This window comes from Pedobacter sp. Leaf194 (genome assembly GCF_001423945.1).
Lineage (GTDB): Bacteria > Bacteroidota > Bacteroidia > Sphingobacteriales > Sphingobacteriaceae > Pedobacter.
On sequence record NZ_LMPU01000012.1, the window covers coordinates 1 to 57,671 of the forward strand.

Annotated in this window: 60 protein-coding genes (1 of these 60 running past the window's edge); 22 read left to right on the top strand and 38 right to left on the bottom strand. The window is 38.3% G+C overall.

All coding sequences use genetic code 11. The annotated features are described in order from the left end of the window. The 5 genes from ASG14_RS20725 to ASG14_RS17025 form a co-directional block, all read right to left on the bottom strand. The coding region (locus ASG14_RS20725) for a transposase (RefSeq protein ID WP_157274974.1) at window positions 1-131 on the bottom strand (131 nt) is incomplete at its 3' end. Window positions 132-260: 129 nt separating this feature from the next. Then, window positions 261-1,166 (bottom strand): ribonuclease Z, encoded by a 906-nt coding sequence (locus ASG14_RS17010; protein ID WP_056872283.1) that lies wholly within the window; start codon window positions 1,164-1,166, stop codon window positions 261-263. Window positions 1,167-1,234: 68 nt separating this feature from the next. Further along, window positions 1,235-1,612, bottom strand: coding sequence for an STAS domain-containing protein (locus ASG14_RS17015; RefSeq protein ID WP_056872284.1), 378 nt, complete (start codon window positions 1,610-1,612; stop codon window positions 1,235-1,237). 35 nt (window positions 1,613-1,647) lie between these two features. Further along, window positions 1,648-2,592, bottom strand: coding sequence for a phosphoribosylaminoimidazolesuccinocarboxamide synthase (locus ASG14_RS17020; RefSeq protein ID WP_056872285.1), 945 nt, complete (start codon window positions 2,590-2,592; stop codon window positions 1,648-1,650). Window positions 2,593-2,749: 157 nt separating this feature from the next. Next, window positions 2,750-3,709: a PhoH family protein gene (locus tag ASG14_RS17025; RefSeq protein ID WP_056872286.1), complete on the bottom strand. Its 960-nt coding sequence runs from the start codon at window positions 3,707-3,709 to the stop codon at window positions 2,750-2,752. Window positions 3,710-3,812: 103 nt separating this feature from the next. Here ASG14_RS17025 and ASG14_RS17030 point away from each other — a divergent pair, with 103 nt between their 5' ends. From ASG14_RS17030 to ASG14_RS20445, 3 genes are all read left to right on the top strand, one after another. Then, window positions 3,813-4,592, top strand: coding sequence for an S-adenosyl-l-methionine hydroxide adenosyltransferase family protein (locus ASG14_RS17030; protein ID WP_056872287.1), 780 nt, complete (start codon window positions 3,813-3,815; stop codon window positions 4,590-4,592). A 209-nt stretch (window positions 4,593-4,801) separates the two neighbouring features. Next, a complete protein-coding gene (locus ASG14_RS17035; protein WP_235528614.1) occupies window positions 4,802-5,398 on the top strand; it encodes a hypothetical protein in 597 nt (198 codons plus the stop codon). Further along, complete coding sequence (locus tag ASG14_RS20445; RefSeq protein ID WP_200940365.1) at window positions 5,379-5,525, top strand: hypothetical protein; 147 nt, start codon at window positions 5,379-5,381, stop codon at window positions 5,523-5,525. The genes ASG14_RS17035 and ASG14_RS20445 overlap by 20 nt, the downstream gene beginning before the upstream one ends. 62 nt (window positions 5,526-5,587) lie before the next feature. Here ASG14_RS20445 and ASG14_RS17040 read toward each other — a convergent pair whose 3' ends face one another. The 5 genes from ASG14_RS17040 to ASG14_RS17060 all read right to left on the bottom strand — a co-directional run bounded on the left by ASG14_RS17040 (window position 5,588) and on the right by ASG14_RS17060 (window position 11,900). Then, on the bottom strand, window positions 5,588-6,538 hold the full coding sequence (locus ASG14_RS17040) for a D-2-hydroxyacid dehydrogenase (protein WP_200940366.1): 951 nt from the start codon (window positions 6,536-6,538) through the stop codon (window positions 5,588-5,590). A 78-nt stretch (window positions 6,539-6,616) separates the two neighbouring features. Continuing rightward, complete coding sequence (serC, locus tag ASG14_RS17045) at window positions 6,617-7,690, bottom strand: 3-phosphoserine/phosphohydroxythreonine transaminase (RefSeq protein WP_056872289.1); 1,074 nt, start codon at window positions 7,688-7,690, stop codon at window positions 6,617-6,619. A gap of 255 nt (window positions 7,691-7,945) precedes the next feature. Then, entirely contained in the window at window positions 7,946-10,375 is a 2,430-nt protein-coding gene (locus ASG14_RS17050) for a TonB-dependent receptor domain-containing protein (RefSeq protein WP_056872290.1), read from the bottom strand. Window positions 10,376-10,450: 75 nt separating this feature from the next. Beyond that, window positions 10,451-11,122: a ribulose-phosphate 3-epimerase gene (gene rpe / locus ASG14_RS17055; RefSeq protein ID WP_056872291.1), complete on the bottom strand. Its 672-nt coding sequence runs from the start codon at window positions 11,120-11,122 to the stop codon at window positions 10,451-10,453. Window positions 11,123-11,315: 193 nt separating this feature from the next. Next, window positions 11,316-11,900 (bottom strand): hypothetical protein, encoded by a 585-nt coding sequence (locus tag ASG14_RS17060; RefSeq protein WP_056872292.1) that lies wholly within the window; start codon window positions 11,898-11,900, stop codon window positions 11,316-11,318. Between the two features lie 61 nt (window positions 11,901-11,961). Here ASG14_RS17060 and ASG14_RS17065 point away from each other — a divergent pair, with 61 nt between their 5' ends. Continuing rightward, the gene (locus ASG14_RS17065) at window positions 11,962-12,603 is read left to right on the top strand and encodes a toxin-antitoxin system YwqK family antitoxin (RefSeq protein WP_056872293.1); all 642 of its coding nucleotides are present in this window, start codon (window positions 11,962-11,964) and stop codon (window positions 12,601-12,603) included. A gap of 89 nt (window positions 12,604-12,692) precedes the next feature. Here the strand turns inward: ASG14_RS17065 and pnp are convergent, their stop codons facing one another. After that, the gene (gene pnp, locus ASG14_RS17070) at window positions 12,693-14,828 is read right to left on the bottom strand and encodes a polyribonucleotide nucleotidyltransferase (protein ID WP_056872294.1); all 2,136 of its coding nucleotides are present in this window, start codon (window positions 14,826-14,828) and stop codon (window positions 12,693-12,695) included. 175 nt (window positions 14,829-15,003) lie between these two features. Beyond that, window positions 15,004-15,288, bottom strand: a complete 285-nt coding sequence (gene rpsO / locus ASG14_RS17075) for a 30S ribosomal protein S15 (protein WP_025146265.1) — start codon at window positions 15,286-15,288, stop codon at window positions 15,004-15,006. A 138-nt stretch (window positions 15,289-15,426) separates the two neighbouring features. Here rpsO and ASG14_RS17080 point away from each other — a divergent pair, with 138 nt between their 5' ends. The 4 genes from ASG14_RS17080 to ASG14_RS17095 all read left to right on the top strand — a co-directional run bounded on the left by ASG14_RS17080 (window position 15,427) and on the right by ASG14_RS17095 (window position 20,561). Further along, window positions 15,427-15,846 (top strand): thioesterase family protein, encoded by a 420-nt coding sequence (locus ASG14_RS17080; RefSeq protein ID WP_056872295.1) that lies wholly within the window; start codon window positions 15,427-15,429, stop codon window positions 15,844-15,846. Between the two features lie 338 nt (window positions 15,847-16,184). Then, complete coding sequence (locus ASG14_RS17085) at window positions 16,185-17,609, top strand: MATE family efflux transporter (protein ID WP_056872296.1); 1,425 nt, start codon at window positions 16,185-16,187, stop codon at window positions 17,607-17,609. 152 nt (window positions 17,610-17,761) lie between these two features. Next, entirely contained in the window at window positions 17,762-19,549 is a 1,788-nt protein-coding gene (gene lepA, locus ASG14_RS17090; RefSeq protein ID WP_056872297.1) for a translation elongation factor 4, read from the top strand. Window positions 19,550-19,679: 130 nt separating this feature from the next. Further along, the gene (locus ASG14_RS17095) at window positions 19,680-20,561 is read left to right on the top strand and encodes a bifunctional 5,10-methylenetetrahydrofolate dehydrogenase/5,10-methenyltetrahydrofolate cyclohydrolase (protein WP_056872298.1); all 882 of its coding nucleotides are present in this window, start codon (window positions 19,680-19,682) and stop codon (window positions 20,559-20,561) included. Window positions 20,562-20,734: 173 nt separating this feature from the next. Here ASG14_RS17095 and ASG14_RS17100 read toward each other — a convergent pair whose 3' ends face one another. Next, window positions 20,735-21,070 carry a Rieske 2Fe-2S domain-containing protein gene (locus tag ASG14_RS17100; protein WP_056872299.1) on the bottom strand — a complete coding sequence of 112 codons (336 nt, stop codon included), beginning with the start codon at window positions 21,068-21,070 and terminating at the stop codon, window positions 20,735-20,737. A 106-nt stretch (window positions 21,071-21,176) separates the two neighbouring features. Here ASG14_RS17100 and ASG14_RS17105 point away from each other — a divergent pair, with 106 nt between their 5' ends. Next, window positions 21,177-21,800, top strand: coding sequence for a 7-carboxy-7-deazaguanine synthase QueE (locus tag ASG14_RS17105; protein ID WP_056872300.1), 624 nt, complete (start codon window positions 21,177-21,179; stop codon window positions 21,798-21,800). Window positions 21,801-21,838: 38 nt separating this feature from the next. Continuing rightward, the gene (locus tag ASG14_RS17110; RefSeq protein WP_056872301.1) at window positions 21,839-23,725 is read left to right on the top strand and encodes an OmpA family protein; all 1,887 of its coding nucleotides are present in this window, start codon (window positions 21,839-21,841) and stop codon (window positions 23,723-23,725) included. Between the two features lie 18 nt (window positions 23,726-23,743). On the opposite strand, the gene ASG14_RS17115 is transcribed toward ASG14_RS17110, so the two are convergent. The 3 genes from ASG14_RS17115 to recQ form a co-directional block, all read right to left on the bottom strand. After that, complete coding sequence (locus ASG14_RS17115; protein ID WP_082491671.1) at window positions 23,744-24,460, bottom strand: YqjF family protein; 717 nt, start codon at window positions 24,458-24,460, stop codon at window positions 23,744-23,746. Between the two features lie 2 nt (window positions 24,461-24,462). After that, a complete protein-coding gene (gene kdsA / locus ASG14_RS17120) occupies window positions 24,463-25,275 on the bottom strand; it encodes a 3-deoxy-8-phosphooctulonate synthase (protein WP_056872302.1) in 813 nt (270 codons plus the stop codon). 84 nt (window positions 25,276-25,359) lie between these two features. Continuing rightward, the gene (recQ, locus tag ASG14_RS17125; RefSeq protein WP_056872303.1) at window positions 25,360-27,549 is read right to left on the bottom strand and encodes a DNA helicase RecQ; all 2,190 of its coding nucleotides are present in this window, start codon (window positions 27,547-27,549) and stop codon (window positions 25,360-25,362) included. A gap of 91 nt (window positions 27,550-27,640) precedes the next feature. On the opposite strand from recQ, the gene ASG14_RS17130 reads away from it, so the two are divergent. After that, entirely contained in the window at window positions 27,641-28,609 is a 969-nt protein-coding gene (locus ASG14_RS17130) for an SIS domain-containing protein (RefSeq protein WP_056872304.1), read from the top strand. Window positions 28,610-28,623: 14 nt separating this feature from the next. Then, the gene (locus tag ASG14_RS17135; RefSeq protein ID WP_056872305.1) at window positions 28,624-29,715 is read left to right on the top strand and encodes a mannose-1-phosphate guanylyltransferase; all 1,092 of its coding nucleotides are present in this window, start codon (window positions 28,624-28,626) and stop codon (window positions 29,713-29,715) included. On the opposite strand, the gene ASG14_RS17140 is transcribed toward ASG14_RS17135, so the two are convergent. Both ASG14_RS17140 and rlmB read right to left on the bottom strand, forming a co-directional pair. After that, window positions 29,712-30,461 (bottom strand): DUF5995 family protein, encoded by a 750-nt coding sequence (locus tag ASG14_RS17140; RefSeq protein ID WP_056872306.1) that lies wholly within the window; start codon window positions 30,459-30,461, stop codon window positions 29,712-29,714. The two genes, ASG14_RS17135 and ASG14_RS17140, sit on opposite strands and share 4 nt — an antisense overlap. Window positions 30,462-30,514: 53 nt before the next feature. Further along, entirely contained in the window at window positions 30,515-31,282 is a 768-nt protein-coding gene (gene rlmB, locus ASG14_RS17145; RefSeq protein WP_056872307.1) for a 23S rRNA (guanosine(2251)-2'-O)-methyltransferase RlmB, read from the bottom strand. Between the two features lie 198 nt (window positions 31,283-31,480). Between rlmB and dnaB the strand changes: the two genes are divergently transcribed. Then, window positions 31,481-33,043, top strand: a complete 1,563-nt coding sequence (dnaB, locus tag ASG14_RS17150; protein ID WP_056872308.1) for a replicative DNA helicase — start codon at window positions 31,481-31,483, stop codon at window positions 33,041-33,043. Window positions 33,044-33,105: 62 nt separating this feature from the next. On the opposite strand, the gene chrA is transcribed toward dnaB, so the two are convergent. Next, complete coding sequence (gene chrA, locus ASG14_RS17155; RefSeq protein ID WP_056872309.1) at window positions 33,106-34,323, bottom strand: chromate efflux transporter; 1,218 nt, start codon at window positions 34,321-34,323, stop codon at window positions 33,106-33,108. A gap of 42 nt (window positions 34,324-34,365) precedes the next feature. Beyond that, a complete protein-coding gene (locus ASG14_RS17160; protein WP_056872310.1) occupies window positions 34,366-34,701 on the bottom strand; it encodes a tetratricopeptide repeat protein in 336 nt (111 codons plus the stop codon). Between the two features lie 61 nt (window positions 34,702-34,762). Here ASG14_RS17160 and ASG14_RS17165 point away from each other — a divergent pair, with 61 nt between their 5' ends. The 5 genes from ASG14_RS17165 (at window position 34,763) to ASG14_RS17185 (ending at window position 39,930) form a co-directional block, all read left to right on the top strand. Then, entirely contained in the window at window positions 34,763-35,500 is a 738-nt protein-coding gene (locus tag ASG14_RS17165; RefSeq protein ID WP_056872311.1) for an electron transfer flavoprotein subunit beta/FixA family protein, read from the top strand. A gap of 68 nt (window positions 35,501-35,568) precedes the next feature. Further along, entirely contained in the window at window positions 35,569-36,540 is a 972-nt protein-coding gene (locus ASG14_RS17170) for an electron transfer flavoprotein subunit alpha/FixB family protein (RefSeq protein WP_056872312.1), read from the top strand. Window positions 36,541-36,611: 71 nt separating this feature from the next. Beyond that, window positions 36,612-37,226 carry a bifunctional nuclease family protein gene (locus ASG14_RS17175; protein ID WP_056872313.1) on the top strand — a complete coding sequence of 205 codons (615 nt, stop codon included), beginning with the start codon at window positions 36,612-36,614 and terminating at the stop codon, window positions 37,224-37,226. A gap of 176 nt (window positions 37,227-37,402) precedes the next feature. Next, window positions 37,403-38,788 carry a nucleoside permease gene (locus tag ASG14_RS17180; RefSeq protein ID WP_056872314.1) on the top strand — a complete coding sequence of 462 codons (1,386 nt, stop codon included), beginning with the start codon at window positions 37,403-37,405 and terminating at the stop codon, window positions 38,786-38,788. A gap of 20 nt (window positions 38,789-38,808) precedes the next feature. Further along, on the top strand, window positions 38,809-39,930 hold the full coding sequence (locus ASG14_RS17185) for a DUF3667 domain-containing protein (RefSeq protein ID WP_056872315.1): 1,122 nt from the start codon (window positions 38,809-38,811) through the stop codon (window positions 39,928-39,930). Between the two features lie 66 nt (window positions 39,931-39,996). On the opposite strand, the gene ASG14_RS17190 is transcribed toward ASG14_RS17185, so the two are convergent. The 9 genes from ASG14_RS17190 to ASG14_RS17230 all read right to left on the bottom strand — a co-directional run bounded on the left by ASG14_RS17190 (window position 39,997) and on the right by ASG14_RS17230 (window position 48,116). After that, entirely contained in the window at window positions 39,997-41,286 is a 1,290-nt protein-coding gene (locus ASG14_RS17190) for a citrate synthase (RefSeq protein ID WP_056872316.1), read from the bottom strand. 135 nt (window positions 41,287-41,421) lie between these two features. Next, on the bottom strand, window positions 41,422-41,949 hold the full coding sequence (locus ASG14_RS17195; RefSeq protein ID WP_056872317.1) for a DUF3347 domain-containing protein: 528 nt from the start codon (window positions 41,947-41,949) through the stop codon (window positions 41,422-41,424). Between the two features lie 96 nt (window positions 41,950-42,045). Beyond that, on the bottom strand, window positions 42,046-42,591 hold the full coding sequence (locus ASG14_RS17200; protein ID WP_157274976.1) for a hypothetical protein: 546 nt from the start codon (window positions 42,589-42,591) through the stop codon (window positions 42,046-42,048). Between the two features lie 148 nt (window positions 42,592-42,739). Continuing rightward, window positions 42,740-43,240: a hypothetical protein gene (locus tag ASG14_RS17205; protein WP_056872449.1), complete on the bottom strand. Its 501-nt coding sequence runs from the start codon at window positions 43,238-43,240 to the stop codon at window positions 42,740-42,742. Between the two features lie 122 nt (window positions 43,241-43,362). Continuing rightward, complete coding sequence (miaA, locus tag ASG14_RS17210) at window positions 43,363-44,292, bottom strand: tRNA (adenosine(37)-N6)-dimethylallyltransferase MiaA (protein ID WP_056872319.1); 930 nt, start codon at window positions 44,290-44,292, stop codon at window positions 43,363-43,365. Next, a complete protein-coding gene (locus ASG14_RS17215; RefSeq protein WP_056872320.1) occupies window positions 44,289-45,089 on the bottom strand; it encodes a hypothetical protein in 801 nt (266 codons plus the stop codon). Before ASG14_RS17215 ends, miaA begins: the two co-directional genes overlap by 4 nt. A 56-nt stretch (window positions 45,090-45,145) precedes the next feature. Next, complete coding sequence (locus ASG14_RS17220; RefSeq protein WP_056872321.1) at window positions 45,146-45,508, bottom strand: hypothetical protein; 363 nt, start codon at window positions 45,506-45,508, stop codon at window positions 45,146-45,148. Between the two features lie 42 nt (window positions 45,509-45,550). Continuing rightward, on the bottom strand, window positions 45,551-46,651 hold the full coding sequence (locus ASG14_RS17225) for an MBL fold metallo-hydrolase (protein WP_056872322.1): 1,101 nt from the start codon (window positions 46,649-46,651) through the stop codon (window positions 45,551-45,553). Window positions 46,652-46,763: 112 nt separating this feature from the next. After that, entirely contained in the window at window positions 46,764-48,116 is a 1,353-nt protein-coding gene (locus ASG14_RS17230) for a Gfo/Idh/MocA family protein (protein ID WP_056872323.1), read from the bottom strand. 163 nt (window positions 48,117-48,279) lie between these two features. On the opposite strand from ASG14_RS17230, the gene ASG14_RS17235 reads away from it, so the two are divergent. After that, window positions 48,280-49,290 carry a LacI family DNA-binding transcriptional regulator gene (locus ASG14_RS17235; RefSeq protein ID WP_056872324.1) on the top strand — a complete coding sequence of 337 codons (1,011 nt, stop codon included), beginning with the start codon at window positions 48,280-48,282 and terminating at the stop codon, window positions 49,288-49,290. A gap of 42 nt (window positions 49,291-49,332) precedes the next feature. Here ASG14_RS17235 and ASG14_RS20320 read toward each other — a convergent pair whose 3' ends face one another. The 5 genes from ASG14_RS20320 to ASG14_RS17255 all read right to left on the bottom strand — a co-directional run bounded on the left by ASG14_RS20320 (window position 49,333) and on the right by ASG14_RS17255 (window position 53,277). Next, window positions 49,333-49,470 carry a hypothetical protein gene (locus tag ASG14_RS20320; RefSeq protein WP_157274978.1) on the bottom strand — a complete coding sequence of 46 codons (138 nt, stop codon included), beginning with the start codon at window positions 49,468-49,470 and terminating at the stop codon, window positions 49,333-49,335. A gap of 161 nt (window positions 49,471-49,631) precedes the next feature. Continuing rightward, window positions 49,632-49,811, bottom strand: coding sequence for a hypothetical protein (locus tag ASG14_RS17240; protein WP_010602585.1), 180 nt, complete (start codon window positions 49,809-49,811; stop codon window positions 49,632-49,634). Window positions 49,812-49,991: 180 nt separating this feature from the next. After that, window positions 49,992-50,576 carry a biliverdin-producing heme oxygenase gene (locus ASG14_RS17245; RefSeq protein WP_056872325.1) on the bottom strand — a complete coding sequence of 195 codons (585 nt, stop codon included), beginning with the start codon at window positions 50,574-50,576 and terminating at the stop codon, window positions 49,992-49,994. Window positions 50,577-50,642: 66 nt separating this feature from the next. Next, window positions 50,643-51,062, bottom strand: a complete 420-nt coding sequence (locus tag ASG14_RS17250; protein WP_056872326.1) for a response regulator — start codon at window positions 51,060-51,062, stop codon at window positions 50,643-50,645. A 1-nt stretch (window position 51,063) separates the two neighbouring features. After that, window positions 51,064-53,277 carry an ATP-binding protein gene (locus ASG14_RS17255; RefSeq protein WP_056872327.1) on the bottom strand — a complete coding sequence of 738 codons (2,214 nt, stop codon included), beginning with the start codon at window positions 53,275-53,277 and terminating at the stop codon, window positions 51,064-51,066. A 139-nt stretch (window positions 53,278-53,416) separates the two neighbouring features. Between ASG14_RS17255 and ASG14_RS17260 the strand changes: the two genes are divergently transcribed. Further along, a complete protein-coding gene (locus ASG14_RS17260; protein ID WP_056872328.1) occupies window positions 53,417-53,794 on the top strand; it encodes a response regulator transcription factor in 378 nt (125 codons plus the stop codon). Here ASG14_RS17260 and ASG14_RS17265 read toward each other — a convergent pair. Genes ASG14_RS17265 through ASG14_RS17270 form a run of 3 tightly spaced genes read right to left on the bottom strand, consistent with a single transcriptional unit; the run spans window position 53,791 to window position 55,144 of the window. Then, complete coding sequence (locus ASG14_RS17265; RefSeq protein WP_056872329.1) at window positions 53,791-54,597, bottom strand: mechanosensitive ion channel family protein; 807 nt, start codon at window positions 54,595-54,597, stop codon at window positions 53,791-53,793. The two genes, ASG14_RS17260 and ASG14_RS17265, sit on opposite strands and share 4 nt — an antisense overlap. Window positions 54,598-54,620: 23 nt before the next feature. After that, window positions 54,621-54,773 carry a hypothetical protein gene (locus ASG14_RS20325; RefSeq protein WP_157274980.1) on the bottom strand — a complete coding sequence of 51 codons (153 nt, stop codon included), beginning with the start codon at window positions 54,771-54,773 and terminating at the stop codon, window positions 54,621-54,623. A 5-nt stretch (window positions 54,774-54,778) separates the two neighbouring features. Continuing rightward, entirely contained in the window at window positions 54,779-55,144 is a 366-nt protein-coding gene (locus ASG14_RS17270; RefSeq protein ID WP_056872330.1) for an STAS/SEC14 domain-containing protein, read from the bottom strand. Window positions 55,145-55,293: 149 nt separating this feature from the next. Between ASG14_RS17270 and ASG14_RS17275 the strand changes: the two genes are divergently transcribed. Next, entirely contained in the window at window positions 55,294-56,412 is a 1,119-nt protein-coding gene (locus tag ASG14_RS17275) for an alpha/beta hydrolase (protein WP_056872331.1), read from the top strand. Window positions 56,413-56,469: 57 nt separating this feature from the next. Here the strand turns inward: ASG14_RS17275 and ASG14_RS17280 are convergent, their stop codons facing one another. Beyond that, window positions 56,470-57,240, bottom strand: coding sequence for a Ku protein (locus tag ASG14_RS17280; RefSeq protein ID WP_056872450.1), 771 nt, complete (start codon window positions 57,238-57,240; stop codon window positions 56,470-56,472). Between the two features lie 139 nt (window positions 57,241-57,379). Here ASG14_RS17280 and ASG14_RS17285 point away from each other — a divergent pair, with 139 nt between their 5' ends. Continuing rightward, window positions 57,380-57,671: the beginning of a glycosyltransferase family 4 protein gene (locus ASG14_RS17285; protein ID WP_056872332.1), read on the top strand. Its footprint extends 1,979 nt past the window's final position; 292 of the gene's 2,271 nt are visible here — the first part of the coding sequence; it begins with the start codon at window positions 57,380-57,382; its stop codon lies beyond the right edge, outside the window.

Consider the following 57,671-nt stretch of genomic DNA (forward strand, 5'->3'; position numbering starts at 1 on the left):
TATTGATCTACCCATCTTGTCAATAAAGACCGCGATAAACCCCACTTAAATGCTACTGCTGTAAGAGAATCGCCCTCTAAATGTTCTTTAACAACTTCGGCTTTAAAAGCCGCATCATACTTCTTGTTCATAAAAATGCCCCCAATAAGTGTCTAACTTTTTGGGGGCAGTGTATATGTAAGCCTTTTTTGTTTTAAAAGGAATTGCTAAACGCTGTTATGGAGCAAACATGGCAATGCGAATTTGTGAAGTGTTGCTGTTTATAACTGGAAGGTTTTACCCTCAATTGCAAGCTCAGTATTCTCAAAAACCGATTGTGTTTCTTCGAGCAACATCTGCAACGTTTTATACCGGGACGAGAAGTGACCAATAATCAACTTATCAATTCGGTTGACTTTAGCAATTTCTCCGGCCTGAAGGGCTGTTGTATGGTGTGTTTCATTCGCCCTGTCTAAAAGCTCGTGCATAAAGGTAGCTTCATGGTAAAGCGTGTTACATCCAGCTATAACCGGAAAATACCGCTCATCATACATCGTGTCTGAACAATAAGCATAACTTCTTGGCGGGTCTGGCGGGGTTGTGTAATCTTCGCTCTTCAAAACTTTACCATCAGGCAGTTCTACATCCAGGCCTTTTTTCAAAGCTGTATAGTACGCCATTGGAATTTCTTCTGTTAGCTCTTTAATCAGTTTACGCTGTCTTTGTTTTTGTTGGAAAACAAAACCTGTTGTTGGAATGCGGTGATTTAAAACAATCGTTTTAACAATTAAATCCTGATTTTCAAATATCAACCTGGATTCATCTGCCTCAATTGGAAAAAATTCCAGCGGATATCTTAAACTGGTATCAGAATATTTAAATTGAATTTCAAGTATTTCTAAAAGTGGCTTCGGACCGAAAATCTGCATTGCTTTAGTTCTGCCGTTTAAGTGCAAACTTGAAAGTAAACCGATTAGACCAAAGTAATGGTCGCCGTGTAAGTGGCTGATGAAAATATAATCTATCCTTGCAGCTTTTAAATTGTATTTTGTAAGCTGCTGCTGGGTGCCTTCTCCGCAGTCTATCAAATAAAATTTTTCGTTACAATTTAAAAGCTGTGCCGATGGGTTCCTGTTAAAAACAGGAGTTGCCGAACTGCTTCCAAGAATGGTAACTTCGAATTTCATATTATTGTTATATAAAAAGCCTCGTAGGTTTTTGAAAACTACGAGGCCTCAATTTATGTAAAACGTACTTATTTATCGCCTCTAAATTCTTTTTCCAACTCATCCATGAAAATGAAATCGGTAGCCTCCTCTAATGTATTAACAAACGTAACAGATTGAAATATATTTGATAATTCTATAATAGGCGCAATTTCTTCGTTTACAGCGGTTACAATAAATAAACCACCCGCAGATTTACAAAGCCTGTCGCCAACCAGCAAACAACTTAAATCTTGCGCATCGGTGCACTCTTTTACATGGCTCAAATCGACAATAATATTTTTAAAACCCTCTGCATTAAGTAAATATAATTCTGATTTTAAACCTGGAGCGTTTTCATTCGTAAACTTGGGCTCTTTGAGCTTTAAGGTTACATATTTATCGTGTTTATCTACTGAAAATTTCATCTCTACTAATCTTTATTTTGCTAATGTATAAAAATTTAAAGTGTTTCCAAAGCCTTTAAAACATTGCTTTCTATGCGGGCTGAAATTGCATCAGCATCTGCTTTTATAAACTTTTCGCCAACAATTTTTTCATAAAGTTCAATATATCTTTCAGAAATTGAATTCACTATTTCGGGTGTCATCTCTGGAACTGACTGCCCGTCTTTGCCTTGGAAGCCATTTTCTATCAACCATTTCCTCACAAATTCTTTCGAAAGTTGTTTTTGAGGCTCATCAGCGTTTTGGCGCTCTTGATAGCCATCAGCATAGAAATAACGCGACGAATCTGGAGTGTGAATCTCATCAATCAGGTAAATCATACCATCAGCTTTTCCGAATTCGTATTTAGTGTCTACTAAAATCAAACCACTTTTGGCAGCGATTTCCGTTCCGCGTTGATAAAGGGCGTAAGTGTATTGTTCTAATTGTTCATAATCATTTAAAGAAACAATTCCCTTTGCCAAAATATCCGCTCTTGAAATGTCTTCATCATGGCCAACAGATGCTTTTGTAGTTGGCGTAATAATTGGCTGGGGAAGTTTGTCGTTTTCCTTTAAACCATCCGGCAGCGACACGCCACAAACCGAACGTTTTCCTGCGCTATATTCACGCCAGGCATGACCAGCCAAATAACCTCTAATCACCATTTCAACTTTAAACGGCTCGCAGATACGGCCAATTGTTACCATTGGGTCTGGAACAGATAATACCCAGTTTGGAATGATATCTTGTGTGGCTGCTAGAAATTTCGCTGCAATCTGATTTAAAACCTGCCCTTTAAAAGGAATTGGCTCTGGCAAAACGACGTCGAACGCCGAGATACGGTCTGACACGACCATTACCATAACTTTATCGGCTATCGTGTAAACGTCGCGTACTTTGCCCTTATAGAAATTGCTCTGGTTTGGAAAATTGAAATTTGTTTCTTTTTGTGCTTTCATGTGGCGATAAAATTAAATAAAAATTCGGAAAGTTAGCGGGCCAATGCCGAAACCGGAAGATTAAACTTGCAAAAGAAAACCCCGTAGCTTAAGTGCTGCGAGGTTTAATCTTTTTAATCTGTACTTTAACTTCGTTATTCTTTGTTAAACTTTCGCCTTACTGAATATCGCCGTAAGCTTTGAGTATGTCCTTAACCAGTTTGTGACGAACAACATCTTCTCCGCTCAGATAGATGATATCGATGCCCTTAATATCCTCGAGGATACGTAATCCATTGAACAAGCCAGACATTTGTTTTTTAGGTAAATCTATCTGCGTAACATCACCCGTAACAATAAATTTCGCCGTCGGCCCCATCCGCGTCAAAAACATTTTCAACTGCATGTCTGTAGCGTTCTGTGCCTCATCCAGAATAACGAAACAATTGTCTAACGTACGGCCACGCATAAAAGCTAAAGGTGCAATTTCGATGGTTCTGTTTTCGATGTAAAACTTGAGTTTCTCTGCAGGAATCATATCGTCCAGCGCATCATAAAGCGGGCGCAAGTATGGGTCGATTTTCTCCTTTAAATCGCCGGGTAAGAAACCAAGGTTCTCCCCCGCCTCTACTGCCGGGCGGGTTAATATTATGCGTTTAATTTCTTTGTTTTTTAGAGCACGTACGGCCAGCGCAACCGCTGTATAGGTTTTACCCGTTCCGGCAGGACCAATTGCAAAAAGAATGTCGTTTTTTGCAATACTACTTACCATTTTCCGTTGGTTCGCCGTTCTTGCTTTCACCAGCAATCCATTTGTACCGAAAACAATTACTTCGCCGCCACCACCGGTTGGTTGCTCCACGTCTTTTTTGGCAACGCCGGCAGCTTTAGCACCTAAAATAGATTCGACATCGTTATTTGTTAGCGAACTGTACTTTTCGAGATGCGCAACCAGCTGATTAAATTTTTCTTCAAATGCCTTAAGTTCCTGTTCATCACCAAGAACCTTCACATCACTTCCCCTCGCTACCAGTTTTAACTTCGCGAAAGCACCTTTAATCATTTCGTAATTCTCGTTATTTGGCCCCCAGAAGTGAGCAGGATTTACCGTGTCAAGAGATAATTTTAATTCGTTCAAACTGTAGTATTTTAAAAAGTTATCGGGGTATATTAATTAAAATTTGAATATTTGCAGACGCTTACGCCTGTACACAAGAATAAGCAATAATAATGAATTTTTAATGGGGATAATTACTTTAACAACAGATTTAGGTTCGAAAGATTTTTACCAGAGTGCCCTTAAAGGTAGTCTGTTAAATCTTATGCCTAATGTTAATTTAGTTGATATTACCCACGAGGTTCCATCATTCAATATTTCTTATGCAGCATTCGTTTTAAAGAATGCATATCCATATTTTCCGAAGAATACTGTGCATTTAATTGGCATCGATTCTGTGTACAGCGAAAATACAAAATACATTGCTATTAAGCATCGCGACCACTATTTCGTTGGCGCAGATAATGGTATCTTTTCTTTGCTTTTTGATGATGTTCCTGAAGATGTAGTTGAGCTGAACATTATGCAAGACCTAAAATATCTTCACTTTCCTTTAGTTGATATTTTTGTAAAAGCGGCTACGCATTTAGCGAAAGGTGGAAAATTAAAAGACATTGGTTTACCTGTAGCAGAAATTGAGCAAAAGATGCTTTTACATCCTGTTATCGAGCGTGATATCATTCGCGGAAGCGTGGTCTACATCGACACTTTCTGCAATGTAATAACGAACATCACCAAAGACCTCTTCACAAAAATCCAAAAGAACCGCGACTTTACTTTATACTTTAGAAAAAGCGAAACCATAACGCAGCTAAGCTGGCATTATAACGAAGTACAGGAAGGCGAAAAACTCTGCTTGTTCGGAATCAGCAATCATCTTGAAATCGCCATTAACAAAGGTAAAGCAAGTGGTTTACTTGGCTTGCACCTCGGCGACATTGTAAGGGTTGAGTTTCATCCTTAGTTTGTTGGTTTATTGGTTTAATTGTTCATTAGTTCAATTGTTCACTGGTTCAGTCGTTTTTGGTTCAATTGTTCACTGGTTCAGTCGTTTATTGGTAGTTGTTTATTGGTTCTGTTGTCAAATATTGATTGATTATCGGGTTGAAAAGCATTGCATGCTGCCGGAGTGATAGAGATTATTAAATAGCCGACTTGCAAATTAATGAACAAATGAACTGCTCAGCCAATGAACCTTTTAAACGACTTTCCAAACAACTTTTAACCTTTACACGTTTATATCAGATGAAGAAATATTTCTATTTTGTTTGCATTATATTTTTAAATTTTCAGGTTTTTGCCCAGCAGGATACCACCGCATTTGCTGCACAACGCGTTAAGGTTAATTCTTTGCTTGCGGAGCGCAGTTCGAAATTTGGGCAATATGATGAAAGTTTAAATCAAAGAACCGGAATATTCGGCTGGCAAACCAAACGCGACATTAAAAACTCGAACGAAATTTTACGCCAGGTTGTGCTCACAGACAATAATATTTTTAAAGAACTGAAAATATTAATGGACTATAAGGATCTACAAAATCAACAGAAGGTAGCCGTAGCGGATAATTCTCAGGAACGACTGGAAAATTACATGCAAACAATTAAAAAGCTACAGGATCAAAATGAGGAATTGAATAAGGAGTTGAGTAAACAAAGTAAAAGCTGGTCAACTTACATCATCATTTTATTGATTTTAGTAATAATTGGCGGCTTTTATTTTTACAGTAAGAAATTGCAAAAATACAAGAAGTATGAAAAAAGCGCTATTTAAAACGCTGGTGAGAATTAATAAGGCAATTTTACCAAGTTTGTATAAGAAAGATCCGAATAAACTAACCAGCCTTCAGAAAGCACTGTTAGGTTATCGGTACTGGGTGTTAACTAAAGCCTTAGATTAAAAAAGTCATTCTGAGCTTAATCGATAACAAGTTCGTTGATTAAGCCCAGAATGACCAAACTATTATTTTTTGAAATGCTCAATAATTAAGGTGGCAAGTTCTGTACCGATACGCTCTTGCGCCTCATTGGTTGATGCACCAATATGCGGTGTCAATGAAATTTTCGGATGGCTTAAAATTTCAGCCAGAGGTGTTGGTTCATTATCAAATACGTCTAAACCAGCAAAAGCAACCTTACCAGAATTTAAAGCTTCAATCAAAGCTGGCTCATCAATGGTTCCGCCACGAGAACAATTTACAATTCCAACACCATTTTTCATTTTGGCAAATTCCTCAGCGCCCAGAATCGGTTTATCTGCAAATGGCGTATGCAGACTAAGGAAATCGCTACCAGCAATTACTTCCTCTAATGAGATCGTTTTTATCGGAATACTTACCGATTTCCCCCCCTGGAATCGCAAGGTGATTTCGGCATCTGCCGGATACAAATCGTAGGCCAAAACATTCATCCCCAATCCCAAAGCAACTTTGGCCGTGGCACGACCGATACGACCAAAACCAATAATTCCTATCGTTTTCCCACTTAGTTCTGTCCCTTTTGCGTAAGCCTTTTTTAAGTTGTTAAATTGTGTTGCACCTTCAATTGGCATTTTTCGGTTTGCATCCTGTAAAAACCTAATACCTGTAAACAAATGTGAAAAAACCAATTCTGCAACAGATAATGAAGATGCAGCTGGCGTATTGACCACAGCAACGCCCTTACTACGGGCATATTCAACATCAATATTATCCATACCAACACCGCCCCTTCCAATCAGTTTTATATTCGGAACAGCATCAATTAGTTCTTTTCTAACTTTAGTTGCGCTGCGCACCGTAATGGCATCATAGTTTTTTAAAGCTTCTGCCAATTGGTCTTGCGGAACGGTTTCGGTATCAACCTGAAAACCTGCTTTTTCTAGTAACTCTTTTCCGATAGGATCTATCCCATCGTTTGCTAATATCTTAATCATTGTTATTTACGACTTTCCAGATTTTGTGAACAGATGGCTCAAAAGATGCACCTGCAGCTCTGTGATTTGATAAAAATCTTAATTTGCCTTTGCTTGTTTCTCTTCAAATGACTGCATTGCATCAATAAGTGCATGAACGCTTGTAATTGGCAACGCATTGTAAATTGATGCCCGGAAGCCGCCAACACTTCTGTGGCCTTTAATGCCAATGATGCCCTGATCTTCTGCGAATTTTAGAAATGGTTTCTCCAATTCGGCGTTTTCCATTACAAAACAAATGTTCATTTTAGAGCGATCTTCAACAGCACAAGTGCCTTTAAATAATGGGTTACGGTCAATTTCTCTATAAAGTGCTTCAGCCTTTTGCTTATTTTCTTTTTCAATTTCGGCAACGCCCCCTTTTGATTTTAACCAACGCAGGTTCAATAAAGCCACATAAATGGAGAAAACCGGTGGTGTGTTATACATTGAACCATTATCGATGTGAGCCTGGTAATTTAACATTGATGGGATTTTACGCTCAATTTTACCAAGTGCATCGTTTTTCACAATTACAATGGTTAAGCCTGCCGGACCAACGTTTTTTTGTGCCCCAGCATAAATTAAATCGAATTTAGAAACGTCGATAACCCTGCTCATAATATCAGATGACATATCACAAACAACAGGAACGCTCGTTTCAGGAACATTGAAAAGTTCCGTTCCATAAATGGTGTTGTTTGATGTATAATGAAAATAAGCGCTGTCTGCCGGGATTTGAAAACCTTTTGGAATGAACGTATAATTTGCATCTTTTGAGGAAGCAACAACATTAACATTCCCTATAAATTTGGCTTCCTTTAAAGCCTTTGTCGCCCAAACGCCAGAATCAAGATAACATGCTGTCTGCCCATCGCCCAACAAATTCATCGGAACCATGGCAAATTGCAAACTTGCACCGCCTTGTAAAAATAAAACGGAATAATCTGATGGCACATTTAATAACTCCTTCACTAACTTATCAGCTTCAGCAACAACTGCCTCAAATTCAGTTGTTCTATGCGAAATTTCTAGAATTGATAGTCCATCATTAAAATCCAAAACTGCCTGTGCAGCTTGTTTAAACACTTCTTGAGGTAAAATACAAGGGCCTGCGCCAAAATTATGCTTCATCTTATTATATAAATGATTATGGCCGTAAATGTAAAATTTTTAAAGCAGTTATGTCCAAAAAATCGTATTATAAAAAATTAAAATTTGCTAAAAATTAGGCTGATTTTCGAAGTTTTATTGCACTTTTTGCAATAGTTTAATAAGCCATAATCGACTGTTTTGATATCAGCCGCACATTGAAAAAAGTAACATCAAAACTTCGACGCAGGTCCTCATTTCAAAAAGAAGAAATTAATTGAATGTTTACCAAGCAAGTTAGTTGCGTTTCGTTTTCAATTTTACTATCAGCTTCAAATTGAATTGCCTGCCCGTTAAATAATTTGGAACCGCATACTGAACATTATCAACATCTTTAAGCCACAAATAAGAAACTGTATTATTGATATTTAGCATATTAAAGACCTCAAAAAACAGAATTACTGAACTAAAGTTCTTGTCCAAAAACTTTGGTTTGTGCAGCGCAGCATCATCCAGAAAATCCTTTGAAAAGCCAATATCAACCCGCTTGTAAGATGGCACAAAGAATTTATCTAAATATCTCGGTGTTTGCGAAGGACCAATGGGCAAACGAGAGCCATATAGGGCATTTAGATGAACTTTATAGGTCGGACTGTTCAAAAGCCTGTCCTGAAAAAAAACTGAAAAATTGACCCGCTGGTCAGTTGGGCGTTTCAAAAAACCAGGATAAATCGTTTCTCCGTTTTGGGTATAACTATCAGCAATTATATCTTCATTGGCATGCATTACCGACATCCTGAAATAAGAAACCAAATCTTTCACAAACTCCCCACCTATGCTAAAATCAGCGCCATAAGCATATCCTTTAGAAACCTCATCGGCAAGATATTTAATCCTGAGGTTGTCAATTTTGTATGGAATAAGCCTGTCAGAATACTTGAAATAAATTTCTGAAGTGAATTTTAAGCGTGTTCCGAAAGCATCAAATGCATAATCATAGCCGAATGATGTGTTGTAAGAACTTTGCGCCTTTTGTGAAATATTTAGCTTTCCTGTGAAATCCCGAATGGTTCGGTAAGATGGCGGTTGTTTATAAACGCCGGCAGTAAATCTAAAAATTTTATTATTTGAATTCGGTCGGTAAGCAATCAGCATCCGCGGACTAATCAGCAGCTGCTTACTCAAGGAACTATAAGTTGCACGTGCACCCAGTTGAAGCTCTACATAATTTGAGAGCGAGTAACTATCCTGAATATAAGCACTATATTTTATTATATCGATGTTATTTTCTACATTAATAACATTTTGAAGCTTTATGTTTTGTGAATTGTTTGGCAAAATGTATCCGGCAGAATCAACATAGTTAAATTCGTTCAATTTATCGTTAAACCTCGATTTATCAAACTTCAATCCCCAGGAGAAAACATGATTATTAAAATTCTGATCAACCTTAAATTCTGAAGCGAAAATCTGCGTGTTCAAACTGTTGCGCCCATAATTATAATAACTTCCAAGGCCTCTGTTCTTACTAACCGGGCCAAAATTATCCGCTGAAAAAGTATTATCTACTTCATCGAAAATATAACTTCCTTCAATATCAAACCGTTCTCTTTCTATCGTATTGAAATAACTATTTATAAATTTTATAACCAGATTTGGTTTAGGGGAGTAAGTTGCTGTAACTGCTGTTCCAAGAGTTTGGTAGTCATCAACCTCTTTTCCTGTATAATCAACATTTAGGCGCAAGGTTGTACTTAGCGTTCCAAACTGGGTTTCACGGTTTGTTGGCTCCAATTTAAACTGACCCAAATTCAAATTCCCCAACACACTTATATTAAATTTCGACGAAAAATCATATTGATACATCAGTTGTGCATCAGCAAAATTTGGATTGTAACTCCCTTTTTCATCTTGTTTAATCAACACGCTCGAATTGTTTTTGTATCGCAGCCCTGCAAGTAGAAAACTGTGCTTAAAAAGTCTTTTTGCAGTTAAGGAAGTGTTTAACAGACTGGTACTTAAAATGGTTTGGTTGCTGTCTGGTTTATCATACCGGATATCTAAAACAGAGGAAAGTTTATCACCATATTTTGCTTCGAAACCACCGGCAGAGAATTTTGCTTTGCTCACTAGTTCAGAATTTATAAAGCTTAGCCCCTCTTGCTGGCCGTTGCGTATCAACACCGGCCTGTTTACTTCTACATTGTTGATGTAAATTAAGTTTTCGTCAAAATTCCCTCCTCGAACACTATATTGAGCACTTAACTCATTATTTGTGGATACCCCGGGCAAGGTTTTCAGCATCGTTTCAAAGTTGCCAGATACTAAAGGCATCGAGGCAATATCGGCAACATTAATTGTTGTGGTATTACTGAGCTGATTCTGTTTGTTCGTAATATTTACCTGTTCGAGTTCATTTATATTGGCAACCAGGTTAACCTGCTGTATAATTCTGGCGCCTGAACGTTCATTAAACTTCAGGGTTTTTGGCTGATAACCGAGCAATGAATATTTAATAGCGAAAGTTTTGAACTTGGAGTAAATTGTATATGCACCAAATTCGTCGGTAACGGTAGATTGTGCCTGACCGAGAACGATAACTGTAACTTGTGGCAGAGGAATTTTTTCTTCGTTGTAAATTATGCCCGATACCCTGACCAATGGCTGTGCTACAGCAAAACTGCAGCCAGCGATTAGTAGAAAAAGGATTAGCCGAAACTGGAGCATTCTTTGGTATCAAGATAAATTTCAGGTATCAAGACTTTCAGGCATTTTATAGCCCGACAAACGATTAATTTAACGTTAAATCGTAAAATTACTAACCGTAAGAGATTTCATTTTAGCAATGGTTTCCGTTGGGTTGTCTGTTGCAAAAATGGCATTTCCGGCCACAAATGCGTTTGCACCTGCTGAAACCAGCGTAACAATATTTTGCAAGCTTACACCACCGTCAACTTCGATAATTAGCTCTTCATTTACGCCCTGAATTAAAAGTTTTAAATCTTTAATTTTTTTGTAAGTATTATATATAAATGCTTGTCCGCCAAAACCTGGATTTACAGACATAATTAAAACCAAATCTAAATCTTCGATTACATCTTGCAATAAACTAACCGGCGTATGTGGGTTCAAAGCCACACCAGCCTTGCAACCAGATGATTTTATCAACTGAATAGTTCTGTGCAAATGAGTACAGGCCTCATAATGAACTGTAATTCTATCGGCACCGACTTCTGCAAATTCTGGAATAAATTTGTCTGGCTCAACAATCATCAAATGAACATCTAAAGGTTTTGTTGCATGCTTTTTAACGGCTGCCATGACCGGGAAACCAAAAGATATGTTCGGAACAAAAACACCATCCATCACATCGACATGAAACCAATCGGCGTCACTCTGATTAATCATTTCAATATCGTGTTGTAAATTGCCAAAATCGGCAGAAAGTATTGATGGGGCAATAATGTATTTCATTTTATGGTGTTTTACGTCATTGCAAGGCACAAAGCATTTTAATCAGTTAGTGTTGTAAAATGAGTTTGCTTTTTGCCTCGCAGCGATACAGATGACGATGTGGTTATATACTTTTATTAACAATGCAAGTTACAAAATCAATGTTAAACAAAACAGAATTCAACAAAAAACCCTTCCAGTAAAACAGAAAACCCTATTTTTTCAGTTTAATTTCAATTGCCTGTCCACCTCTTGTTATTTCTACAATTTCCTCAATTCTATCAGTATAATTATTAGTATAGTTTTGATAATCATAATAATCTGTTCTTCCACCATAAGTGTTATAGCCACTACCCCTGTAAACCGGCGTAGACCCACTTTTACTGTAACTTGCAAAAGATTGTAAGAAATATTTACCTGGTTTCATTTTATCGAACTTAAATCTCCCATACTCATCGGTTTGAACAGTAATACGGTATCTAAAAGCTTGTTCAGACATATATACACTGTTTTTTTTATTTTCCAGCTTACCTCTTAACTTGTACCATTCATTAAAATAGGCAGTAACCGGAAATATTGTTACCACAACATTTGTGGCATAAAGCTTTTTAGAGCCCCATTGTCCTGGTACTTTAGCGTATGCTAGTCCTTCAATACTCGATGTTCCCAGGCCCAACATACTTTTTGCTTGTAATGAATCAAATGGAACCTGCGGATAATAGGCGGTCTTTTGTGCATTTACTTTAAAAAATGAGGATGTGAGGATTAGGGATAGAATAATGATTCGTAATTTTTTCATAATACAGTTATAGAATTTATTTTTTAAAAATGTAGTTATAATATTACATATTTAACCTATTTTGAACTATAAATCAATTCACCATGAAAAAATATTTATCCGTCATCATCCTTTTTTTGTTTTTAATCTCGCATCCGCTCAAAAAGAGAAGCCATGCGGAATTAAGGATGGGTTGCAAGAGGGAACCTGTAAACAATTTTTTGCTAATGGCAAACTAAGCGCAACTGCAAATTGGAAAAAAGGCAAAAAAGAAGGAATTGCAAATTACTACTATGAAAATGGCCAATTAAAAATTACAGGAAATTTTACTAAAGATAAAAGAAATGGAGAGTGGAAATATTTTTACGAAAACGGAGCTATAGAGGCTGATGAATTTTATGTTTACAGAGATTTTGCTGAACTAAAAGAAGGAACTTTTAAAAAGTTTTTTAAAAATCGTAAACCAGAAGAAGTCTGCGTTTATGTAGATGATAAACTAGAGGGAAACTTTACATCCTATTTCAATAATGGTACAATATCGCAACAGGGTGCTTACCACAACGATAAACAAGAAGGCAACTGGAAAAGCTTTTTTGAAAGCGGCAAACCAAAATGCGAATCATTTTATGTAAACGGCAACAAAGAAGGCACCAGGATTTGTAGAGATGAAACAGCTAAAATTGTAAGCGAAGAACTTTATAAAAACGGAGTTAAAATAAAGTAGTAATCAATAAAAAAGCCCTTTCAGTGTAAAACTAAAAGGGCCCATTCTTATATTTCTAAGTACCGAATTTCCGCTACTTTTAAACTAGCTTATGCTTTTGGTGCAGCTGGTTTTTCTGGTCTTGGCAATAAAACCTTACGGGAAAGTTTCATTTTGCCTTGTTTGTCAATATCTAACAATTTAACCTCGATTTTATCACCTTCTTTTAAAACACCATCCATAGTCTCTAAACGCTCCCATGAAATTTCAGAAATGTGTAATAAACCATCTTTACCAGGCATAACCTCTACAAAGGCACCAAACGGCATAATTGATTTCACTTTACCTTGGTAAACTTCGCCAATTTCTGGTTTGGCCACAATGTTACGGATTCTGGTAACGGCCGCATCGATAGCAGCTTTGTTATCAGCAAAAACCTCAACAATACCTTTGCCATCAACTTCTTCGATAGATATTGAAGCACCAGTTTCGCGTTGCATTTCCTGAATAATTTTACCTCCTGGGCCGATAATTGCACCTATAAATTCTTTCTCAATAGTTAAAGAAACAATTCTTGGCGCATGTGGTTTGTAATCTTCATTCGGCTGACTAATCGTTTTCTTCATCTCATTTAAGATGTGTAAACGACCTTCTTTAGCCTGTAACAACGCTTTTGTTAAAACTTCGTACGATAAACCATTGATTTTTAAGTCCATTTGACAAGCAACAATTCCGTGTTCAGTACCTGTTACTTTAAAATCCATATCACCCAGGTGATCTTCATCTCCTAAAATATCTGAAAGGATTGCATATTTACCAGTCTTTTCATCAGTAATTAAACCCATGGCGATACCAGAAACCGGTGATTTGATTTTGATACCTGCATCCATAAGTGCTAAAGTACCAGCACAAACAGTTGCCATTGATGATGAACCGTTAGATTCTAATATATCGGAAACAATACGAATTGTATAAGGATTTGCCTCACCTTGTGGCAATACTTTTTTCAATGAACGTTGTGCTAAAGCACCGTGGCCAATTTCGCGGCGACCAGCACCTCGGTTTGGTCTAACCTCTCCGGTTGAGAAACCAGGGAAATTATAGTGCAATAAGAATTTTTGGTAACCGTTAAAGAAAGCACCATCAATCATTTGCTCATCATCTTTGCTACCTAAAGTAACGGATGTAAGTGATTGAGTTTCGCCACGTGTAAACACAGCTGAACCGTGAGCAGCAGGTAAATAACCAACTTCACTCCAGATTGGACGAATTTCAGTCGTCTTACGGCCGTCTAAGCGAATACCTTCATCCAACAACAAATTTCTAATCGCATCGTACTGAACATCGTGGTAATAATGTTTAGCCATTGCCTTGGTTAAATCTGCTGTATCTTCCGGCATTGCCTCAAAAAACTCATTGATAATTGCTGTAAAACCTACTTTACGTTCATCTTTGTTAGAACCTGATTTCGCAATAGCATAAACCTTATCATAAGTGTCCGCATAAACCTTCGCCTTTAAATCAGCATCATGGTCTTCGTGACTGTATTCGCGTTTTACAGTTTTACCTGTAGCTTCAGTTAATTCAACCTGGATTGCGCATTGAACTTTAATTGCATCGTGTGCAAATTTTAACGCCTCAACCATTTCATCTTCCTGAATTTCGTCGCACTCACCTTCCACCATGCCTATATCATTAGCAGAACCAGCAACCATAAACTCCAGGGTTGCACGCTCTAAATCGCTGGCTAAAGGATTAATTACCAATTTACCATCAATTTTAGCCACACGCACTTCAGAAATCGGAACGTTGAAAGGAATATCAGAAACTGATAATGCAGCCGACGCCGCTAAACCTGCCAAACAATCCGGCATTATATTTTTATCTGCAGAGATTAATGAAATCATCACCTGTGTATCAGAGTGATAATCACTTGGAAACATTGGGCGTAAAGCTCTGTCAACCAAACGAGAAATCAATACCTCGTAATCAGACAATCTTGCCTCACGGCGTAAAAAGCCTCCTGGAATACGGCCAGTAGCCGCATATTTTTCCTGATAATCAACCGATAGCGGTAAAAAATCAGTACCCGGTTTAGCACCAACAGTTGATACCACTGTTGCTAACAACATCGTATCGCCCATTTTTACCACAACCGAACCATCAGCTTGTTTAGCTAATTTGCCAGTTTCAATCTCTACAATTCTGCCATCGCCCAAATCGAACGATTTTTTTATTACATTCATTTAAATAGAATTATGGTGTGTTTTCCTCTTTCTACACACCGTTGTTTATATATGTTTTGTTTTTGCAAACGAAGATAAGGTTTAAAAAGCCTATCTAAAATAAATCCCGTTAAATATTTAACAGGAAATGTAAAAAGCCATTCCGTAAAGAATGGCTTTCGCTGATAAAATTCGCTTATTTTTGTTTAATGATATCACGAAGCGATAAAGCTTTGATGATAGCACGGTAGCGCTCAATATCTTTTTTGTAAAGGTAAGCCAAAATACCGCGGCGTTTACCTACTAATTTTTGAAGTGACAACTGAGTTGAAAAATCTTTACGGTTTTTCTTTAAGTGTTCTGTTAAGTGCGCAATACGGTATGTAAATAACGCTACTTGACCTTCTGCAGAACCCGTGTTGGTTTCTACTTCGCCGTGTTGTTTAAAGATTTCGGCTTTCTTTTCTGGACTTAAATACATTTCTTGAATAATATTAAAGCAATAAAAATTAATTAATTGTGGCGCAAAGATAGGTAATTAAAGAATTGAAATACAAAAATACTTTAATATAAATATTTCTTGTGTCTATTCGATACTTTTGCACAAAACATTTTACCATTGGAAAAGAATCAATTCAACATTTTTGAAAGCGAACTCCGCGTACGCCCTGACGATATAGACATGTTTAACCACGTGCATAACAGCAAATACCTGGATTACGTATTGGCCGCCCGTTACGAACAGATGGAAAAATTTTACAACATGCCTTGGGAACATTTCACCAAGCAAGGCTTGGGTTGGGTTGTAAGCCATGTCGATATTAATTTTAAGCGCCCGCTTTTGATGAATGATTTGATGCTAATCAGAACGGGGATATTAACCATGCATGATAAAGGATGTTCGGTTCAGTTTGAGATTCTGAATAAAAAAACCGGCAAAATTGCATCAGACGGCATATTTGACTATGTATTAATTGATTTAAACACCAGTCGTGGAACAAAAGTTACCGAAGAAATGATTAAAGCCTACAGTATATAGCCGTTCATCAAGCTAAATTCATTAAAGCATTTCAATAAATGATGATTCCTTATCGGTTTTGGCTCCAAAAACCGAAACGGAGATTTATATAAATTAATCGCGTGGTTCGGCGTTATTGCAGTGAGCAAATCAATCAACCTGCTAGAAATCAGTCATGAAAATTTGACAATTGGAAATTTTATCTATCTTTGACTCATCAAAAAGAACAGAACGATGATAGTATCTGCAATCCGTTTGAGGTTTTAAGCAACCGAGGATTCCCTCTCATTTCAATTTCAGGTATATGTCGCCTAGCGGCATATCGTTTGGTTTATTCATAACATTTTACATATATTTTTATGTCACAGTCGACAAAGACACAGGGCAAGCTTTCATCTTTTTTTGATGTAGTCATCCAATCGTTAAAAGGAAACGAGGTTGATTTAACTTCGATCAGTATTAAACGGGCAATAATATTACTGGCCATTCCGATGATGTTGGAAATGGCGATGGAATCTGTTTTTGCGTTGGTCGATTTGTATTTTGTAGGGCATTTAGAAAACAGTAGTTATGCAATACAAACTGTCGGTTTAACAGAGTCTGTTTTAACAATTATTTATTCACTTGCAATTGGTTTGAGTATGGCTGCAACAGCAGTTGTTGCAAGAAGAATCGGCGAAAAAAATCCTGAAGCAGCATCGAAAGCTGGCATGCAAACCATCGTAATTGCGGTAGCTATAAATATATTGATAAGTGTTGCAGGTTTTATTTATGCCCGCGACATACTCCTGCTGATGGGTGCCTCTGTAGAAACGGCAAACCAGGGAGTCAATTTTGTTCAGATTATGATGGGTGGTAGCATCATTATTGTCTTGCTTTTCTTAATTAACGGGATTTTTAGAGGAGCCGGAAATGCAGCAATCGCTATGCGGAGTTTATGGATTGCAAACATTGCCAATATCATCCTCTGCCCTATTTTTATCAACGGTTTCGGGCCAGTTCCTGCATTTGGTTTAACAGGTGCGGCCATTGCAACAACTATTGGCCGTGGTTTGGGTGTGCTCTATCAAGTGTATAATTTATTCAACGGAAAAAATGCGCTAAAAATCCGTATCATTCATTTCATTCCAGATCTCACCCAAATAAAAGCAATTATTAAAATTGCTGCTCCGGCTATTTTTCAATTTGTAATCGCAAGCTGCAGTTGGGTATTCCTTGCAGAACTGGTGGCGACAACCGGTGGCGATGAAGGCTCGGCTGGTTACCAAACGGCGCTACGTTTGATGATGTTTTTCATGCTTCCGGCCTGGGGCTTAAGTAACGCCGCTGCAACTTTAGTGGGTCAAAATTTAGGTGCAGGTCATATCGACAGGGCCGAGAAATCAGTTTACCAAACCTTGAAATACATCATTATTTTCATGGCTATAGTTAGCATACTGTTTCTTACCTGTGGCCATTTATTCGCGGCATTTTTTACCTCGGATGCGAAGGTGATTGCGATTGCAGGCAAGGCATTAAAAATTCTAAGTTTTGGGTTTGTAATTTACGGTGCCGCGATGGTTTTCAGCAGTGCTTTTAACGGTGCGGGTGATACCTGGACGCCGACCAAAATAAATGTGTTCGCTTTTTGGTTGTTTCAAATTCCACTGGCTTATTTTTTAGCCAAATATTTAGAAATGGGTCCGACGGGTGTTTTTATAGCCATTCCAACCGCAGAGGCTGGAATTGCAGTTGCAGCATTTATCTTATTTAAAAAAGGTAAATGGAAGAAAACAATGGTTTAATCTCATCACTACATTACATATGGTACGAAGATTCGCATTTACAAAAATGAATGTTTTGGCTGTAATGGGCATTTCTGCACCAAAAACCAACGGTTTTTCCTCCCTATTTTCAACCTTAAATTTTCCATTAAAAACTATATCTTTGCGCAAAGATGAAGCATATACGTAATTTTTGCATTATTGCACATATCGACCATGGTAAGAGTACCTTGGCCGATAGGTTATTAGAATATACAGCGACGATTTCGCAGCGGGAGGCGCAGGCGCAATTACTCGATAACATGGATTTGGAGCGTGAGAGAGGCATTACGATTAAAAGTCATGCCATACAAATGAACTACAAAGTTGGAGATATCGAGTACAATTTCAATTTAATTGATACACCCGGACACGTAGATTTTTCATACGAAGTTTCGCGTTCAATAGCGGCCTGCGAAGGCGCTTTGTTAATTGTTGATGCTTCTCAGGGAATTCAGGCACAAACGATTTCGAATTTATATTTAGCCTTAGAACACGACCTTGAGATTATTCCGATCTTAAATAAAATGGACCTTCCGGGTGCAATGCCTGAGGAAGTTAAAGATCAGATTATTGATTTAATCGGTTGTAAGCGTGAAGAAATTATTCCTGCATCCGGCAAAACCGGAATGGGTATTCCTGATATTATTCAGGCTATCGTAGATCGTGTTCCTGCACCCGTAGGCGAACCTGACGCACCTTTACAAGCCTTAATTTTCGACTCCGTTTTTAACTCCTTCCGCGGCATCATCGCTTACTACAAAGTGGTTAACGGTGAAATCAAAAAAGGCGATAAGGTTAAATTTATCAATACCGGTAAAGAATACCTGGCTGATGAGGTTGGTATTCTAAAACTAGATATGGCTCCCCGCAACGTGGTAAAAACCGGAGATGTTGGTTATATAATTTCCGGCATTAAAGAAGCGCGTGAGGTAAAAGTTGGAGATACGATTACGACCGTTGCCAGACCTTCTTTGGATGCGATACAAGGCTTTGAGGAAGTTAAGCCAATGGTTTTTGCAGGAATTTATCCAGTTGATACGGATGAGTTTGAAGAACTTCGCGAAGCGATGCACAAACTTCAGTTAAATGATGCATCTATAGTTTTCGAACCGGAAAGTTCGGCGGCACTTGGCTTCGGTTTCCGTTGCGGATTCTTGGGCATGTTGCACATGGAAATTATCCAGGAGCGTTTAGAACGTGAATTCGATATGACCGTAATTACGACCGTTCCTAACGTTTCATACATTGCCCATACCACTAAAGGCGATGAAATTATTGTTAACAATCCTTCAGATTTGCCAGACCCTAGCAAACTGGATTCGGTTGAAGAACCATACATCAAGGCAAACATCATTACCAAAGCTGAGTTTGTTGGTCCTGTAATGTCTCTTTGTATTCAAAAACGCGGAATTATCGTAAACCAGTCCTACTTAACCTCTGACCGGGTAGAATTGGTTTTTGAAATGCCAATGGGTGAAATTGTATTCGATTTCTATGATAAACTGAAAACGATTTCAAAAGGCTACGCATCTTTCGATTATCATCAAACGGGTTATCGCAAATCAGACTTAGTTCGTTTGGATATGCTATTGAATGATGAACCTGTTGATGCCTTGTCATCACTTATCCACCGTAGTAATGCCTACGATTTTGGAAAGAAAATTTGTGAGAAGCTGCGAGAGTTAATTCCCCGTCAGCAGTTCGAAATTAAAATTCAGGCATCAATTGGCGCAAAAGTCATTGCCCGCGAAACGCTTAGTGCTTTGCGTAAAGATGTTACAGCCAAATGTTATGGCGGCGATATATCGCGTAAGCGTAAGTTGTTAGAGAAACAGAAAAAAGGTAAAAAACGGATGCGCCAGGTTGGAAATGTGGAAATTCCACAAACAGCTTTCATGGCCGTTTTGAAATTGGATTAAATAGGTATCAAGATACAAGTATCAGGTATCGAGATTTTCCACGAATTTAAATAGTACTTAAAATCATAAAGTGTAATCAAGTAGTCCATCAATTTTTGATACTTGATTCTCTTTACCCGATGCTTTTAAAATGGAATTATTAAACGGCAAATACGTATCAGAAAAAATTAAAGTTCAAATTGCTGAAGAGGCTGCAGAATTTTTAACCAAAAGCGGTCGCAAGCCCCATTTGGTTGCTATTTTAGTTGGTAACGATGGTGGTAGCGAAACATATGTGGCCAGTAAGATGAAAAACTGCGAAAAGGTTGGTTTTAAATCGTCTCTACATCGGTATGATAATTCGGTTACAGAAGCTGAATTGTTGGCAAAAATTGAAGAAATTAATCAGGATGATGATGTTGATGGGTTAATTGTTCAATTGCCTTTACCGAAACATATAGACCCTGAAAAAGTGACCGAAACCATCGATTACCGCAAAGATGTTGATGGTTTTCATCCTGTTAATTTAGGAAGGATGATGCGTAATCTACCTTGTTTCATTCCTGCTACGCCTTATGGAATTTTATTAATGCTTCAGGAATACAATATCGATACCACCGGAATGCATTGCGTTGTGGTGGGAAGAAGCAATATTGTTGGCAGTCCGATGAGTATTTTGATGGCCCGCAACACAAATCCGGGCAATTGCACGGTAACGCTTACGCACTCCCGCACTAAAGATTTAAAAGAGCAGGTGCTACAAGCTGATATTATCATCGCTGCGATTGGAAAAAAGAATTTCATTACTGCGGATATGGTAAAACCTGGTGCAGTTGTCATCGATGTCGGAATTAACCGCGAAAATTCCTCTGAAACAAAATCGGGTTTCAAACTTTATGGTGATGTAGACTTTGAAAACGTCGCACCGAAATCGTCATTCATCACCCCGGTTCCGGGTGGAGTTGGTTTAATGACAATTGTTGGCTTATTGAAAAACACACTGGCTTCAGCCAGAAAAGAAATATATGCTTAAGCGAAAAGGTAATCGGAAAAGATATAGCAAGCTTTAAGACATGGAATAATAAAAAAGCAGCTTACAAAATAGGTTGCTTTTTTATTATAGCCTTTAATGCACATTTATTCGGCTAGATTTAAATAGATAAAAAGCTAAGACTAAATTAGTTTAACCTTTGAGAGCTTACTTATCTAGCCCCAAAGTTTAGTCCACCAGCTTTCTTCAAACCCAATATAAAGTCCATCATCACGTACTTCATTTGGGTAAATATTAATGTAATCGCCTTGCCCCTCGGCACCGCGGCCGGTTTCAAGGTTGTAAGCATAGCGGTGTATAGGGCAAATTAAGTGACCATTTTTACACCAGCCACCAGAAAAATGACCTCCGGCATGGGGACAAGAAGATTGTGTTGCGATAATTTTGTCGTCATTATTGATAATGCAAAGCTGTTTTCCACCAACTTCAACCGTTTTTATCGTGTTAACGTGAGGAATTTGAGCTGTATTCAATGCCTTAAACCACTTCATGGTACTAAAATAGCTATTTAAATATCAGTGTTATTTCATCTTTGAGTTAATTTTTGAAAGAGAAACTGCTTGCTGGTATTTTTTTAAGATATTTGCATCCTCAAAAATGAAACAAGACATACCAGAAGACGGCACATTACTTCCTTTAATGGAAGAATTTTATACAATACAAGGCGAAGGCTTTAACACTGGCAAAGCGGCTTATTTCATTCGTTTAGGCGGTTGCGATGTGGGTTGCCATTGGTGCGATGTTAAAGAAAGCTGGGATGCTGAAATGCACCCCTTAACAACAGCTGACGTTATTGTCGAAAATGCCGATAGATTCCCAGGCAAGGCTGTTGTAATTACTGGTGGAGAGCCTTTAATCTACAACCTCGATTACCTCACTAAAAAACTAAAAGAACGTGGCATTTTGACTTTTATCGAAACTTCGGGCGCCTATCCACTTTCTGGCACATGGGATTGGATTTGTTTATCACCAAAGAAGTTTAAGGCTCCGCGACCAGACATTACCCCATTCGCACACGAATTAAAAGTTATCGTTTTTAACAGAAGTGATTTTAAATGGGCTGAGGAATATGCCGCCATGGTATCTTCTACCTGCAAATTGTATTTACAGCCCGAATGGTCTAAATCGAAAGAAATTACGCCATTGATTATTGAATACGTTATGGCAAACCCAAAATGGGAAATTTCGCTTCAAACACACAAATTTTTAAATATTCCTTAAATAGTTTACATTAGCTTTGGTAAGCAAATGTTAATGTAATGAAATTCTGGTTTCTCTTAATCCTTATTCTGCCGGGCTTTTTCTGCGATGCGCAAAATGCTCCAAATAGAAAAGCCCAAACGCTTTTTGATAGAGCTAAACCACTTTTAGAGCAATCGGATTTTGCAGGTGCTGAGCAAGCATTAAAAAGTGCTGTTGAAGCTGACAACAACTTTCAGGAGGCTTACATTTTATTGGCAGATGTGTTTAAAAGGCAAAAGAAATACGCAGATGCTAAAGCAGCATATCAGCGGGCGATGGTCATCAATAAAGACGTTGCTCCAGCTGTTATCTATAACCTTGCGGAAATGGAATTTGCAACTCAGGATTACCAAAAGGCAAAACAAGATTTTGGCGTATTTCTGGCTTCGGATGGTTCATCTGACAGGGCAAAGCGGGCTAGAAAATACCTTGTCGACTGCGATTTTGCGACCTTAAACATTAAAAATGCGGTAACCTACACACCAGTTAATCTTGGAAATGGGGTAAATACAATTGATTCAGAATATTTCCCCGCCCTGACTGCTGATGGAGAAAGTTTGATTTTTACCCGCCAGATAAATGGAAATGAGGATTTTTGGACCGCAAAGTTTAACGGCAATGTGTGGAGTGCCGCCACGCCTTTATCAACAAATATCAACACACCAAAATTTAATGAAGGTGCCCAAACCATCTCCCCAGATGGGAAATACCTGTTCTTCACTGGATGTAACCGCCCCGATGGATTAGGCCGATGCGATATTTATGTTTCCCATCGTGAAGGTAAAGATTGGGGCGAGCCTTATAATGTGGGCAAACCTGTAAACTCCGAATATTGGGAATCACAACCGGCAATAAGTCCTGACGGCAAAACCCTTTATTTTATTAGCAACCGGCCCGGAGGTTTAGGTGGATACGACATTTGGAAAAGCACAATTACCGATGATGCGAAATGGGGACCCGCCATAAACCTTGGCCCCGAAATTAATACACCATTTGATGAAAACACACCGTTTTTACATGCTGACGGAAAAACGCTCTATTTTTCTTCTGATGGTTGGCCGGCCTTTGGCAATAAAGATATTTTTTACAGCAGAATGGATGAAGCCGGTAAGTTTCAAAAGCCTTTAAACATAGGCTACCCAATAAATTCTTTTGATGATGAAAGCGGCCTGATTGTAAGTGCTGACGGAAATTCCGGGATGTTTTCTTCAAACTTAAAAGATGGTTTCGGCAAACAGGATATTTATAGTTTTGGAATACCGGAAACGGCCAAACCGAAAAAAATATCTTACGTAAAAGGAATTGTAAAAGATAAGGATACCAGGAAAACTATCGAAAGTAACGTTCAGGTTATCGACTTAAAATCAAATAAAACGGTTTTCGACGATTACACCGACCCCGAAACAGGTCAATTTCTGGCCGTAATGCCGATTGGAAGCGATTACCTCTTCAACGTAAATGCAGAGGGTTATCTCTTTTACTCCGAAAACTTCGCTCTCAAACCGGAAGATATTAACAAGCCTTATCAGATAGAAGTTTATATTGAAAAAATAAAACAGGGCGGAAATGTGACCCTTCGGAATATCTTTTTCGATACCGATAAGTACAATCTGCTCCCACAATCGATCAGGGAATTGGATCTTTTAATTGACTTCCTCAACCAGAACGAAACCGTAAACATCGAAATCCAAGGACACACCGATAGCATGGGCGATGCGAAATTAAATCAGAAACTATCATTAAACCGGGCTAATGCGGTTTACGAATACTTAGTTAAAAATGGTATCGGTGGTAATCGGCTCATATTTAAAGGTTTCGGAGCAAGCACTCCTGTCGCTAATAACAACACCGAGGCCGGAAGAAAAAATAACCGCCGGACCTCTTTTGTAATCACGAAAGTTTAGTTATTGAAGAAACCCGGGTTAAAACTTCTTCCCCTTCAAAACCCTGATTTCAGAACCTTCGGCAAGCATTACCGAATCAGGTTTTGTATGGTTTAAAAAAGCAAAGTCTTCACCGTAATTTGTGCCAAATTCGACTTCAATAGTGTAATCTTTTACTGAATAAACTTGCCAGCGAGGATGCTCTACGCCATACTCGGAGGTTTTACCTGGGCCAATTTCAGTATAACCCCAATAATGTTCGGTAATAAATTCCTCTTCACTTCCGACAGCAATTTCTTCTGCTTTTGATGCAGCCGTAACAGAAAATTTATGCCAGCTTTTGTTTTTCCAAAGGTAGTTAACTTCAAGCTGATGCTCCTGCTCAATCCATACATGCTTCATGGGCAATGTTTGGTAATTTTCTTTATAAATTGTGTTGGCCACAAACGTTATCGCAGGCAGAGGAACAATTTCTTTGATAAAAACGACTCCGCGTTTCCACTCGTCACCATCTTTAAATTTAACGTAAAAACGCAAATTTACCTCTTCAAAATCAGTATGAAACGGAATGTTGAAGCCCCGCAGTTTCACATCAATAAACATAAAACCTACCAAACTCACATAATATTTGCCTTGCCAGTCGTCTAGTTCAGTGTGTGGAGGTAAATACTTCGACAATATATTTTTATCGACCTGATATTGCGCCAGGGCCAATTTGCGCCATTCGGCTGTTAGAAACACTTTAGAAGCTTCCAAAATTACAAAATTGCTTGTCTGATGCGGATTAATTTCGTCAACGTGTCTTCCAGCAAATCAAGATGCAACATATTGGCGCCATCTGATTTTGCATTTGCGGGGTCCGGATGCGTTTCAATAAATAAACCATCTGCCCCTACTGCAATCGCTGCTTTTGCTATCGTTGAAATGAGCTCTGGCTTACCGCCAGTTACACCGCTACTTTGATTGGGTTGTTGCAGAGAATGCGTACAATCCATCACAACAGGCACACCGAAACTTTGCATTTCTGGCAAACCCCTGTAATCAACAATTAAATCCTGATAGCCAAAAGTGTTCCCCCTATCGGTTAAAATTACTTTTTCGTTTCCAGCTTCCTTAATCTTTTCAACGGCAAATTTCATCGAACCGGCCGATAAAAACTGACCTTTTTTTACATTGACAACCTTACCAGTTTCTGCAGCTGCAATTAGCAAATCGGTTTGCCGGCACAGAAAAGCAGGAATCTGCAGTACATCAACATAGGCAGCAGCCATGGCAGCTTCTGCACTTTCATGTATATCAGTTACCGTTGGTACGCCAAACTCGCGGCCAACACGCTCCAGAATACGCAAAGCTTTCTCATCCCCAATCCCTGTAAAAGAACTTCCCTTACTTCTGTTTGCCTTTCGATAAGACCCTTTGAAAATATATGGAATTTGAAGTTTATCCGTAATTGTGATGATCTTTTCAGCAATCCGCATCGCAATGTCTTCGCCTTCAATTGCACAAGGTCCCGCCATTAAAAAGAAATTTCCCGATTCTGTGTTTTTAATCTTATCTAAATAATTAAGCATAGCTGATATTTGAGACCTGAGATGCAACAAGCAAAATTAAAAACGGTTACGCTTCAATTTAAATAGCTGCATCAAAAGCCTAAGTTAGTTTCCTAGTTCCGACATGAACTTTATCCGCATTAATTGTATTTCCTCACGAGTGTAGTCTGTTTCACCCAATTCGTTTAATGCCTCATCAATCGAGTCGCTTTCTGCAGCTCTGAAATAATCGAAGACTTCATCCTGCCTATCATCGTCAATTACCTCATCAATGAAATAGTTAAGGTTAAGTTTTGTACCAGAATTTACAATTGATTCTACTTCTTTAAGTATTTCTTCGTAGGTAATACCCTTCGAATCAGCGATATCTTCTAAACCAATTTGCCTGTCGATGTTTTGGATAATCGATACTTTCATTTGCGATTTATTGGCCTGAGTTTTAATAATCAGGTCAATTGGGCGCTCAATATCATTGTCTTCAACATATTTTTTTATCAATTCTATAAAAGGCGTCCCAAACTTCATTGCCTTACCAGAGCCTACGCCAGAAATCTGACGAAGTTCTTCCATCGTAACCGGATAATGTGTACACATTTCTTCGAGCGATGGGTCTTGAAAAACAACAAATGGCGGCACACTTTTTTGCTTCGCGATTTTTTTCCGCAAATCCTTAAGCAGTTGCAGCAAATGAGTGTCTAGCGCACCAGTACCGTGCTTCAAATCATCATCGTCATCATCTGCACCGGTTTCAATCGGCTCATTCAAAATGAATTTCAAGCTATAAGGGTTAATGATAAAATCTTTCCCTTGTTTGGTCAGTTTTAATAAGCCATAGTTATCAATATCTTTAAAAAGATAATTATTTAACACAGCCTGGCGGATGACTGATTTCCAAAGCAATTCACCTTCTTGTTTGCCGATACCAAATTCAGGAACCTTACTGTGCTCATAAGCGATTGTTTGGGCAGTTTCCAAACCTAAAAACACATTAAGTAAGTGTGCATCGTCGAATTTTTCGCCGGTTTTATCAATAAACTTTAAAAGTGTTGAGAGTTGCTCCTCAGCATCAAACTGCTTTTTCGGTTTCTTACAATTGTCGCACATGCAGTTGCAACCCGTTTCGTTAAAATTTTCTCCAAAATAGTGAAGGATCTGTTTACGGCGGCAAACGCCTGATTCGGCATAATCAATTACTTCTTTCAATATTTGGGTACCAATTTCCCGCTCAGAAACAGGCTTGTCTTTCATAAACTTTGCAAGCTTGTCTACGTCTTTCTGAGCATAAAAAGCAATACAAACGCCCTCGCCTCCATCCCTTCCGGCCCTGCCAGTTTCCTGGTAGTAGCCTTCCATGCTTTTCGGCACGTCGTGATGTATAACAAAACGCACATCTGGCTTATCAATGCCCATCCCGAAGGCGATAGTTGCAACAATTACCTCGGCGTCTTCCATTAAAAATCTATCCTGGGTTTCTGCCCGTACCTTTGGTTCGAGGCCGGCATGGTATGGGAGCGCACTGATTCCATTAAGATTTAAAGCTTCAGCAACTTCTTCCACCTTTTTTCTGCTCAAACAATAAATAATACCAGATTTTCCCGGGTTGGATTTTATGTATTTGATAATCTCTTTCGTAATATCTCTTTTAGGCCGGATTTCATAAAATAAATTTGGCCTGTTAAACGATGATTTAAATAAAGTAGCCTCAGTCATCCCAAGGTTCTTCATAATATCCTGTTGTACCTTTGGAGTTGCCGTTGCGGTTAACGCAATGATTGGAATATTGTTACCTAACCCGGCAATAACTTGTTTAATTTTACGGTATTCGGGCCGGAAATCGTGACCCCATTCAGAAATACAATGTGCTTCATCAACGGCGACAAAAGAAATTTTTATCAGGTTTAAAAACTCAATATTATCTTGTTTCGCCAGAGACTCCGGTGCCACATAAAGCAATTTTGTCTGACCGCTCAAGAGGTCAGATTTAACCTGTGTAATTTCTGATTTGTTTAGGGATGAATTAAGAAAATGAGCGATGCTGTCATTTCCACCAAATGCCCTGAGTTGGTCAACCTGGTTTTTCATTAATGCTATCAATGGCGAAATAACAATTGCTGTTCCTTCACTCATTAAAGCTGGTAATTGATAGCAAATAGACTTCCCTCCGCCCGTTGGCATAATAACGAAAGTGTTATTGCCTTCTAAAATATTTGTAATGATCGACTCCTGATCACCTTTGAAATTATCAAACCCGAAGAAATTTTGCAGGTTATCAAATAACGACTTTTTCACGTCCATTTTGTGTAATAAAATATGCGATGCTATTTTTCTATCCAAAATAACATAATTTTACAAGAAATTCAAGTATCAACAAACAATTTTTTTCTCTTTGAAAAGTAAAAAATCAATTATCCAATCAGCTATAAGCACATTGGAGCTGGAAGCCGCGGCAATTTTAAACGTTGCGAAAAACCTAAGCGACGATTTTGAAAAAGTGGTATCAACCATTTTACAGTGCAAAGGTCGCGTTATCGTTACCGGCATTGGCAAGAGTGCCATAATTGCTCAGAAAATTGTTGCAACCTTTAATTCTACAGGTACACCTGCGATTTTTATGCATGCAGCAGATGCGATACACGGCGATTTGGGAATGATCCAGATTGATGATGTGATAATTTGCCTGTCGAAGAGCGGCAATACTCCGGAAATCAAGGTGCTGATACCGTTATTAAAAGGCGCAAAAAACAAGCTCATTGCCATGGTCGGAGAAACAAAGTCGTTTCTGGCCCAGCATGCCGATTTTATACTAAATACTTCGGTGGAGAAAGAAGCCTGTCCGCATAATTTGGCGCCAACAACCAGCACCACTGCACAGTTAGCCATGGGCGATGCGCTTGCAATTTGTTTATTGGAGAGCAGGGCGTTCAATGAATCTGATTTTGCAAAATACCATCCTGGCGGTTCTCTAGGCAAAAAACTTTACCTGAAAGCAGGCGATTTAGCTTCCTCAAATGAAAAACCTTCAATAAGTCCGTTGGCATCAGTTAAAGAGGTTTTAATCGAAATTAGTAAAAACCGTTTGGGTGCAGTTGCTGTTATTGATGAGAAAAATGAGGTCTTAGGAATCATTACAGATGGTGATATTAGGCGGATGTTGGAGAATAATACTGACATTGAAAATTTAAGCGCTCAACAAATAATGGGGAAAACGCCTAAAAGCATTCAACGTGAAGCGCTTGCGGTTGATGCGCTCGCCATGATCAAAAGAAATAACATTACGCAACTATTAGTTTTAGACAAAAATACCTATTTTGGCATCATACACCTGCACGATTTATTGAATGAGGGCATTGTGTAGATTTAAATTTTAAAATGAATAAAGACTTTTATGCTCTAATTATGGCCGGCGGCGTTGGAAGCCGTTTCTGGCCGGTAAGCCGTACAGAATACCCTAAACAGTTTATCGATTTTTTTGGTGTTGGTAAAACATTAATCCAAAGCACGTACGAGCGGTTCCTTCAAATCTGCCCACCTGAAAATATTTTTATCGTTACTAACGAAATCTATTCAGATTTAATTAAGACTCAAATACCGGAAATTACTGAAAACCAAATACTCGCCGAGCCGTTGTTGAGAAATACAGCGCCTTGTATTGCCTACGGCTGTATGAAAATTTCAGAACTGAACCCGAACGCAACCATTGTTGTCGCACCTTCAGATCACACAATTGCCGACATGCCGGGTTTTGTTTCTTCAATAGAACAGTCGTTGAGCGCTGCTTCAGGAAACGACTGCCTGATAACTTTGGGTATAAAGCCTAACCGTCCGGATACGGGTTATGGATATATTCAACATACAGACCATGTTCTAAATACAGATAAAGACCTGCATAAGGTTAAAACATTTACCGAAAAGCCGAATCTTGAACTTGCCAAGTCTTTCATTCAAAGCGGGGATTTCCTATGGAATGCTGGTATTTTTATCTGGTCGGCAAAGGCTATTCTAAAATCGTTTCAAAAATATCTGCCTGATATGTATGAGATTTTTAGCTCCGGAAGAAACGAAATGAACACTCCAAGGGAAAAGGCATTTATAAATAATGCTTACTTTCAATGCACCAATATCTCCATCGATTTCGGAATTATGGAAAAAGCGGAAAATGTTTACGTTCTGCCGGCTGACTTTGGATGGTCTGATTTAGGAACCTGGGCTTCGATATATGAAATGGCAGATAAAGACTATGTTGGCAATGCTGTTATTCCGTCTGACCAGGTAATTATGTTCGATTCATCTAATTGTATGGTTAATGTACCAAAGGATAAATTGGTGATTTTGAATGGATTGCACGACTTTATAGTTGTTGAAAACAATAATATGCTTTTAATTTGTCCACGCGATGAAGAACAGCGGGTTAAAGAATTTGTTGCCGAGGTGAAATCGAGGTTTGGCAATAAATACATTTAGTCTTTTAAAAACTTAATAATATCGCCAACGTCTTTTGGCTCAAACGTCCTAACGGTTCTCAGTGTAAAACTTTGAGAAAAGTTAGGATTTTTTATGCCATTTGCAACCAACGCTATTTTGGAATCAAGGGCGTTAATGTACGGAATGTACATGCCGGGTAAAACCTTCGATAGGCCCACCGCGTTAGCCCAGGCAGCATCTCTTGCTGCAGTAATGCTAAAATTTATTACGGATTCTTTACTTTTATTATCCACATATTTCAACATCTTCATTGGCAGGCAAATCTCTTCCAAATCCTTTTGAACAATATTTATCAGACTGGCAATGATATCATTTATCAGGTTAAAGTCTTGCTTAAGTAACTGAATGTCTCCAGCTTTACTGGTCTCAGCTGCAGCAACGCCTAAGTCGAGGTTTATATGCGCATTCATTCCTAAAAGCAAGTGCTGAATTACTGTATAAGGTTGGAAGGCTGCAGAAAAGGCGGCATTCCAAGATGAACTTAATGGCTTCCGTTGCGATTGACAATGATAGGCATCAATATACCTGTTCGCAAAAATAACATCCAGCTTTTCCATTCGCTGCCCGTCTTTAAATAAGCCATCATTAATACCTTTTTGGACGGCGATGGTCATTTTTCGATAAAGGCAGGCAAAGTATCCGTTTCGTGATTTAACTTTAATACTATCAATGATGATATCATCTAAACGTGATATCACTTCGATTATGGTATTGGCAGGTTGCATAGCGATAATTTTGTTAATAAATTTAACAAATTATCGGCCTAAAAATCAACAAATTATAAAGTTCTTTGTCTTACGGCCTCATACAAAATTACCCCTGCGGCAACCGATACATTAAGTGATTCAATTTTTCCTGCCATCGGGATTTTAGCCAGATGATCCGCTACCCTTAAAAGTTCATTAGAAATGCCTTCGTCTTCGGAGCCCATTACAATTGCAGTGGGCATTGTATAGTCAGGCGCATAAATGAAGTCGTTCGTTTTTTCTGTACAAGCAACAATTTGTAAGCCACTCTCCTGCAGAAAAAGACAGGTTTTATGAAGATTTGAATGCCTGCAAATGGGAATGCTGAAAAGTGCTCCGGCCGATGTTTTTATGGCATCGGCATTAATTTGAGCTGCATTTTTTAACGGCACAACGATAGCGTGAACACCCACGCAAGCAGCCGTACGGGCAATTGCACCCATATTACGTACATCAGTAACGCTATCCAATACTAAAATCAGCGGCACCTCTCCTTTTTCAAAAACAGAAGGAATAATATCTTCAATATTTTGATAAGTGATAGGCGAAATTACCGCAATAACACCCTGATGGTTCTTTTGTGACATCCGGTTCAGCTTTTCAACCGGTACAGAATTTAATGGAATCAATGTTCCTGCTAACAATGCTTTCAATTCAAGAAATAAATCACCACCCAATCCCCTCTGTACATAAATGGTTTCGATATCCCTTCCTGCTTTAATGGCTTCTATTACCGCCCTTATACCGAATACAAATTCATTATTTTCTTTTACGCGTTGTGGTCTTCTAAAATTATCCATGTTTAAAAATTGTTAGGCAAAAGTATTCAAATAAATGTTTTAGCACTAATCTATAATCTTCTTATTAACATTTAATTGTTTAAAAATTTTCCATTTTCCTAAAAGTGAAAGAATTTAAATTTATTCTGGATCAATTTGTTAACAAACAACTCAAAACTTATTAAAACAAACCGCCTAACTTTTATCTACTTTTGTTGTATGAGTATCGAAAACGAACAAGGCGGAAAAGGCAACATTTTATCCCGAAAAGCAAGATTGACAAGTACAGTAAGTTCGATGGGTAAACTGCCGCCTCAGGCACTGGATTTAGAGGAAGCAGTTTTAGGCGCACTAATGCTTGAAAAAGATGCCTTGTCTGCCGTTATCGATATCTTAAAGCCTGAAATTTTTTACCAGGAAGCACATCAAAAGATTTTCGCTGCAATACATATGCTTTTCGAAAAATCTAAGCCTGTAGATATTTTAACGGTTACTTCAGAACTACGCCAGCAAGGTACTTTAGAAATGGTTGGCGGTGCATATTACATTACAAATTTAACAAACCGGGTAGCCTCGGCGGCAAATATTGAGTACCACGCCCGGATTATATCTCAAAAATATATTCAAAGAGAGCTCATCAGAATTTCTACTGACATTATTACGAATGCTTACGAAGATACCACAGATATTTTCGATTTGTTAGACCATGCGGAAAAAGGTTTGTTCGACATTGCCCAAAATAACCTGCGTAGAGATACCCAGAAAATGGACGATATCATTAAACAATCTTTGGCCACGCTTGAGGAACTTAGAACTAAAACAGACGGCTTAACCGGCGTTCCAACAGGTTTTACCGGGCTTGATAGAATAACCGGCGGTTGGCAAAAGCAGGATTTAGTAATTATTGCTGCACGTCCGGCGATGGGAAAAACTGCTTTTGTATTAACCTGTGCAAGAAACGCGACAGTCGATTTCCAAAAACCAACTGTAGTTTTCTCTTTGGAGATGTCATCGGTTCAGCTTGTTAATCGTTTAATATCTGGAGAGGCTGAAATTGAGCAGGAAAAGATTAGAAAAGGAAACTTGCAAGAATGGGAATGGCAGCAGTTACACAGCAAAATTGGCCGTTTAACTGAAGCCCCGCTATTGATAGATGATACACCGGCTTTGAATATTTTCGAATTCAGGGCAAAATGCAGGCGACTCAAATCGCAATACGACATTCAATTGGTGATTGTCGATTATCTTCAGCTGATGCATGGCAAAGGCGAAGGTGGAAAAGGTGGCGGAAACCGTGAGCAGGAAATCGGTAGCATTTCGCGGGCTTTAAAATCGGTAGCGAAAGAGTTAGATGTTCCTGTTTTGGCATTATCGCAGTTAAGTAGAGCGGTAGAAAGCAGACCAGGTTTACAGGGAAAAAGGCCAATGCTCTCGGATTTAAGGGAATCTGGTTCGATTGAGCAGGATGCGGATATGGTTTTATTTCTTTATCGCCCTGAATATTATGGAATTACCGAAGATGAACAAGGAAGATCGCAGGCAGGTATTGGCGAGGTAATCATCGCTAAACACCGTAATGGGGAAACTGGAATTGTTCCACTTAGATTCATTGGTAAGTTTGTTAAATTTACCGATTTAGAAGAGGATTTTACCGCTCCGGCCTCATTTTCAGCAGACCCATCGGCTGGCATGTATCCTTCGCAGGATTTTGAAAAGCAAAGTAACGTTATCATTCGCCCATCTAAAATGGACGATTATAATGATGAAGAGCCACCGTTTTAACCGAACAAGAATTGCTCTAAGGTACAGTATTTGTAATTTAGCCTTAAACTAATATATCCGCCTTAAAAAATATAACCAATTAAAATACCGGCCAAAACAATTACCGGCGGACTTATTTTCGTATAATTAAGCAACAGAAACGTTGCCAGCATAATGGCCAAAAAAAGCCAGTTAAAACCCATTGGTATTAACAGTAGAATAAAAGCCGCGATAATAAAACCAACGCTAACGGCATTGATACCCGAAAGGCTGTGACGAATTCGGGAAATCTTTTTTAGATCATCCCAGAAAGGCACAATAAAAAGAACCAAAATGAGTCCGGGCAGATTAATGCCGACCACGCCAATTAAACCTCCAAGTATCTGTCCCCACATGCCATAGCCGAAGTTTTTCATGCTCAGCGCCCCCAGGTAGCTTGTAAATGAAAACGTTGGACCAGGCAAAGCTTGTTGTAAAGCAAATCCAGATAAAAACCCTGATGCATGAAGATAATGCTTCATTTCAACAAATTCTGTGTACATCAGCGGAACCAAAACCTGCCCGCCGCCAAATACAAGTATTCCGTTTCGATAAAAATTTTCAAGTAAACGTATTGGCAAACTAAAAGGAGATGTTCGGTTTATAATTGCGCCAACTAAGGCAAACAAAAGCAATGCACTGAAAAAGTAAATTAACTTTTTAGGGTTAACATTTGAAAACAACTTAACCCTTAACTCTGCTTCCTCTTTGGGCGTTTCAATTGCCGATGAAATCATGCCACCCACAAGAATTGCCAGCGGAAAAACGTAGGCATTCTTCAACACAAATGTAGCAACCACAGCAGCAATTGAAAGGAAAACAGACATTTGAGAAGTAAGCACTTTTTTAGCTAACTTGAAGGCTCCAAAAGCAACAATCCCCAAAGCAATCGGTTGTATGTATTCCAGTATATCGATAAATTTCTGCTTTTGATCAAGCATCGCATAGCTAATTGCGGCAAAAGTCATAATTGCCGCGGTTGGCAGAATCCAAATCAAAAAGGTAATGATTGCAAGTTTCAATCGCCCAACCTTCCAGGCGATACCTACCAGGGTTTGCGTAGACGCCGGACCAGGCAATACCTGCGCCAGAGCGTTTAGCTCTAGAAGTTCTTCTTCTGTTATAAATTTTGTGTTATAAACAAAGTACTTTAAAAGCAGTGCCAGGTGTGCCTGAGCACCTCCAAAAGACGTAAAAGTAAAAAAAAGTACATTCCTTAAAAAAAGTAACTGCTTTTTGAATTGTAAAGGTTTCGCCTGCATTAATATTGTTTTTTTTACCCCGCTGTTTTAAAACCTGTACCTTTAATCATCTTCGTAATCTAACCCGGCAGCAGTGTTGTAGGCTCCCTGAAGTTCAGAAAATGCATGCATATCTCTTTTGGTTTTGGCAACTGTCATTCCCTTTTGATAAATTTCGATTGCTTTCTCTTTTGAACCATCCTTTTCGTATAATTTTCCTAAATGATAGTAAGTGCCAACATAATCAGGATGTTTATCAGTTAATTGAAGGTAAAAAGAATAGGCCTTTTCCTTATCATTTTGAGCGTTATACTCTGTGGCTAAGGCATATAGTATAAACGGATCATTCGGATCGCTCTCCAAAAATTCTAATAACTTACTTAAACGGGTTGATGACATTTTATTTCCTTGCTTTTTTAATTAAATTTGCAGAAAGACCTTATATATTAAACGTAATTATATGAAAATATTAGTTTGTATCAGTAACGTGCCAGACACGACGACAAAAATAACTTTTACCAACGATAATACCGAATTCAATACTGCAGGTGTTCAATATATTGTTAACCCTTACGATGAGATTGCGTTATCCAAGGCAATTGAACTAACCGAAGGCGGAAAGGGTACGGTAACTGTAATAAATGTTGGCGAGGCAGGCAACGACCCAACCATTAGAAAGGCGCTTGCCATTGGCGCAGACGATGCCGTAAGGGTGAATGCGGCCCCTAGAGATGCTTATTTTGTGTCAAAGCAGATTGCTGAATATGCAAAAGACAAAGATTTCGATATTATACTTACAGGTCGGGAATCTATTGATTACAATGGTAACCAGGTTGCAGCCATGGTAGGCGAGTTTTTGGATATTCCTTCCATTTCAATCATTAAAAAGTTAGACACTGATGGTACTAATGCTACCATAGAACGAGAAATTGAAGGTGGAAAAGAAGTGGTTACCGTTACAGGTAAATTTATTGCAAGTTGCGCTGAAGGCGTTGCTGAGCCAAAAATTCCAAATATGCGGGGCATTATGTCGGCCAGAACGAAGCCATTAAACGTAGTTGAAGCTGTTTCGATTGAAGAAGTAACTAAAGTTGCGAAATACGAAACCCCTGCCCCACGTGGCACCGTTAAATTAATACCGGCAGAGCAAACAGAAGATTTAATTAATCTTTTACACAGCGAAGCCAAAGTTATCTAAGCGGCATTATCAATTAACTAAATAATTTATCACAAGTCCTTTTCTTTGAGGGATATAGAATTAAATATATGTCAGTATTAGTATATGTAGAACAAGCTGAAGGAAAATTTAAGAAATCGGTTTTCGAAGCTGTTTCTTATGCCAAAGCTATCGCCGATCAGCAATCAACTAATTTAACAGCAATTTCTATCGGCGATGTAGCAGAAAGCGAGTTGAACGAACTGGGAAAATATGGTGCTTCCAAAGTATTAAATGTAAGCGCAGCGCAATTAAAAACTTTTGTTAACCAGGCTTATGCCAGTGTAATTGCTGCAGCTGCAGAAAAAGAAACTGCTGACATCGTAGTGCTTTCCAATTCGTTTTCAGGAAAAGGTCTTGCTCCCCGCATCGCGGTAAAACTGAAAGCAGGTTTAGCAGATGGCGCAGTGGAGTTACCAAAAATTGACGGCCCAAAATTCGAGGTTAAGAAAACAGCCTTTTCCGGGAAGGCTTTCGCCATCACAGAATTAACTTCTGCAAATAAAATTATTGCTTTGAATCCGAATGCCTTTGGTGTAAAAGAAAATGCAACTGAGGTAGCTATCGAGAATTTCTCAGCAGACATAAAACAATCAGATTTAGGAACGGTAATTAAAGACATTGTTCGTGCAACTGATAAAGTATCATTACCAGATGCAGAATTGGTTGTTTCTGCCGGCAGAGGCTTAAAAGGCCCCGAGAACTGGGGAATGATTGAAGAACTAGCGGGTTTGTTAGGCGCAGCAACGGCTTGTTCTAAGCCAGTTAGTGATGCCGACTGGAGACCGCATTCAGAACACGTAGGCCAAACTGGTATCGCAATCAGCCCTAATTTATATATCGCAGTTGGTATTTCAGGTGCTATTCAGCATCTGGCGGGCGTAAGTTCGTCAAAAGTTATTGTGGTGATAAATAAAGATCCGGAAGCGCCGTTTTTTAAGGTTGCCGATTACGGTATTGTAGGTGATGCATTTGAAGTTGTTCCAAAATTAATCGAGGCTTTAAAGGCACACAAAGGATAATCATGTTATTAAGAGTGTTGGCGAAGTGCTTAATTAAGCATTTCGTCAGGCCTTAAATGACAGTTTGAAATATGAAAAAAGTAAAATTAGATATCGTGGGCTTATCGTACAGCCAAACTCAGTCTGGGGCTTACGCATTAGTTTTAGGTGAAGTAAATGGCCGAAGACGCTTACCCATCATTATCGGGGCATTCGAGGCGCAGGCGATAGCCATTGAGATAGAGAAAATGACGCCTAGCAGGCCGCTTACGCATGATTTGTTCAAGTCGATGGCGGAAACTTTTCATATTCACATTCAGGAAATTATAATTTATAACCTGGTAGATGGAGTCTTTTATGCTAAGTTGATTTGCAGCGATGGCAAAAACACACACGAAATTGATGCGAGAACCTCTGATGCAATAGCGCTAGCCGTTAGGTTTAATGCATTGATTTATACCTATGAATTTATTTTAGCCTCGGCAGGCATTGTGATTGAAGGCAATGATTTTCTTTTTCTTGAAAACATGGATAGCATTGCCAAAGAACCTGATGCGGATACCATTCCAATCGCTACCAGCCAGCAGGGTTTTACAGACCTCACGGTAGAAGAACTGCAGCAAAAGCTTCAGGAAGCAATTGGAGACGAGGCTTACGAAAAGGCAGCCAGGATTAGAGATGAGCTAAATAAAAGAGGTAAATCTTAATCTTCGTAATTCTCTTCGAATCCGTTACAAAGCTTTGATTATAGCATTAATCAACAGAAGGAAAATGGATTTAGACCAGCCCAAATTGTTTAAAATAATTTGGGCTCATTTTTTAATTATGATTCAAAATAGTTCTATATTCAGCCTTTACTTTCAAAATCAAACAAAACTATATGATGAACGTTAAGTTTCGCTTAACCATAATGAGCTTTATGCAATTTTTTGTGTGGGGTGCATGGCTTATCACGATTGCGAATTATTGGTTTGGAACAAAACAATGGGACGGAACCCAGTTCGGTGCAATTTTTGCAACGATGGGTTTTGCGTCGCTCTTTATGCCAACCTTAACTGGCATCATTGCAGATAAATGGGTTAACGCAGAAGTTTTGTACGGCATTCTTCATATTCTATATGCCTGTGTTTTGTTTTATCTACCTCAGGTAGAAAGCCCAAATGCCTTCTTTTGGACTATCCTTATTGCCATGTGTTTCTACATGCCAACAATATCATTAAGTAACTCCATATCCTACACCACTTTAAAATCCGGCAACCTGGATGTGGTTAAAGATTTTCCTCCAATCAGGGTTTGGGGAACGGTCGGCTTTATCGTTGCCATGTGGATTACAAATTTAACGGGAAACAAAGCAAGCGCTTATCAGTTTTACATAGCTGGCTCGGGTGCATTCCTCTTAGGCTTATATGCCTTTACATTACCAAAATGTAAACCTAGCAAATTAATTTCTGAAAAGGCATCGGTTATACAAACACTGGGTTTAGAAGCTTTTAAGCTTTTTGCGAACTATAAAATGGCCCTTTTCTTCATCTTTTCTATGTTTTTGGGCGGTGCTTTACAGCTTACCAATGCATATGGTGATGTATTTTTGGATGAGTTTAAGCATTTTCCAAAATATGCAGATTCTTTTGTAGTTAAGTATTCTACAATTATCATGTCTATTTCGCAGGTATCAGAAACGCTCTTCATTTTGGCCATTCCATTCTTTTTAAAACGTTTCGGCATTAAGAAGGTAATGATTATTGCAATGCTTGCCTGGGTTTTCCGCTTCGGCCTTTTTGCCTACGGTAATCCTGCAGGTAATTTATGGATGATAATTTTATCATGCGTAGTGTACGGTATGGCTTTCGATTTCTTTAATATTTCGGGCTCATTATTTGTAGAAACTTCGACAACTGCAAAAACACGTTCGTCGGCACAAGGCATGTTCATGATGATGACAAACGGATTTGGTGCCGTGTTCGGGAGTTTGGTTTCCGGTTGGATGATTGATAAATACTTCACTAAATCGTTCTCTACAATTCAGGCAACCTCAGAATTTGTAGGTTCAGAGCCTACAAATAATCATTTACTTGATTTCGTGAAAAGTCAGGGCGTAAGTATTTTAAACAATGGCACCTTCGATAAAGCTATCCATATGAAAGACTGGCATAGCATATGGTTGTCATTTACCATTTATGCATTAATTATAACAGTCCTTTTCGCCTTGCTTTTTAAACACAAACATACCAAAGCCGAAGAAAAAGCAATTGAAGCAATAAGTCACTAAAATTATTTTCGAAATCCCCTATGTCTGCAGGTAAATACAGAAAAGAACATAATTGTTTAAACTGCGGTTCTCATGTAGAAACGCATTATTGTAGCAACTGTGGTCAACCTAATTTAGAGTTAAAAGAAAGTTTTTGGGGGTTCATAAGTCATAGTATTGCTCATTATTTCCATTTCGACAATAAATTTTTTCAAACGCTAACCCCACTCCTAACCAAACCCGGACAAGTTACGCTCGACTATTTAGCTGGTAAAAGAGCTAGATACATCAATCCGGTGAGCATGTACATTTTCGTTTCTATCGTTTATTTTTTGGTGGCATATTCACCAGAGCACAGCACAAACAACGAGGACCATGTTGATGCAAAAACAAGAGTTCAGCAAAAGGCTACAATAGATACCGTTAATAATAAGCTTGAAAAATCAGGGATTTTTGGCAAGGCACCCGGAATTGCAGACAAAGTTAAAGCAAAAATTAAAGAAGATTTTGACAGAAGTACTTTTAAAAATCTTGATTTTAAAACGCAGACTGTTGTTCTCGATGATTTGAAAAAACAACAAAAAGCGAAGAAATCAGACTCCTTGCAGAAAATTATTGAAAGGTTTAACACCATTCATAACGATAGAAATGATTCAACTTATGATGCATATCTATCGAGACAAAAAGATTTACCATTGATTGAAAGAGACAACTGGTTTGAGCGAATGGTTACAAAACGTTCAATTACAATCGGACAAAAATCTGAAGTGATACAGGAAACTTTAGAGCATAACAGGCCGAAGCAATACTTTTTGCTGATGCCTTTACTTGCGCTATTTATTATGTGGAATTTTAGAAAAAATCATATTTATTACCTTGACCACTTGATATTTACCATACATGGGATGACAGCGTACTTTATCGTCTCCATTTTTACCAAACCACTTATGAAGTATGTATTTGGTGAAGATTCAATAATTTCAAATCTAATTGGACTTGCCATTATAGTATGGATTTGCTGGTATATGTTTAATGCATTGAAGATATTTTACCAACGCAAGAAAGTGATTTTCAAGATGATTATGATTTTTTTGCTGTATGCTATCGCATTTAAATTAACAGAAATGGTGATGTTAAATTTAATTTATTACGTAGCAACATAGATGAGATTATCGGGCACAAAAAAAAGCTTCAGAATTTCTGAAGCTTTTTTTTTGTGCTTGACTGAATTATTTTCTGTCCTTCAAGGCAACGAAATCTCTGTCAGTTTCTCCAACATAAATTTGTCTCGGACGCCCAATTGGTTCTTTATTCTCGTGCATTTCTTTCCATTGTGCAATCCATCCAGGTAAACGTCCAAGTGCGAAAAGAACCGTAAACATTTCTGAAGGGAAACCTAACGCCCTGTAAATAATTCCTGAATAAAAATCTACGTTAGGGTATAATTTTCTGTCGATAAAATATTGATCAGTTAAGGCGGCTTCTTCAAGTTTCTTAGCGATTTCTAAAATTGGATCATCAATTCCCAAATTTTCTAAAATATCATCACAAGCTTTTTTAATTATCTTTGCACGTGGGTCGAAATTTTTGTAAACCCTGTGCCCAAAGCCCATCATGCGGAATGAGTCATTTTTATCTTTGGCTTTGTTAATCCATTTTTCAGTATCGCCGCCATCAGCTTTAATTAATTCAAGCATATCGATAACGGCCTGGTTAGCACCACCGTGAAGCGGCCCCCAAAGTGCTGCAATACCTGCTGAAATTGAGGCGTAGAGATTACAATCTGATGAACCCACAATACGAACCGTAGATGCAGAGCAATTCTGCTCGTGGTCTGCATGTAAAATCAATAACTTGTTCATTGCGTTAACAACGATAGGGTTTACATCATAATCTTCAGTACGCTGACCAAAGGTCATCCAAAGGAAATTTGTTACGTAATCGTATTTATTCTTTGGATAGATAAGCGGATGGCCTAACGATTTTTTATAGATAAAGGAAACTATCGTCGGCAACTTGGCCAACAATTTAATAATTGTTAAGTTTTGCTCCTCCGCAGTTTGATTTGGCTTTAAACACTCTGGATAGAACGTTGACAAAGAGAAAATTAGCGAACCTAACTGACCCATTGGATGAGACCTTGATGGATAACCGTCGAAGAATTTTTTCATATCTTCATGAATCAGCGTGTGTTTACTGATATCGGCCTGAAAACTATCTAGTTGTTCCTGGGTAGGTAAATTGCCGTATACGATAAGATAAGAAACCTCTAAAAAGCTAGACTTTTCAGCAAGTTCTTCAATAGAATACCCTCTGTATTTTAAAATACCCTTCTCCCCGTCTAAAAATGTAATTTTACTTTTGGTAGAGCCTGTATTTTTAAAACCTGTATCTAAAGTTACAAATCCGGTTAAATCTCTTAATTTAGAAATATCAATAGCTTTCTCGTCTTCTGTTCCTGTTATTACCGGTAACTCTATCGTTTTACCATCAACTTTAATCTCTGCAATATCTGACATATTATTGTGTTGTGTTTATAGCTTTCTAATTTATATAAAATTAATATACATGCATAGCAAATCTGTTAATTTAATATGAAATATTAGTCAGGACGACGTAACAATCATGATTTATAACAGTGCACTTTAGCAATCCTACTTTACCTTAATTTCCTCTATAACCCGGCCGCAGGTTAACATTTCTTTCCCGTAGTACGGGTTTTTAATATCCTTTTCGGTTGATAGCCAATCTCCCCCATCACCCTTGTTAGCCATTGGGCAATGCTGAACATAAATTGTTCCTTTTTCAATTTCGCCTGATTTGATGAAGGCTATCAAATCCATGCTTAAAGCGGTAAAGTTTTTTCTTTGTGCGACAAGATTTTCAGTTTCGCCAATTTTTTTAGCAATACTGGCCGTAGTTTCGCAGCCCTCATAAGCAGCCAGGCTTTTTTCGAGTTTTAGACCATTTGTTTGAGCGGCACCAGCATCTGAATTAACCAAAGCATCCTTCAAATCTTCGTACTGAGCAAAAATTTCCATTTTTTTCTCGTCCTTAATTACAATGGGTGCTTGAGTTGAAGAACTCACTTGAGTAGAATCATTTTTCTCAACCGTTTTGTGCTCACTTTGGTTACATCCCATTAACACGGTTAATATTGCAACTCCGACTATTCGTTTCATTGTATTTGGTTTTGGCCTCAAAATAGCAATTTTAAAGTTAAATAAATAAAAAAAGCCCCCGAAAAATTCGGAGGCTTCTATTAAATGATGTTTCGATTATAATTTGAAATTATATCCAAGTCTTAATGCGTACTGACCAGTTTTCATAAAGTACAAGTCAGAAGAACTATTGTTAACGTAACCTTCATACTTCACACCTACTTCAAGGCCGTTGGTCCACTCGTAACCCAAACCACCAGTATAAATAAAGTTCATATTAGCGCCGTCTTTTAAAGCTAAGCCAGTACCTGCGCCACCAGTTAAAAACATTCTGTCTACAACGAATGCTTTAACACCGCCCATTAAAGGAATAAATTCAAAATTTAGCGGACTGCTTTTCCATTTCAATTTTGTATAACCGCCAGAAGCTGTAATTGCCACCGAAGGGCTTAAATCGTATTGCAGTCTAACATCTGCTCCATATCCGTAATCCATTTCAGATTTATCAGGAAAAAGACCGCCCTGTACGCCTACGCCCACTTTAAATGCCATGCCACTATTTGCCGGCATCGAAGTGGTAGTCATTGTTTGCGCTTTTAAGTTTGTTGTTGCAAAAACCGCAAAGACGGAAGCGGCTGCTAAAAATTTAGTAATTGTTCTCATTTTGGATGTATTTAAGTTATTAATTAAGGGTTTAATCATACTTACGTAGATAAAATGAAAACAGATTTTGTAAAAATTATTTTTTTTGAAAATACTGAAAATAAAAAAAGCCCCCGAGTATTCGGAGGCTTTAAGATAAGTTTAAAACTTACAATGAAAAACCGTAAGCTAAGCGGATACCAGCAAAGCCGATACTTCCATTATTTGAATAACCTTCATATTTAGCGGCTAAATCAAGTCCGTTACTCCAGGCGTAACCAATTGCAGGAGAATAAACGAATGCAGTACCAGACCCTTTGTTAGTTCCGAAACCAGCACCTAATTCAGCCAAGCCATATGCACCTGCCCCAGAATCATTAAAGAAATATTTTGCACCAACTTTTACAGGGATGATACCAAAACTACCACCGCCAAAAGAATCTTTAATAGAGAAATTATTATAACCTGCAGTAACAGGGATTGATAATTGCTTATCTACATTAAATTGATATCTGATATCGCCACCGATAACCAGTCCGTAACCTGTAGTAGTTCCTGCGCCAACATTTAAACCAATACCTAAGTTTCTTGATTGAGCATTAACGTTGGTAGAGAAAAATAAAGCTACTGCAGCTACTGAAGTTGCCATAATTTTAGTAATTGTTTTCATTTTGATATTTTTTTTTGAGTTAAACGAATATGCCTCAGCAAACACAAACCCTGTGCCAAACGACAAAGAATTGGTAGCTTAAGTTTACAATTAGGTCATATTTAGCACACAAAACAGAAAAATCACCACTTTAAAACCTTTTCAACAATTTGTTGTTTCAAAAGGTTGTTTGATTGAGCGGCATCTAACCAGTTTATCTTAACACCGTCTTTTTCCATCTTCCTAAAAAAAGTGTTCTGTCTTTTAGCAAACTGGCAAATTGCAGTGCCAAGTCTGAGCTTCAGGTCATCAAAGCTAAGTTCTCCTGATAGATATGAAACGATGAATTTATACTCCAACCCGTAAAAAATCAGCATTTCCTTACTTACTCCATTGTTGAGCAAAGTTTCCACCTCTTCTATCATGCCATTGCTTAGCCTGAATTCCAGCCTTGCCAAGATATTTGCTCGTGTTTGTTCGACTGCGTTTTTCAAACCAAAAACAACAGGGGTAATCTTTGGCCTCGAAATTTCCGGAATGGTATGTTCACGAAGGTATTCAACAATCTCAATAGCCCTTATTAACCTTTTCTTTGAAGAAAGATCAACATTTCTGGTAAATTCCTTCGGATGTTTCTTCAACTCATTCATCAAAGCTTCACGAGGCAGACTTTCCAGTTGCAATCTCAATTCATTATTAACGGGAACGGCTGTAAAAGGTTGGTTTTGCAAAATGCTGTGAATATACATTCCGGTGCCACCACAGAGAATTGGTAAATGATCACGATTTAATATCTCCTGAAAGGAAGCATAAAAATCGTTTTTAAAAGCATCAACATTGTATCGCTCGCCAGGTTCCAGAATATTGATTAAATGAAACGGTATCGATTTTTCTCCAATCTGATACTCCTCCAAATCTTTACCCGTACCAATATCCATCCTCTTAAAAACCTGTCGACTGTCGGCACTGATAATTTCTCCATTTAGCTCATCCGCAATTTGTACCGCCAGTTTGGTTTTACCAGATGCAGTTGCACCTAAAAGTATAAGTAAAGGGTTTTCGGGTGTCTTCAAAATTTTAAAATAAATTTTAAGCTGCCAGTGTTGAAAACTTGCAGTCCATTGATTTCAGAACCTTCTTTAATCAAAATTCGATTCAATTTATCGTCTAAAACAAAATGCTGTGGTTCTAAAACCGCAACTTTTTGAAAGCCCAGTTTTAAATAAGCGTCGCCGGAAGACCAGTCGCAATCTGCATAGGTCATTATATCTGCAGGGTTATGCACGTTTTCTGCATGTTTAATTAGTTTGCTCAGTCCTCCGGTTATCGAAAAGCCACCAGAAACCGCAAATCTTATCAACTCTATTGATTTGTAATTATCCGAATGGTTCATTCGCCGAAGTGCAGAAAAAGTAGCGACGGCAACCAGCTCATCTAAATAATATAAACCATATTTATATCGGCTACTTACAGCTCCCTGCAAATGGTTTTCATTTAAAAACTTATCAGCGATGGCTTTATCGAGTCTTAAACAGTTTGTCTTTCTACCGTGAATGGTTTTGTTTAAACCGAGAAGAGATTTAATCCTAAAAATGACTTGTTTTGTTTTGCTTAGCCACACGTCTTCCCATAAATTGATAAGCTTAACACCTTTATGTAGCTCAAAATTTTGAAGGGCTATGAGTTCTGCCGGCAAAAAGCGGTTTTCAATATTAATGAGGTTAATGGAAAGATTGTGTGCTGGGAACGATACAATAGTAAAATAATCATAGCTACAATCAAAAACAATGTTCTGTTCTGGAAGTGCAGCCAAAAAATTATTTTTCCAGGTATCAGGAAATATTTGCCGGTTCGATTGCGCAGTGGTCAATAAGATTAATTAAAGATATTGAACCACAAATTTAGAATTTCAAACCGACAATGGATTTAAATCCACTCCTTTTCTTTAAAGTTTGTGTGAATAATTTCTATAAGTGTTTCCACCTCTTTAAGTCTGTCGTCAGTTAACTCAGCAATTGATAAACCGGCCTTATTATCTCCAAATTCGGTGAGGTTTTGTTTAGACGATTCGAATTCAGTTGTATTCAACTTTACTTCGACGGCGTTACCACTAATGTAAATTCCGGCAAAAAATCTTTCAGTTACTTTCTCTCCATCTATCTCTACATTCTTTTCACTGTACAAATCGTAACCAGTCTCCGAATTTTCGTGTACGGTATAGCCACGCGTTGCGTAGGGCTGTAAACTTGCTCTGATGGTTTGGAAAATTTCTACTAAATCGGTTTTCATAAGCTTAATTATAGCTACTAAACACGTGCACAATGTAATTGTTTAATCAATATGATTTATCCACCATTTTTTTTGAGAAAAACTTTCGCCTAAAACTACCGTTTCACCAAGTTTTGGGGTAATTAGTGGTAGATTCCTTTTTTCAGCCTCGAGTGTGAGGCGTTGAATGGGCTCATTCCATTTATGCATTGCCAAACTAAATTTTGCCCAGTGTACAGGCATTAAAGCCTTAGATTTTAAATCGATAGCAGCCTGCACTGCCTGTTCAGGAAACATGTGAATATATGGCCATAACTCGTTGTATTGCCCACATTCGAGCAGTGCGAGATCGAAGGGCCCATATTCATTTCCAATTTTTTGAAAATGAGTATCGTAACCTGAATCTCCTCCTAAAAATAATCTGTACCCGGCAACTTCCAATACAAAAGCCGACCAAAGTGTTTGATTACGCTTAAATTTTCTTCCCGTAAAATGGCGTGCAGGCACAGCGGTAAGTTTTATCGAGTTTGATAGGTTTATTTCCTGATACCAGGAAAGCTCAGTAATCCTGTTGGTTTCGATACCCCATTTTTCGAGGTGCGACCCCACTCCAATCGAGGTTAAAATGTTTTTAACCCTCGGTGCAATTTCGAGGATGCTTTTATAATCGAGGTGGTCATAATGGTCATGGGTAATCACTAAAACATCAATATCTTTAAAATCAGCAGCCTGAACAAACTCAGTGCCGGGGAAAGCTTTGCTACCGATGAATGAGAATGGAGACGCTGTTTTGCTGAAAACCGGGTCGACCAGTATACGCTTACCATTAATTTTTATAAGATATGAGGAATGGCCAAACCAGATTATTTCCGGCTTATTACTTTTGGCTTCCGCATCTAAATCCGGCATTACAAAGGGGAGCGCTTTGTTTGGTACTTTTTCAGGTTCCTTATTAAATATGAATTTTGTTAACAAGGTAAAAAAACTAACGCCTTCTGGCTGCATCGGCGTGTAAGATAGATTTTGAATAGCGCCCGCCCTGTAATTTGGTAACTGATGAATTATTTTGAGTCGCGAGCCTTGAGGCAAACGGCCGAAAACAGGCAAATTAACAATGATAACAATGCTTAGAATAATAAAGGCTAGAATACAGACAACGATCATTTATTTTTTTGGTGTAATGTAAGCCGAATTTCAGCTTAAAAAAAACGCTCCTGAAAAAAGGAGCGTTTGAATGCTTTGTTGAGAAAAATATGGTATTTTAATGGCAATTGATTTAATATTCGTCTGATAACGCAAATATTGGTTTCCTGTTCATCCACTGACCACCGGTAAAATCAGGGAAGTCGACGGTTTCATTGCCCATTTCAATGGATTGCTCGCTCAGCGGCGTGATTGCACTCCAAGCCGCCGCGTCGTAAACATCCAATGGTGTAGGTTCATCACGCTTTGCGGCCTCAATGAATGCATGGATTACGAAAAAATCCATACCGCCATGTCCGGCACCCTGCGCATCATCACCAAATTTTTTCCAAAGTGGATGATCATATTTGTCGAGCCATTGCTTCGCGTCATCCCAGGTATGCGGTTTGCTCACGCCTTCAACATAAATGCCTTTATTTACATCCATCCATAAGCCTTTAGTTCCTTGAAATCTAAAGCCCAAAGAGTACGGCCTCGGCGAATTGGTATCGTGTTGTAAAATAATTGTTTCGCCGTTAGCGCAGCCGATGGTTGTGGTTACGATATCACCGAGCTTAAAATTAACTTTAGCATTGGCATGTGCCGCACCACCTTTTTCTACAATGTATTTGTGTAAACCAAGGGCTTTGGTAGAGAAAGAATTCAGCTTAACAAAGCGATTACCACGATTTATGTTAATGCATTGCGCCACGGGCCCGATGCCATGGGTTGGATACAAATCTCCATTGCGATAAACGGAATGATTCGTTCTCCACTTCGCTTCCGAAAAACCTTTTTCGCCAAACTCTACACCATGCCCATAAGGATTAACGCCATCGTTAAACTTTACCTCCCGTAAATCGTGTTGGTAACCACCTTGAAAATGCAGCATTTCTCCGAAAACACCCTGACGAACCATATTTAGCGCCGCCATAACATCTCTGCGATAGCAAACGTTTTCGAGCATCATTACGTGGGCATTATGTTGCTCTGCGGCATGTACAATATCCCAATGATCCTGTAAGTTTATGCCTAAAATTACTTCGGTGCCGACGTATTTGATGCCTGCATTTATTGCACCTAATATCATTGGCTTATGCAGCTCCCAGGGTGTAGCGATTACAACAGCTTTGATTCCCTTCAGTTCGAGCATTTTTTTCCATGCATCATTGCTGCCGGTAAAAATTTTTGGCATTGGCTTTCCGCTTTTGGCGATAATGGCTTTACTCATTTCGAGCATTCGGCTATCCACATCACAGATGGCAACTAAATTTACATCCTTTCTTTTTAAGAGCAAATCAAGATGATTCTGACCACGCAGGCCAACACCAATCATTACAACATTAATTTTTTCGTTAGATTCTGAAGCGAATAACGCTTTATCCGGTACAACCGCAAAAGCAGCTGTTGTTAATCCGGCATCTCTTAAAAAGTCTCTTCTGTTCATAAATAGTTTTAGAAAATTGATTTAATAAAGTGGTCTTATCTTGCCGAAAGTATAGATATTAAAGCTTCAATTGAAAAAAATGAGGCAAAAAAAACAACGCAAACGTTTGATTAATTTTGTATTATTACATCACTAACAAATTTTATATAGTTTAGCAACTTAAATGCAATCGAAACCAACAACCATAAAGGAGATAGCCAAACTTTTAAACCTTTCGCCGTCCAGCGTATCCAGAGGTTTACACGACCATCCGAGCATAGGTGTTGTTACCCGTGAACGTATAAAAGAGCTCGCTAAATCATTAAATTACGAGCCTAATAATGCTGCAATTCTTTTTCAGAAGGGGAAAACATATACTATAGGCGTAATTTTACCCGAATTATCTGAGCACTTCTTTTCCGTTGCAATCTCCGCTATTGAAGATGAAGCTTTAAAGAAAAATTACACGGTAATCTTTGCCCAGTCTCATGATGATTTTGCGAAAGAAGTTCGCTTGGTTGATAAAATGAAATACCAGCGGGTAGATGGCCTTTTGGTTTCTATAACTAAAGATACGTCTAACTTCGACCATTTCGAAAAATTGAAAGCCCTGAATATACCGGTCGTTTTTTTTGATAGAATTCCACCCTCAAAGAATGTGCATTCAGTGGCGTGTTCGCTTGAAAGCGCTACCATTAAAGCGGTTAATTTCCTGTTAAAGAAAGGTCACAGAAGTATTGGATTGATAAACGGCCCAACTACGCTTTTTGCGAGTGGTGAACGAAAAGATGGTTATATGCATGCCATTAACTTCAACCGGTTAAAGTTCGATCCATCGCTGGTAATAAACTGCGACTTAACTGAAGAAGGTACCATAGATGCTGCTAATCAGTTAATTAATCACAAAAGAAAGCCCACTGCAATTGTTGCTTTTAATGATTATATCGCCCTTTTCTTAATCAGATACCTTAAAAAACTCGGCCTTTCTGAAACGATAGATATCGTTAGTTATGCAAATTTGCCCATCATGGCTTACCTGGATTATTCACCAATTGCATCAGTTGAGCAAAATCCTTATCTGCAAGGGCAGAAAGCCGCTAATATTTTGCTGGATTTAATTAACAGCCCTACAACCGAAACGCAAGCTTATTATAACACAATTGTAGAGTCCGATTTGGTGATTAACAATAAGTAACTGCGGCACAATCAAACGTTTGCGTGGAGAAACTTGGTTTTTTTAGGCTTTCAGGTTAAAGCTTGTACTTTTTTTTTTTAAAATCACCTGTAAAATGCTGTGCGTTTTACCACCAACCAGAAATACAACTTCGCCTTTCGCTTGTTTCTCAACAGCTACATGATGAAAAGCCTTTTCCATCCTTATTTTATTCAGAGCTAATATAGTCAAACCGTTAAGGGCTTTAAATCGAACCTTCGTGAGTCGTGTTTTTTAAAGCGAATTACAGCCAATTGGCATAAGTTCAAACGCAAAAAGGTCTTGACGTTAATCAAGACCTTTTCGTTCATACTCGCGAAATATTATTTTCCAGAGTTTTTCTTGTCAGTTACTTCTGCACGGATTTCTTGTGCTAAAACTTTAAGATCTTGCATTGCTTTACGCACACGAGTACCAGCAGCTGCATTGCCAGCGTTATAAAATTTTTCTACATCTGCTTCAATAGCAGCAACAGCAGCTTTAACTTTTGAGAATTTTTCCATCGCTAATTGATGTTTTTAAGGTTTAAAAAATTTATTTTTTCAATAATACATATTTACCTTGAATTAACAAGAGAAAGCAAATTTTAATTTGAAAGAAGTTTTGCACATTTATAAAGTGCTAACATGCCCTTAGAACTATTTAAAACTATTTTTTAGTTTCCTTGCTAACAGATCCTCTAATTATTGAAGCTGTTCTGCCAGGCGAATTAGATTATCGAAGGTTCGATTTGCACTGGTTACGCAGAGCGCATAATCCTCCTCTTTAACCGTTTCATTCAATACATTGAGAAATGTTTTCCATTTTGCGCCCAATTGCTCACCATAAACGCCGTAATAGTTCAATCCGGCTTCATGACCCTCAAAATTCCGGTTAGAAAGCAAGTGTTTCTTTATAACGTTACCGCCAAGTGTAGCGCCCTCGAGTACGTAAAATGCACCTAATACTGCTGCATTGTTTTTCTCAGGAATAAAAAGCTCGAAATCTAAAGCCGGCAAGGTGAGCGGGTCGATGTTCCAATAGGTCAGGTCGCGTTCCAGTGAAGTGAGTTTAAGCCTCGAGTTCATTTCCATCTTATTGGCAATGTTTGCATCTAAGCTATTCGCGAGCGTATTTTCTAATTTTTGATGAACAATGTAGTTAACGATGAGCAGTGTTTTATATTCTTCAACGCTGAGCGAACGGTTCATAATTTCGTTTACGAACATCATTGCTTCAAGCGCCTTATGCCTATCAGCAGTTTCGCTTCTTAATAAATTGGAAATCATACAGGAGATAATTTTTAAAAAACAAAAGATCCGAATCAGCACCCGAATCTTTGCAAAGATGCAGGATTAATTTAACCTTAGGTGCTGGTTAAACCAAAAATCGTGTACGGAGTGTACACACTTTACAAGCTTGTCGTAACCATCGGGTTTTGTTAAATAGGCATTTGCACCGAACTCAATTGAAGCTTTTACGTCATCAGGATTATCTGAGGTTGAAAAAAGAATAACCGGGATGGATTTAAGATAGGGAATATCTTTAATAAACTTTAAAAGGTCTAAGCCTGATAAACCTGGCAAGTTTAAATCAAGCAAAATTAACTTTGGTTTTGTTTTGCTGTCGGCAAAGTTTTGCAGTCTTGCAAGCGCTTCCACCCCATCTTCAACAATGGTTAAATTTAAAGTTTCCTTAACTTCCTGAATGGCACTTTGCATAAAAAATGCATAGTCCACATCATCCTCTACATAAAATATATCCGGCGTTTTCATTTTAATTATTCTTAAAAGCTACATAAAAAGTAGAACCAACATTAAGTTTGCTTTCAAACCAAACTCTTCCATTATGCTTTTCAACTACCCGTTTTACAATAGCAAGCCCTACCCCTGTTCCCTCAATGTCTTTAACATTATCCATCCGCTTAAAAAGCTCAAAAACTCTGTCGTAATAACGGTTATCAATTCCTATACCATTATCTTTAACAGCGTAAATCGTTTCATTACCATCTATATACGCAGAAACCTCAATCTTGGGTTTATCAACCATCAGCGAATATTTTACGGCATTGCCAAGTAAATTTGTAAATACCTGGGCAATCATTGTTTTATCTCCTTTTATATCTGGCAATTGCCCTAAAATAAGTTCGGCTTTGTCTGCTTTAAAAGCCGACCATACCTCAACGCTCACCTCCTGAACGAGGGCTTGCATTTCGACGGTTTCAAAATTGATTTCAGAGCGGCCAACCCGGGCGAGGTTGAGAATTTCTTTTATCAAAAAATTCATCTTATCTGCGCCTGCTAAAATCCTACCTAACATTTTTCTTCCGTTTTCGTCGATGCTTTTATTCTTGAGCATCAACTCGGCATACGTTTTTATTGAGGTTAAAGGCGTTCGTAAATCATGAGATATGGTGTAACTAAAGGTATCAAGCTCCTCGTAAGCAGATTGAAGCTTTTCATTTAACAACCTTATCTCATTGGCCTTTTTGTTCAAATCTGTAATAATTATCTCCCGGATACGCAACACGGATGAAATCTCCTCCTGAAGCCACTTTTCAGATGTATTATTTACGACCTGAGCCCAGGTTTCGAAAGATTTTCTGGGCGACAGACTCAGCAATCCGTTTTCTGAGGGTGTTACTGGTTTTTCAGGATTCCCAGCCCAGTTAACAGTTTCTATTTGCTCAGGTTTAAACCAGATAATCATTTCATTAAGTTCTTTACTTAATGAACAGGATAAAATCCCTGAAGCAACATTCTTATAGTTTTTCGCCGGATGAAATATTTCGGATAACCTGTGTGTATAATAAACGGACTCATCAGTACTGGATTTCAACCATTCGGCCAACTCCAAAATATCTGCGCTGTCGGGTACTTCGCCAATTGTTTTTAATTCGTTCTCAAAAACGAGCGCAACACCGGTTGCTTTTGTAACATTTAATATTGTTCGCTTATGGCAGGTTAACGCATCCGTTAAATACTTGTCGCGGTTTAACTGGTCTGAAAGTATATTTGCGGTCTCTTTAAATTGTTGCACAATTTCAGAATCTTCCTCACCCTGTCGATATTCAAGTGCTGAAGAAAGAATTTGCCCGATTAATTTAGAACCTTCGCGGGCCTTGTAATCTATAAATTTCGGACTGTAGTTGTGGCAGGCAATCAGCCCCCACAATTCGCCATGCGAAATCAGCGAAATACTAAAGCTGGATTGTACGCCCATATTTTTCAGGTATTGAATATGTATCGGCGAAACGGCTCGCAAACTGCTGTTTGTTAAATCCAGTGGATGCTCATCCCTAAAGGTTATAATTTCGGCATCCAGTGTGTTAACGTTTGCAATTAGCCTGGTCAAATTGAGTTTATAAAGTTCTCTGGCTTGTTTTGGAATATCAGAAGCCGGATAGTGCAATCCAAAAAATGGCTCCAGCTTTTCTTCTTTTTCTTCCGCGACAACTTCACCATGGCCATCATCGAGGAACTTGTAGATCATTACGCGGTCGTAACCGATTAGTTGTTTTACCTCGGTAGCTGCACGCTTTAGCAATGCAGAAACGCTTTTTCCCTGCAACATAGCAGAAGCCGAACGCCCGATTGAACTTTGTAAATCGTATTGTAAGGTTACTGGCTCGAACTCCAAGAGCCAGTCATGCGAAGAAGATGTTATTACTAAATAGAACGGACGATCGTTAATTTCCAGGGGATGAGGGGCAATTGCATCGAAGCTTTTTCTTATGATGCCAAGTTTTAACAAATCCTCTACACTAAAATGTGGGTCTTGTTGTTTAATAAATTTATCGATGATGTTTAATGGCATCTCCAACAAATCCTTTGGCGGGCAATTGAGAAAGGCCTGCGCATTCTCGCTGATGTAAGAAATTTTGCCTGTTGATTTATCGACAGCAATTAAAAAACCATGAGATTGTACTTTTCCGGGAATGTGGATAGGTTCTTTATCACAATTCGTTAGATCTACAGAGAATTTATTCATAAATAATTGTTGCTACAAAAATATTAGAAATTTCCAATTATCAAATACGTAATTCATTTAAGAAAAATTCTATTTTAGTAATTTCGGTTTTGCTGTTTACTTTTTATTATATATTTGTTAAAATTTTAATGTTATCCCGTTGGCGAAAAAAAATATTTTGGTTGTTGAAGATAACCATGCAATTTTAGATGTTATTACACTTATTCTGGAAAGTGAAGCTTTTAATGTTACTGGTTTAAATAAAGGTGCTGATTTTATAAGTCATGTTCAGGATTTTAAGCCCCATGTTATTATAATGGATATTATGCTTCCTGATATAGATGGACGCGTTTTATTGAAGGAGTTGAAGAATGATGCCACAACAAACCACATTCCAGTGTTAATGATATCGGCCAGGTATAATTCTACAAATTATATACTGGATGACGTTCCTGCAGATGACTTTATGGCAAAACCTTTCAATATAGATGAGTTGATGGATAAAATTTATTCGCTGTTAAAGCAATCTGCAATTTAATCGGGCATACCCGGAAGTTTGATACCACCATTCTTTAAGTTTTGCATTAATTCCTTTTGGAAAACTAGCTTGGTGTCCATAAAGCCATGCGCCTTTACCCAAACGTTCAGGCTCACTTTGAAGCCGCTATCGTCTAACACAGAGACACCTATTCTACGCTCAGGTGTTTTTAAACAGTTTTTAAATTCTTCGACCGTTTTGTTAAAAATTGCTTCGACCTTGTCGTAATCTATGCCGTAACTAAACTTAATTTCGATATCCAACCTGCGGCTACCCTTTTTACTAATGTTGAGAATAACCTCATTAGATAGCTTCGAATTCGGAATCACCACCGTCCTGTTATCGAAAGTTGTAATGATGGTATAAAATATTTCAATTGAGGTAACAATGCCTTCCTGCCCTTGTGCAACAACATTATCGCCGACTACAAATGGCTTTAACAATAAAATAAGCACGCCGCTGGCGAAGTTTTGAAGTGTACCAGATAAGGCGAGTCCGGCGGCTACTCCAATTCCCCCAATTAATACGGTGAGAAATGTAAGCTCTATGCCGATAATTTGCATTACCGTTAGAACCAGCAATATTCTAAGCGTGATTACAGTAAGGCTGGCTAAGAACGGCCTGAGCGAGGGATTTACCTCTTTCCGGTGCATCCCGTTTGCAAGCCATTTCCCTAATAACTTTATTAGCCACAGCCCAATAAAAAGCAGAACAATACCTAATATAACCGACGGTCCTTTTAATATTAACCAATCATACACTTTATCATAAAATCGATCGATAGTACTTGCATCTAATTTCATAAAACGGGTAACAGCAGATATTTTTATGGTTTTTTATGTTTTACTGAGGAATCTTTGTTAACACTAACTTTCTTAGCGTCTTTTGCGGAGGTGGTGTTTTCATCAGCGCCTTTTGCTTTTGACGTTTTCGGTGCAGTAGCCTTGCTACGCTCTGCCGAAGTTTTAGAACCTTTCATAATTATTAATTTTCTACTAACCAAGCTTTAGCCTCTTCAAGCTCTTCTGGCTTAAATCCTTTAGAGGTGCCAGGGGTGGCAACTGTAAATACATCCGTAAACCACTCCACTCCTTTCTCGGCAGTTACTACCGCTATTTTTTTCCACTTTGTAAAATTCTGCAAACCCGCTTTCGCATCTTGTACCCAGGCACCGGCAGTAAACTGTTTTACATCGGTTTCTAAAACCAATAAATATCGTATTTCATCGAACTTTTCTGCAGTTCTTTTAAGTCCGGGTAGCAAAACATTTTTAATGTCTTCACTATCAACTTCGCCTGTTGCCCTTACTCCAAATACGTTATCCGGTAATCCTGTAATCTCTGTCAACATAATTTTATTGTTTGTAGATAGTAGAACACCCTTTTAGTTGAAGATGTTTGGAAATTGGTAAAATTCTAAGAAGTTGTAAGTGAGCTAAAACAGTTATCTGCCTGACGGCGTTATAGAATCATCATTTAATTAAAATAAAAATTAACCTTATGAAAAACACTTATCCAATCCTTACTGCCCTGGCGCTATCGGCCACACTAGCCATGTCTGCCTGCAACAGTGAGCAAAAAAATACATCGCAAAGCGATTCTTCTGTAAAAGACTCGATGGCATCCGCATCATTAAAACCTGCCGGACCAGCACCTGAATGGGGCAAAAGTATAAAACCCGAAATGCAGACTGTAATTGAAAAGCTGGTGAGCTACGGAGATAAGCCAATTGAAACATTAGATGCAACCTCGGCCCGCAAAAACCACACGCCAACAGATGCTGTTATGGATGTTGCAAAGTTAAATAATATTGCGATTCCTGCTGCAAAAGTAGATACAACCGGAAACGACATCGTAGTTTCAGGCGGTAAAATCCATGTAAGAATATATACGCCGAAAGAAGGAAAAGGTCCGTTTCCATTGATTGTTTATTACCATGGCGGTGGCTTTGTAATTGCAGATCTCGATGTTTATAATGCATCGGCACAAGGGTTAGCGGAACAGGTTGGTGCGATTGTAGTTTCTGTTGCCTATCGCCTTGCACCGGAACATAAATTTCCGGTTGCACACAATGACGCTTTTGCAGCCTATGAATGGGCGGTTAAAAATGCTGCATCTTTAAAAGCAGATCCTGCAAAAATTGCCGTAGTTGGCGAGAGCGCCGGTGGAAATTTAGCTGCGAATGTGTCAATAATGGCAAGAGACAAACATATAATGGTTCCGGTGCATCAGGTTTTGGTATACCCGATTGCTCAGGCAGATATGAATACCGAATCTTATAAAATGTATGCGGATGCAAAACCACTGAATAAAGCAATGATGAGCTGGTTTACTGAAAAGTATTTAACCACAATGATTGAAGCACAGAATCCGAAAATATCATTGGTTAATGCAAACCTAAAAGGATTGCCAACAACAACGATAATTACCGCAGAAATTGACCCTTTGCATGATGATGGTGTTATGCTGGCAAACAAACTTTCTGATGCTGGCGTTAAGGTAAACAGCAGAAACTATGAGGGTGTTACGCATGAGTTTTTTGGAATGGCACTTGTTGTACCAGAAGCTAAAGCTGCTCAGGCCTATGCTGGAGAACAATTAAAGGCTGCATTTAAATAATTATAAAGCACAAAAAAAAAGGGAACCAATCATGGTTCCCTTTTTTTTTTGTAATTATTAAGCTCCTTTCTTAGAACCCAAACTCTGCATAAGCTGATCGTATAAGTCATCACTGGTCGCTTTCTGCGGCTTGATTTTCTTCACAGTTGCCCGTTTACCTTTAGCTTTTGCTTTAATGATTTTAAGTAGCTCATCACTGTAATCATCTTTAAAAGCACTCAAATCGAATTTTGAACTATACTGTTTTATTAGCGCAAGGCCAACATCCATTTCTTTCTTTGTAATCGAAATATCTTCAACTTTCGTAATTTCAGACAAATCTCTAATTTCCTGTTGAAAGCGTATTTTTGTAACAACGATAACGCCATCCATGGGATGAATTACGCAAAGGTTTTCAGTGTTTCGAAGTACAAACCTTGCTACACCTGCTTTTCCTGATTTCTCCAAGGCCTTTAACAATAAAGCATAAGCTTTTCTACCCTGTTTTTCAGGCTCCGTGTAATATGATGTTTCGTAGTATACAGGATTAATTTCCTTGATGTCAACAAAGTTTTCTAGCTCAATGATTTTCGTTTTCTCTGGTGCCGCTTCTTCAAAGTCGTGCTTATCAAGAATTACGTACCTATCTTTTAAGAAATACCCTTTAACAATTTTATCGTAGGGAACCTCCTTCTGGCTATTCTCATTAACGCGAAGAAATTTAATTTTCCCGTGGTCGCGTTCGTCAAGCATATCGAGATCAAGGTTGCTATTTTGCACACCAGAAAACAACTTAACAGGGATATTTACCAATCCAAATCCAATGGAACCTTTCCAAATCGACCTCATATTAAAATTTTTTAGAAATTGCCTTATTAACAAGTTTGCAAATGGTATTGTTTGAATTTTCTTGGTTCATAATTTCCCCAATTCCAAACCATTTGTGTGTTTCAATGTTATTTCAATATCTAATCTTTTGAAATAGTATATGAAAATTGCCTACATTTCCACCTATCCACCACGAGAATGTGGTTTAGCAACGTTTAATCAGAATTTGGTTAATGCTTTAGGTTTAAATCCATCCTACGATGCTAATAAAAGTTTCATCGTGGCAATGAACGAATCGGATAATCTTGACGAACACGCCTATCCAAAAGAAGTTAAATTTATTATCCGACAGCAAAACCAACAAGATTATATAGACGCTGCCGACTTTATCAATAAAAGCGATGTTGACACCTGCATAATCGAACATGAGTTTGGTATTTACGGCGGCAACA

Excerpts from the sequence above, each read along its gene's own strand:
- ASG14_RS17010 (WP_056872283.1), bottom strand. The coding sequence starts at position 1,166 with ATGAAATTCGAAGTTACCATTCTTGGAAGCAGTTCGGCAACTCCTGTT.
- ASG14_RS17015 (WP_056872284.1), bottom strand. The coding sequence starts at position 1,612 with ATGAAATTTTCAGTAGATAAACACGATAAATATGTAACCTTAAAGCTC.
- ASG14_RS17020 (WP_056872285.1), bottom strand. The coding sequence starts at position 2,592 with ATGAAAGCACAAAAAGAAACAAATTTCAATTTTCCAAACCAGAGCAAT.
- ASG14_RS17030 (WP_056872287.1), top strand. The coding sequence starts at position 3,813 with ATGGGGATAATTACTTTAACAACAGATTTAGGTTCGAAAGATTTTTAC.
- ASG14_RS17035 (WP_235528614.1), top strand. The coding sequence starts at position 4,802 with ATGAACTGCTCAGCCAATGAACCTTTTAAACGACTTTCCAAACAACTT.
- ASG14_RS20445 (WP_200940365.1), top strand. The coding sequence starts at position 5,379 with ATGAAAAAAGCGCTATTTAAAACGCTGGTGAGAATTAATAAGGCAATT.
- ASG14_RS17040 (WP_200940366.1), bottom strand. The coding sequence starts at position 6,538 with ATGATTAAGATATTAGCAAACGATGGGATAGATCCTATCGGAAAAGAG.
- serC (WP_056872289.1), bottom strand. The coding sequence starts at position 7,690 with ATGAAGCATAATTTTGGCGCAGGCCCTTGTATTTTACCTCAAGAAGTG.
- ASG14_RS17050 (WP_056872290.1), bottom strand. The coding sequence starts at position 10,375 with ATGCTCCAGTTTCGGCTAATCCTTTTTCTACTAATCGCTGGCTGCAGT.
- rpe (WP_056872291.1), bottom strand. The coding sequence starts at position 11,122 with ATGAAATACATTATTGCCCCATCAATACTTTCTGCCGATTTTGGCAAT.
- ASG14_RS17060 (WP_056872292.1), bottom strand. The coding sequence starts at position 11,900 with ATGAAAAAATTACGAATCATTATTCTATCCCTAATCCTCACATCCTCA.
- pnp (WP_056872294.1), bottom strand. The coding sequence starts at position 14,828 with ATGAATGTAATAAAAAAATCGTTCGATTTGGGCGATGGCAGAATTGTA.
- rpsO (WP_025146265.1), bottom strand. The coding sequence starts at position 15,288 with ATGTATTTAAGTCCAGAAAAGAAAGCCGAAATCTTTAAACAACACGGC.
- ASG14_RS17085 (WP_056872296.1), top strand. The coding sequence starts at position 16,185 with ATGTCACAGTCGACAAAGACACAGGGCAAGCTTTCATCTTTTTTTGAT.
- lepA (WP_056872297.1), top strand. The coding sequence starts at position 17,762 with ATGAAGCATATACGTAATTTTTGCATTATTGCACATATCGACCATGGT.
- ASG14_RS17095 (WP_056872298.1), top strand. The coding sequence starts at position 19,680 with ATGGAATTATTAAACGGCAAATACGTATCAGAAAAAATTAAAGTTCAA.
- ASG14_RS17100 (WP_056872299.1), bottom strand. The coding sequence starts at position 21,070 with ATGAAGTGGTTTAAGGCATTGAATACAGCTCAAATTCCTCACGTTAAC.
- ASG14_RS17105 (WP_056872300.1), top strand. The coding sequence starts at position 21,177 with ATGAAACAAGACATACCAGAAGACGGCACATTACTTCCTTTAATGGAA.
- ASG14_RS17110 (WP_056872301.1), top strand. The coding sequence starts at position 21,839 with ATGAAATTCTGGTTTCTCTTAATCCTTATTCTGCCGGGCTTTTTCTGC.
- kdsA (WP_056872302.1), bottom strand. The coding sequence starts at position 25,275 with ATGCTTAATTATTTAGATAAGATTAAAAACACAGAATCGGGAAATTTC.
- recQ (WP_056872303.1), bottom strand. The coding sequence starts at position 27,549 with ATGGACGTGAAAAAGTCGTTATTTGATAACCTGCAAAATTTCTTCGGG.
- ASG14_RS17135 (WP_056872305.1), top strand. The coding sequence starts at position 28,624 with ATGAATAAAGACTTTTATGCTCTAATTATGGCCGGCGGCGTTGGAAGC.
- ASG14_RS17140 (WP_056872306.1), bottom strand. The coding sequence starts at position 30,461 with ATGCAACCTGCCAATACCATAATCGAAGTGATATCACGTTTAGATGAT.
- rlmB (WP_056872307.1), bottom strand. The coding sequence starts at position 31,282 with ATGGATAATTTTAGAAGACCACAACGCGTAAAAGAAAATAATGAATTT.
- dnaB (WP_056872308.1), top strand. The coding sequence starts at position 31,481 with ATGAGTATCGAAAACGAACAAGGCGGAAAAGGCAACATTTTATCCCGA.
- chrA (WP_056872309.1), bottom strand. The coding sequence starts at position 34,323 with ATGCAGGCGAAACCTTTACAATTCAAAAAGCAGTTACTTTTTTTAAGG.
- ASG14_RS17160 (WP_056872310.1), bottom strand. The coding sequence starts at position 34,701 with ATGTCATCAACCCGTTTAAGTAAGTTATTAGAATTTTTGGAGAGCGAT.
- ASG14_RS17165 (WP_056872311.1), top strand. The coding sequence starts at position 34,763 with ATGAAAATATTAGTTTGTATCAGTAACGTGCCAGACACGACGACAAAA.
- ASG14_RS17170 (WP_056872312.1), top strand. The coding sequence starts at position 35,569 with ATGTCAGTATTAGTATATGTAGAACAAGCTGAAGGAAAATTTAAGAAA.
- ASG14_RS17175 (WP_056872313.1), top strand. The coding sequence starts at position 36,612 with ATGAAAAAAGTAAAATTAGATATCGTGGGCTTATCGTACAGCCAAACT.
- ASG14_RS17180 (WP_056872314.1), top strand. The coding sequence starts at position 37,403 with ATGAACGTTAAGTTTCGCTTAACCATAATGAGCTTTATGCAATTTTTT.
- ASG14_RS17185 (WP_056872315.1), top strand. The coding sequence starts at position 38,809 with ATGTCTGCAGGTAAATACAGAAAAGAACATAATTGTTTAAACTGCGGT.
- ASG14_RS17190 (WP_056872316.1), bottom strand. The coding sequence starts at position 41,286 with ATGTCAGATATTGCAGAGATTAAAGTTGATGGTAAAACGATAGAGTTA.
- ASG14_RS17195 (WP_056872317.1), bottom strand. The coding sequence starts at position 41,949 with ATGAAACGAATAGTCGGAGTTGCAATATTAACCGTGTTAATGGGATGT.
- ASG14_RS17200 (WP_157274976.1), bottom strand. The coding sequence starts at position 42,591 with ATGAGAACAATTACTAAATTTTTAGCAGCCGCTTCCGTCTTTGCGGTT.
- ASG14_RS17205 (WP_056872449.1), bottom strand. The coding sequence starts at position 43,240 with ATGAAAACAATTACTAAAATTATGGCAACTTCAGTAGCTGCAGTAGCT.
- ASG14_RS17220 (WP_056872321.1), bottom strand. The coding sequence starts at position 45,508 with ATGAAAACCGATTTAGTAGAAATTTTCCAAACCATCAGAGCAAGTTTA.
- ASG14_RS17225 (WP_056872322.1), bottom strand. The coding sequence starts at position 46,651 with ATGATCGTTGTCTGTATTCTAGCCTTTATTATTCTAAGCATTGTTATC.
- ASG14_RS17230 (WP_056872323.1), bottom strand. The coding sequence starts at position 48,116 with ATGAACAGAAGAGACTTTTTAAGAGATGCCGGATTAACAACAGCTGCT.
- ASG14_RS17235 (WP_056872324.1), top strand. The coding sequence starts at position 48,280 with ATGCAATCGAAACCAACAACCATAAAGGAGATAGCCAAACTTTTAAAC.
- ASG14_RS20320 (WP_157274978.1), bottom strand. The coding sequence starts at position 49,470 with ATGGAAAAGGCTTTTCATCATGTAGCTGTTGAGAAACAAGCGAAAGGC.
- ASG14_RS17240 (WP_010602585.1), bottom strand. The coding sequence starts at position 49,811 with ATGGAAAAATTCTCAAAAGTTAAAGCTGCTGTTGCTGCTATTGAAGCA.
- ASG14_RS17245 (WP_056872325.1), bottom strand. The coding sequence starts at position 50,576 with ATGATTTCCAATTTATTAAGAAGCGAAACTGCTGATAGGCATAAGGCG.
- ASG14_RS17250 (WP_056872326.1), bottom strand. The coding sequence starts at position 51,062 with ATGAAAACGCCGGATATATTTTATGTAGAGGATGATGTGGACTATGCA.
- ASG14_RS17255 (WP_056872327.1), bottom strand. The coding sequence starts at position 53,277 with ATGAATAAATTCTCTGTAGATCTAACGAATTGTGATAAAGAACCTATC.
- ASG14_RS17265 (WP_056872329.1), bottom strand. The coding sequence starts at position 54,597 with ATGAAATTAGATGCAAGTACTATCGATCGATTTTATGATAAAGTGTAT.
- ASG14_RS20325 (WP_157274980.1), bottom strand. The coding sequence starts at position 54,773 with ATGAAAGGTTCTAAAACTTCGGCAGAGCGTAGCAAGGCTACTGCACCG.
- ASG14_RS17270 (WP_056872330.1), bottom strand. The coding sequence starts at position 55,144 with ATGTTGACAGAGATTACAGGATTACCGGATAACGTATTTGGAGTAAGG.
- ASG14_RS17275 (WP_056872331.1), top strand. The coding sequence starts at position 55,294 with ATGAAAAACACTTATCCAATCCTTACTGCCCTGGCGCTATCGGCCACA.
- ASG14_RS17280 (WP_056872450.1), bottom strand. The coding sequence starts at position 57,240 with ATGAGGTCGATTTGGAAAGGTTCCATTGGATTTGGATTGGTAAATATC.